The organism is Serratia sp. PGPR-27, assembly GCF_022678525.1.
Classification (GTDB): domain Bacteria; phylum Pseudomonadota; class Gammaproteobacteria; order Enterobacterales; family Enterobacteriaceae; genus Serratia; species Serratia nematodiphila.
This window is the reverse complement of sequence record NZ_JALBYS010000018.1, coordinates 57,672-102,554: the sequence shown is the minus strand read 5'-3', so window position 1 is coordinate 102,554 and position 44,883 is coordinate 57,672. Positions and strand designations below refer to the sequence as shown.

45 protein-coding genes and 2 pseudogenes (1 of these 47 cut by a window edge) are annotated in these 44,883 nt (G+C 59.5%); 26 read left to right on the top strand and 21 right to left on the bottom strand.

The window, feature by feature from the left end; all coding sequences use genetic code 11:
- Positions 1-95 precede the first annotated feature (95 nt).
- Positions 96-671, bottom strand: a complete 576-nt coding sequence (gene nudK, locus MMS95_RS12145; protein WP_019453874.1) for a GDP-mannose pyrophosphatase NudK — start codon at positions 669-671, stop codon at positions 96-98.
- 358 nt (positions 672-1,029) lie between these two features.
- Between nudK and narQ the strand changes: the two genes are divergently transcribed.
- Complete coding sequence (gene narQ, locus MMS95_RS12140) at positions 1,030-2,706, top strand: nitrate/nitrite two-component system sensor histidine kinase NarQ (protein WP_242141736.1); 1,677 nt, start codon at positions 1,030-1,032, stop codon at positions 2,704-2,706.
- A gap of 161 nt (positions 2,707-2,867) precedes the next feature.
- Positions 2,868-3,500, top strand: a complete 633-nt coding sequence (locus MMS95_RS12135) for a response regulator (RefSeq protein WP_004941753.1) — start codon at positions 2,868-2,870, stop codon at positions 3,498-3,500.
- Between the two features lie 32 nt (positions 3,501-3,532).
- Here MMS95_RS12135 and MMS95_RS12130 read toward each other — a convergent pair whose 3' ends face one another.
- On the bottom strand, positions 3,533-3,811 hold the full coding sequence (locus MMS95_RS12130) for a helix-turn-helix domain-containing protein (protein ID WP_004941750.1): 279 nt from the start codon (positions 3,809-3,811) through the stop codon (positions 3,533-3,535).
- A gap of 293 nt (positions 3,812-4,104) precedes the next feature.
- On the opposite strand from MMS95_RS12130, the gene acrD reads away from it, so the two are divergent.
- Entirely contained in the window at positions 4,105-7,242 is a 3,138-nt protein-coding gene (gene acrD, locus MMS95_RS12125; protein WP_004941747.1) for a multidrug efflux RND transporter permease AcrD, read from the top strand.
- Positions 7,243-7,368: 126 nt separating this feature from the next.
- Here the strand turns inward: acrD and ypfM are convergent, their stop codons facing one another.
- Entirely contained in the window at positions 7,369-7,428 is a 60-nt protein-coding gene (ypfM, locus tag MMS95_RS12120; RefSeq protein ID WP_100396732.1) for a protein YpfM, read from the bottom strand.
- 216 nt (positions 7,429-7,644) lie between these two features.
- Between ypfM and MMS95_RS12115 the strand changes: the two genes are divergently transcribed.
- The 7 genes from MMS95_RS12115 to MMS95_RS12085 all read left to right on the top strand — a co-directional run bounded on the left by MMS95_RS12115 (position 7,645) and on the right by MMS95_RS12085 (position 12,276).
- On the top strand, positions 7,645-8,124 hold the full coding sequence (locus tag MMS95_RS12115) for a tetratricopeptide repeat protein (RefSeq protein ID WP_082997717.1): 480 nt from the start codon (positions 7,645-7,647) through the stop codon (positions 8,122-8,124).
- 9 nt (positions 8,125-8,133) lie between these two features.
- Positions 8,134-8,565: a GNAT family N-acetyltransferase gene (locus tag MMS95_RS12110; protein ID WP_033632412.1), complete on the top strand. Its 432-nt coding sequence runs from the start codon at positions 8,134-8,136 to the stop codon at positions 8,563-8,565.
- Between the two features lie 536 nt (positions 8,566-9,101).
- Positions 9,102-9,653, top strand: a complete 552-nt coding sequence (locus tag MMS95_RS12105) for a LuxR family transcriptional regulator (protein WP_049278633.1) — start codon at positions 9,102-9,104, stop codon at positions 9,651-9,653.
- Positions 9,654-9,906: 253 nt separating this feature from the next.
- Positions 9,907-10,293: an ArsC family reductase gene (locus MMS95_RS12100; protein WP_004941730.1), complete on the top strand. Its 387-nt coding sequence runs from the start codon at positions 9,907-9,909 to the stop codon at positions 10,291-10,293.
- Positions 10,290-11,417, top strand: a complete 1,128-nt coding sequence (gene dapE / locus MMS95_RS12095) for a succinyl-diaminopimelate desuccinylase (protein WP_242141735.1) — start codon at positions 10,290-10,292, stop codon at positions 11,415-11,417. The genes MMS95_RS12100 and dapE overlap by 4 nt, the downstream gene beginning before the upstream one ends.
- Entirely contained in the window at positions 11,414-12,088 is a 675-nt protein-coding gene (locus tag MMS95_RS12090) for a M15 family metallopeptidase (RefSeq protein WP_242141734.1), read from the top strand. The genes dapE and MMS95_RS12090 overlap by 4 nt, the downstream gene beginning before the upstream one ends.
- A 2-nt stretch (positions 12,089-12,090) precedes the next feature.
- Positions 12,091-12,276: a YpfN family protein gene (locus MMS95_RS12085; RefSeq protein ID WP_004941720.1), complete on the top strand. Its 186-nt coding sequence runs from the start codon at positions 12,091-12,093 to the stop codon at positions 12,274-12,276.
- Between the two features lie 30 nt (positions 12,277-12,306).
- Here the strand turns inward: MMS95_RS12085 and ypfH are convergent, their stop codons facing one another.
- The 6 genes from ypfH to dapA all read right to left on the bottom strand — a co-directional run bounded on the left by ypfH (position 12,307) and on the right by dapA (position 19,099).
- A complete protein-coding gene (ypfH, locus tag MMS95_RS12080) occupies positions 12,307-12,996 on the bottom strand; it encodes an esterase (RefSeq protein ID WP_015378704.1) in 690 nt (229 codons plus the stop codon).
- 120 nt (positions 12,997-13,116) lie between these two features.
- Positions 13,117-15,129, bottom strand: coding sequence for a GNAT family N-acetyltransferase (locus MMS95_RS12075; protein ID WP_242141733.1), 2,013 nt, complete (start codon positions 15,127-15,129; stop codon positions 13,117-13,119).
- Positions 15,130-15,185: 56 nt separating this feature from the next.
- Positions 15,186-16,055 carry a neutral zinc metallopeptidase gene (locus MMS95_RS12070; RefSeq protein ID WP_031299899.1) on the bottom strand — a complete coding sequence of 290 codons (870 nt, stop codon included), beginning with the start codon at positions 16,053-16,055 and terminating at the stop codon, positions 15,186-15,188.
- A 209-nt stretch (positions 16,056-16,264) separates the two neighbouring features.
- Positions 16,265-16,978 carry a phosphoribosylaminoimidazolesuccinocarboxamide synthase gene (gene purC / locus MMS95_RS12065; protein ID WP_004941708.1) on the bottom strand — a complete coding sequence of 238 codons (714 nt, stop codon included), beginning with the start codon at positions 16,976-16,978 and terminating at the stop codon, positions 16,265-16,267.
- A 170-nt stretch (positions 16,979-17,148) separates the two neighbouring features.
- Positions 17,149-18,201 carry an outer membrane protein assembly factor BamC gene (gene bamC, locus MMS95_RS12060; protein ID WP_033632406.1) on the bottom strand — a complete coding sequence of 351 codons (1,053 nt, stop codon included), beginning with the start codon at positions 18,199-18,201 and terminating at the stop codon, positions 17,149-17,151.
- A 16-nt stretch (positions 18,202-18,217) separates the two neighbouring features.
- On the bottom strand, positions 18,218-19,099 hold the full coding sequence (gene dapA, locus MMS95_RS12055) for a 4-hydroxy-tetrahydrodipicolinate synthase (protein WP_029988781.1): 882 nt from the start codon (positions 19,097-19,099) through the stop codon (positions 18,218-18,220).
- 146 nt (positions 19,100-19,245) lie between these two features.
- Here dapA and MMS95_RS12050 point away from each other — a divergent pair, with 146 nt between their 5' ends.
- Together MMS95_RS12050 and bcp are read left to right on the top strand one after the other, a co-directional pair.
- Entirely contained in the window at positions 19,246-19,815 is a 570-nt protein-coding gene (locus MMS95_RS12050) for a glycine cleavage system transcriptional repressor (protein WP_015378708.1), read from the top strand.
- A 2-nt stretch (positions 19,816-19,817) separates the two neighbouring features.
- On the top strand, positions 19,818-20,282 hold the full coding sequence (bcp, locus tag MMS95_RS12045; RefSeq protein ID WP_242141732.1) for a thioredoxin-dependent thiol peroxidase: 465 nt from the start codon (positions 19,818-19,820) through the stop codon (positions 20,280-20,282).
- Positions 20,283-20,326: 44 nt separating this feature from the next.
- Here bcp and MMS95_RS12040 read toward each other — a convergent pair whose 3' ends face one another.
- Positions 20,327-21,403, bottom strand: coding sequence for an AI-2E family transporter (locus MMS95_RS12040; protein ID WP_015378710.1), 1,077 nt, complete (start codon positions 21,401-21,403; stop codon positions 20,327-20,329).
- Between the two features lie 852 nt (positions 21,404-22,255).
- On the opposite strand from MMS95_RS12040, the gene MMS95_RS12035 reads away from it, so the two are divergent.
- Positions 22,256-22,471, top strand: a complete 216-nt coding sequence (locus MMS95_RS12035) for a hypothetical protein (protein ID WP_004941687.1) — start codon at positions 22,256-22,258, stop codon at positions 22,469-22,471.
- Positions 22,472-22,477: 6 nt separating this feature from the next.
- On the opposite strand, the pseudogene MMS95_RS12030 reads toward MMS95_RS12035, so the two are convergent.
- Positions 22,478-22,666 (bottom strand): annotated as a pseudogene (locus MMS95_RS12030) (hypothetical protein); the annotation flags it as partial.
- Positions 22,667-22,691: 25 nt separating this feature from the next.
- Between MMS95_RS12030 and MMS95_RS12025 the strand changes: the two are divergent.
- A pseudogene (locus tag MMS95_RS12025) lies at positions 22,692-22,979 on the top strand (cupin domain-containing protein); the annotation flags it as partial.
- A 43-nt stretch (positions 22,980-23,022) separates the two neighbouring features.
- Complete coding sequence (locus tag MMS95_RS12020) at positions 23,023-23,475, top strand: GNAT family N-acetyltransferase (RefSeq protein ID WP_099982095.1); 453 nt, start codon at positions 23,023-23,025, stop codon at positions 23,473-23,475.
- Positions 23,476-23,477: 2 nt separating this feature from the next.
- Here MMS95_RS12020 and MMS95_RS12015 read toward each other — a convergent pair whose 3' ends face one another.
- Positions 23,478-24,095, bottom strand: a complete 618-nt coding sequence (locus MMS95_RS12015) for a LysE family translocator (RefSeq protein WP_004941674.1) — start codon at positions 24,093-24,095, stop codon at positions 23,478-23,480.
- Positions 24,096-24,289: 194 nt separating this feature from the next.
- Between MMS95_RS12015 and MMS95_RS12010 the strand changes: the two genes are divergently transcribed.
- Positions 24,290-24,751: an Lrp/AsnC family transcriptional regulator gene (locus MMS95_RS12010; RefSeq protein ID WP_004941672.1), complete on the top strand. Its 462-nt coding sequence runs from the start codon at positions 24,290-24,292 to the stop codon at positions 24,749-24,751.
- Positions 24,752-24,785: 34 nt separating this feature from the next.
- On the opposite strand, the gene MMS95_RS12005 is transcribed toward MMS95_RS12010, so the two are convergent.
- Both MMS95_RS12005 and MMS95_RS12000 read right to left on the bottom strand, forming a co-directional pair.
- The gene (locus MMS95_RS12005; protein ID WP_015378715.1) at positions 24,786-25,994 is read right to left on the bottom strand and encodes an FAD-dependent oxidoreductase; all 1,209 of its coding nucleotides are present in this window, start codon (positions 25,992-25,994) and stop codon (positions 24,786-24,788) included.
- 164 nt (positions 25,995-26,158) lie between these two features.
- Entirely contained in the window at positions 26,159-26,698 is a 540-nt protein-coding gene (locus tag MMS95_RS12000; protein ID WP_015378716.1) for an Rrf2 family transcriptional regulator, read from the bottom strand.
- A gap of 339 nt (positions 26,699-27,037) precedes the next feature.
- Between MMS95_RS12000 and MMS95_RS11995 the strand changes: the two genes are divergently transcribed.
- Both MMS95_RS11995 and arsC read left to right on the top strand, forming a co-directional pair.
- Entirely contained in the window at positions 27,038-28,507 is a 1,470-nt protein-coding gene (locus tag MMS95_RS11995; RefSeq protein WP_004941664.1) for a M48 family metallopeptidase, read from the top strand.
- 20 nt (positions 28,508-28,527) lie between these two features.
- The gene (arsC, locus tag MMS95_RS11990; protein ID WP_015378717.1) at positions 28,528-28,881 is read left to right on the top strand and encodes an arsenate reductase (glutaredoxin); all 354 of its coding nucleotides are present in this window, start codon (positions 28,528-28,530) and stop codon (positions 28,879-28,881) included.
- A gap of 48 nt (positions 28,882-28,929) precedes the next feature.
- Here arsC and hda read toward each other — a convergent pair whose 3' ends face one another.
- Entirely contained in the window at positions 28,930-29,631 is a 702-nt protein-coding gene (gene hda / locus MMS95_RS11985; protein ID WP_025159568.1) for a DnaA inactivator Hda, read from the bottom strand.
- Positions 29,632-29,903: 272 nt separating this feature from the next.
- On the opposite strand from hda, the gene MMS95_RS11980 reads away from it, so the two are divergent.
- Together MMS95_RS11980 and MMS95_RS11975 are read left to right on the top strand one after the other, a co-directional pair.
- Positions 29,904-30,419, top strand: a complete 516-nt coding sequence (locus MMS95_RS11980) for a hypothetical protein (protein ID WP_021504397.1) — start codon at positions 29,904-29,906, stop codon at positions 30,417-30,419.
- Between the two features lie 32 nt (positions 30,420-30,451).
- Positions 30,452-30,700, top strand: coding sequence for a GlsB/YeaQ/YmgE family stress response membrane protein (locus MMS95_RS11975; protein ID WP_004941647.1), 249 nt, complete (start codon positions 30,452-30,454; stop codon positions 30,698-30,700).
- A 47-nt stretch (positions 30,701-30,747) separates the two neighbouring features.
- Here the strand turns inward: MMS95_RS11975 and uraA are convergent, their stop codons facing one another.
- Together uraA and upp are read right to left on the bottom strand one after the other, a co-directional pair.
- Complete coding sequence (gene uraA / locus MMS95_RS11970) at positions 30,748-32,037, bottom strand: uracil permease (RefSeq protein ID WP_004941645.1); 1,290 nt, start codon at positions 32,035-32,037, stop codon at positions 30,748-30,750.
- A 76-nt stretch (positions 32,038-32,113) separates the two neighbouring features.
- On the bottom strand, positions 32,114-32,740 hold the full coding sequence (gene upp, locus MMS95_RS11965; protein WP_004941642.1) for a uracil phosphoribosyltransferase: 627 nt from the start codon (positions 32,738-32,740) through the stop codon (positions 32,114-32,116).
- Between the two features lie 255 nt (positions 32,741-32,995).
- Between upp and purM the strand changes: the two genes are divergently transcribed.
- The 4 genes from purM to MMS95_RS11945 all read left to right on the top strand — a co-directional run bounded on the left by purM (position 32,996) and on the right by MMS95_RS11945 (position 35,754).
- The gene (gene purM, locus MMS95_RS11960; RefSeq protein ID WP_033632401.1) at positions 32,996-34,033 is read left to right on the top strand and encodes a phosphoribosylformylglycinamidine cyclo-ligase; all 1,038 of its coding nucleotides are present in this window, start codon (positions 32,996-32,998) and stop codon (positions 34,031-34,033) included.
- Entirely contained in the window at positions 34,033-34,671 is a 639-nt protein-coding gene (gene purN, locus MMS95_RS11955; RefSeq protein WP_021504400.1) for a phosphoribosylglycinamide formyltransferase, read from the top strand. Before purM ends, purN begins: the two co-directional genes overlap by 1 nt.
- A 113-nt stretch (positions 34,672-34,784) precedes the next feature.
- Positions 34,785-35,336, top strand: coding sequence for a spermidine N1-acetyltransferase (gene speG, locus MMS95_RS11950; RefSeq protein WP_004941631.1), 552 nt, complete (start codon positions 34,785-34,787; stop codon positions 35,334-35,336).
- A gap of 202 nt (positions 35,337-35,538) precedes the next feature.
- Complete coding sequence (locus MMS95_RS11945) at positions 35,539-35,754, top strand: hypothetical protein (RefSeq protein ID WP_242141731.1); 216 nt, start codon at positions 35,539-35,541, stop codon at positions 35,752-35,754.
- A gap of 29 nt (positions 35,755-35,783) precedes the next feature.
- Here MMS95_RS11945 and MMS95_RS11940 read toward each other — a convergent pair whose 3' ends face one another.
- The 4 genes from MMS95_RS11940 to MMS95_RS11925 form a co-directional block, all read right to left on the bottom strand.
- Complete coding sequence (locus MMS95_RS11940) at positions 35,784-36,596, bottom strand: hypothetical protein (protein WP_242141730.1); 813 nt, start codon at positions 36,594-36,596, stop codon at positions 35,784-35,786.
- 234 nt (positions 36,597-36,830) lie between these two features.
- Positions 36,831-37,643 (bottom strand): phosphate ABC transporter ATP-binding protein PstB, encoded by an 813-nt coding sequence (pstB, locus tag MMS95_RS11935; RefSeq protein WP_004941613.1) that lies wholly within the window; start codon positions 37,641-37,643, stop codon positions 36,831-36,833.
- 28 nt (positions 37,644-37,671) lie between these two features.
- The gene (gene pstA / locus MMS95_RS11930; protein WP_099982099.1) at positions 37,672-39,321 is read right to left on the bottom strand and encodes a phosphate ABC transporter permease PstA; all 1,650 of its coding nucleotides are present in this window, start codon (positions 39,319-39,321) and stop codon (positions 37,672-37,674) included.
- Positions 39,318-41,489 carry an ABC transporter permease subunit gene (locus tag MMS95_RS11925; protein ID WP_242141729.1) on the bottom strand — a complete coding sequence of 724 codons (2,172 nt, stop codon included), beginning with the start codon at positions 41,487-41,489 and terminating at the stop codon, positions 39,318-39,320. The genes pstA and MMS95_RS11925 overlap by 4 nt, the downstream gene beginning before the upstream one ends.
- Positions 41,490-41,885: 396 nt before the next feature.
- Here MMS95_RS11925 and ppk1 point away from each other — a divergent pair, with 396 nt between their 5' ends.
- The gene (ppk1, locus tag MMS95_RS11920; RefSeq protein WP_004941606.1) at positions 41,886-43,949 is read left to right on the top strand and encodes a polyphosphate kinase 1; all 2,064 of its coding nucleotides are present in this window, start codon (positions 41,886-41,888) and stop codon (positions 43,947-43,949) included.
- A gap of 10 nt (positions 43,950-43,959) precedes the next feature.
- Positions 43,960-44,883, top strand: partial view of an exopolyphosphatase gene (ppx, locus tag MMS95_RS11915; RefSeq protein WP_033632396.1) — the 5' portion only. It continues 627 nt past the right edge of the window; the window shows 924 of its 1,551 coding nt (coding positions 1-924); it begins with the start codon at positions 43,960-43,962; its stop codon lies off the right edge, out of view.

The following is a 44,883-nucleotide window of genomic DNA, read 5'->3' as shown; positions in this document are numbered from 1 at the left end:
ACCGTGGACAACGTGGTGGCGAAGGCGCAGGCGCTGCTGAAGTAAGCGGCCTGGCACCAGCCGATAAAAAAGCCGGTCATCATGACCGGCTTTTTTTATTCCATCACCCGATGAATCTGCAAATACTGCAGCAGCATGATGGTCTTGCCGTCTTTAATGCGGCCATCGGCGATCATCGCCACCGCTTCGCTGAACGGCAGTTCGATCACTTCGATATCTTCATCTTCAATGCCGCCGCCGGCCGCGCGCCGCTCATCGTCATGGTATTCGGCGATAAAGAAGTGCACGATCTCGGTCACGCCGCCCGGCGACATGTAGGCTTCGAAGATTTTCTTGACCTCGCCCACCTGAAAACCTGTCTCTTCCACCGCTTCGCGGCGCGCGCACTGCTCCGGCGAATCGGCGTCCAGCAGGCCGGCGCAGGCCTCGAGCAGCATGCCGCTTTCGTTGCCGTTGACATAGGTCGGCATGCGAAACTGGTTGGTCAGCACCACCGTGCCCTTGGCGCGGTTGTACAGCAAAATGGTGGCGCCGTTGCCGCGATCGTAAACCTCGCGCATCTGTTGCACCGAACCGCCGTTTTTGCGTTTCAGATCGAACGTGTACTTGTGCAGCACATACCAGTTGTCCGACAACAGCTCTTTCTTCACATTCTCAATTTTCGACGACATGACCCTTTTTCCTTGAGTTGCAACGTGAAAATCATACCGCGATTACGCTGCGCCGCAGCAGACGATTTGCAACAAAAATCACAACGCCTCTCCGGGCAAACCAGGATTAAAAATACATCGTGGGCAGACGCATAATCTGACAGACGAATCGCATCCGCAAAGACAAATCCTCAGTGGAAACCGAGCTGCAGCTGAACATCGGCGGGCATTTCGCTATTCATTTGATTACACGACGACAATTGTTCCCGTTTTGTTGACAACTTGATACAAATCGCGGTGCAATTTAGTTGCAAAAGTTATAGTTTTGCTTTCGAATGAAACTGGCGCAGCCCTCACCTGAGAGAAAAGGATTCCGTGATTGCTTGTTAAACGTTCCGTGACCGGCAGCCTGGCCAGGGCGCTGTTCGGCATCGTGATACTGTCGGTGCTCGCCACCGGGTTGGCGTTGACGACCGTCGCCGGCAGCCAGAGCGATGCCGAGGCGATCAACATTGCCGGTTCGCTGCGCATGCAAAGCTACCGCCTGGCCTTTGATCTCGATCGACAGAGCCCGGAGCTGGAGCTGCACCTGCAGCAGTACCGACAATCTTTGCAGGCGCCGGCGCTGCAAAAGCTGGCGCGCTTTTACGTCCCGGCCGAGGTGCGCAACCACTATCTGGCGCTGCAACGAACATGGCAAGCGATGGAGCGGCAGATCCGTGACGGGCAAGCGGCCGCCTACCGGGCGGAGGTCGCCGGCTACGTCAACCGCGTCGATCATTTTGTTTCCGCTCTGCAGCGTTATTCCGAGTTGAAACTCACCCTGGTGGCCGCCGTCAGCGTGCTGGGCTACGCCGCCATCATCGGTCTGGTGCTGTTTTGCATTCGCTTTATGCGCCGCCAGGTGGTCATGCCGCTGCAGCATCTGGTCGACGCCAGCCAGCGCGTGCAACAGCGCGACTTTCGCCACCCGCAGCTGGACGTGGCGCTGCCGAACGAGCTCGGCGTGCTGTCGCAAACCTTCAGCGCCATGTCTGACGAGCTGGCCCGGCTCTATCAGTCGCTGGAACTGAAAGTGCAGGAAAAAACCCGGCGCCTGCAGCAGGCCAACGAAACGCTGGAGGTGCTGTATCGCTGTTCACAGGCGCTGAGCGTGCGCCAGATCGATCAGCAGGCATTCGAGAATGTGCTGCGCATCGTGCGCCAAAGCGAACGACTGCGCTGCATCCGGTTGAACGTGGCGGACGATCATGGCCAGTGGCAACTGAACGAAGGAGAGCCGGCGCCGGCGCAAACCTGGAGCGCGCTGCCGATCACCCAAGGCGATAAACTGCTGGGTGAATTGCGATGGCAGCCCGAAGCGCGGCCGCCGCATCCTCACCTGATGCAGAGCCTGGCCAACATGCTGGGGCGCGGCGTCTACTTCAACCGGGCGCAAAAGCAGCACCAATATCTGCTGTTGATGGAAGAACGTGGGACCATCGCCCGCGAGCTGCACGATTCGCTGGCGCAGACGCTGTCGTTCCTGCGCATCCAGCTGACGCTGCTCCGGCGCGCCGCCGACAATCCGGCGGCGCAAACGATTATCGACGATTTCGATCGCACGCTGGCCGATGCCTATCGCCAGCTGAGAGAATTACTGGCCACCTTCCGCCTCAACATTCAGGAGGCGGATCTGAATGCCGCGCTGGAGCAACTGCTGCAGCCATTAAAGGCGCTAACCACCGCCCGGATTCAGTTACACTGTCGGCTGCCCTCGCAGGCGCTCAACGCCCAGCAGCAGGTGCACGCGCTGCAGATCGTGCGCGAGGCGGTGCTCAATGCCGTCAAGCACGCAGGAGCGAGCGAGATCGCGGTGTGTTGCGAGGTCAACGCCGCAGGCGACAACGTATTCAGCATTACCGACGACGGTTGCGGCATCGCCAGTCTGGAAGAACCGGAAGGGCATTACGGCTTGACCATCATGAGCGAACGCGCGGCGCGACTGGGAGGAACGCTGCGCATCCGGCGCAGAAGCCGCGGCGGCACGGCGGTCTGCCTGACATTCTCGCCCTGACCTTGCGGCTGTTCACTCTGCGTTACGGTTGCCGCCGGGCAGAAGGCCGCCCGGAGAGGTTTGCGGTGCAGAATGCCGCTATTTTTGAAGAGACAGTCCCACTGTGAAGCACGCCTCCGGGCGCGTTTGAGTGGCTTTACTTGCTACAGGGAGCATATTTCATGGTGATGAAGCAATACCGAGTCATGATCGTTGACGATCATCCGTTGATGCGGCGCGGCATCAAACAACTGCTGGGACTGGATGCGCGATTTGGCGTGGTGGCAGAGGCCGGCAACGGCAGCGAGGCGGTTGCGCTGGCGCTGCAGCACGCGCCGGACGTGATCTTGTTGGATCTGAACATGAAGGGCATGTCCGGGCTGGATACGCTGCGGGCTCTGCGCGACGAAGGCGTGGACGCACGCATCATCGTGCTGACGGTCTCCGACGCGCGCAGCGATCTGTATGCGCTGATCGACGCCGGCGCCGACGGCTATCTGCTGAAAGACAGTGAACCGGAGCAGCTGCTGGAACACATCAGCGCCGCCGCCGAGGGGCAAAACGTGATCAGCGACGCCATGGCCGACTATTTGCTGGCGCGCAGCGAGCAGCGCGATCCCTTCACCGCCTTGACCGAACGCGAACTGGACGTCTTGCAAGAGGTGGCGCGCGGCCTGTCCAACAAACAGGTGGCGGCGCAATTGCATATCTCTGAAGAAACCGTGAAGGTGCACATCCGCAACATACTGCGCAAGCTGGACGTGCGTTCTCGCGTGGCGGCGACGGTGATGTACCTGGAGTACAAAAGCCACTGATCGCCCCGCCCCGGCCAATACGCCGGGGCCGCTTACTCGATGGCGCTGAGCAGCGCCTGATGGTGCTGATGCACCCAACTCTTGTTGAACGGCCCCCAGCTTTCCAACTGATAAAAACCGTCGTTGTTGCGCACGCCCTGCTGCACGAACTGCAGCTCGACGCCCATGCCGGGCAGCGCCTTCAGCACATCCTGCAACGTGCGGCGCGGCCAGCCGGTCAGCGCCATCAACCGCGGCACATTGGGCCGCTCACTGTGGCTGATCAGCCAGCATAAATAAAGCCGACGGGCAAATACCGGGTTAATTCCCATGCCAAGCTCCTGCTGTAAGGTGGATCCAGTTTTTATTTTTCGGCTCCCTGCGGCGAAGAAATGCGCAAGGCCTTTGATAGTAATAAAAATGTCTTAATAGTGTACAATTATCGACACCGGGGCACCCACGCCGTTTCCCGCTACCGTTATTTACACTATCTCCTTTTTTTCTCCACGCTTTCCTCGACTATCCCGAGTAAAGTGCAATAGCGTCGGAATCCTTCCCTGCCGCTGAAATGCATATTTCCGATGCGTTTTAAAGATAGAACAAGTCATAACGAGGTTCGCGCTGCATGGCCAATTTTTTTATTGATCGCCCGATTTTCGCCTGGGTGCTGGCAATTATTCTTTGCCTGACCGGGGCATTGGCGATTTTTTCTTTACCGGTAGAACAATACCCGAATTTGGCGCCGCCGAACGTGCGCATCAGCGCAACTTACCCAGGCGCCTCGGCGCAAACGCTGGAAAACACCGTTACCCAAATCATTGAGCAAAATATGACCGGCCTCGACAACATGATGTATATGTCGTCGCAGAGCACCAATACCGGCCAGGCGACCGTCACGCTGACGTTCGAAGCCGGCACCGATCCCAACGAGGCGATGCAGCAGGTGCAAAACCAGCTGCAGGCAGCGATCAAACGTTTACCGCAGGCGGTGCAGAATCAAGGGGTCACGGTCTCGAAATCCGGCGACACCACGCTGATGATGGTGGCGTTCGTCTCCACCGACAACAGTATGGACAAGCAGGACATCGCCGATTACATCGTCTCCAACCTGCAGGATCCGCTCAGCCGCATCAACGGCGTCGGCAGCATGGACGTGTATGGCTCACAATACGCCATGCGCATCTGGCTCGATCCCAACAAGCTCAACAGCTATCAGCTCACGACCCAGGACGTGGTCAAGGCCATTCAGTCGCAGAACGCCCAGGTGGCGGTCGGCCAGTTGGGCGGCACGCCGTCGGTCGATAAACAGGCGCTGAACGCCACCATCAACGCCCAGTCGCAGCTCCAGACGCCGGAACAGTTCCGCCAGATCACCCTGCGGGTCAATCAGGACGGCTCGCTGGTGACGCTGGGCAACGTCGCCACCGTCGAACTGGGCGGCGAGAACTACAACTACCTCAGCCGCTACAACGGCATGCAGGCCGCCGGCATGAACATCAAGCTGGCCTCCGGCGCCAACGAACTGCAGACCGACCAGTTGGTGAAGGACAAGATCGCCGAGCTGTCGCAATACTTCCCGCACGGGCTGGAGGCCAAAGTGGCCTATGAAACCACCCCGTTCGTCAAAGCGTCGATCAAGGACGTGGTGAAAACGCTGCTGGAGGCCATCCTGCTGGTGTTCCTGGTGATGTATCTGTTCCTGCAGAACTTCCGTGCCACGCTGATCCCCACCATCGCCGTGCCGGTGGTGCTGATGGGCACCTTCGCCATCCTCTCCGCCTGCGGCTTCAGCATCAATACCCTCACCATGTTCGCCATGGTGCTGGCGATCGGCCTGCTGGTGGACGACGCCATCGTGGTGGTGGAGAACGTCGAGCGCGTGATGAGCGAGGAAGGCCTGCCGCCGCGAGAGGCCACGCGCAAATCCATGGGGCAGATCCAGAGCGCGCTGGTCGGCATCGCCCTGGTGCTGTCGGCGGTGTTCGTGCCGATGGCGTTCTTCGGCGGCACCACCGGCGCCATCTATCGCCAGTTCTCCATCACCATCGTCTCCGCCATGGTGCTGTCGGTGCTGGTGGCGATGATCCTGACCCCGGCCCTGTGCGCGACGCTGCTTAAACCGATCGCCAAAGGGCACCATCACGGCAAGCGCGGCTTCTTCGGCTGGTTCAACCGCATGTTCAACCGCAATGCCGATCGCTATGAGCGCGGCGTGGGGCGCATTCTGCACGCCAGCGGCCGCTACATGGTGATTTATCTGCTGTTGCTCGGCGGCATGGCGCTGCTGTTCATCAAGCTGCCGACCTCGTTCCTGCCGCAGGAAGACCGCGGCATCTTCACCGTGCAGGTGCAGTTGCCGGCGGGCTCGACCCTGCAGCAGACCTCCAAAGTGGTGGAAAAGGTCGAGCGCTACTTCCTCACCGAAGAGAAACAGGACGTTTTGTCGGTGTTCGCCATCATCGGCTCCGGGCCCGGCGGCAACGGCCAAAACGTAGCGCGCCTGTTCGTGCGGCTGAAAGACTGGGATCTGCGCACCTCGGGCGCCAACAGCTCGTTCGACATCATCGATCGCGCCACGCTGGCATTCAACAAGATTAACGAAGCCCGGGTGATCGCCAGCAGCCCGCCGGCGATCACCGGTCTCGGCAACTCCTCCGGCTTCGACATGGAGTTGGAAGACCACGCCGGGCTCGGCCATGCCAAACTGATGGCGGCGCGCGATCAGCTGCTGCAGCTGGCGGCGCAAAACCCGCTGCTGTCACGCGTGCGCCACAACGGCCTGGACGACAGCCCGCAGCTGCAAATCGATATCGATCAGCGCAAGGCTCAGGCGCTGGGCGTATCGATCGACGACATCAACAATACCCTCTCCACCGCCTGGGGCTCGACCTACGTCAACGACTTCGTCGACCGCGGCCGAGTGAAAAAAGTCTACGTGCAGGCCGCGGCGCCGTTCCGCATGCTGCCGGATGACATCAACAAATGGTATGTGCGCAACAGCGCGGGCGGCATGGTGCCGTTCTCGGCCTTCGCCAGCTCGCACTGGGAGTATGGTTCGCCGCGGCTGGAGCGCTATAACGGCAGTTCGGCGCTGGAGATCGTCGGCGAGGCGGCCAACGGCGTCAGCACCGGCACCGCCATGGCGGAAATGGAAAAACTGGTCAGCCAACTGCCGACCGGTTTCGGGCTGGAATGGACGGCGATGTCCTATCAGGAACGGCTGTCCGGCTCGCAGGCGCCGGCGCTGTACGCCATCTCGCTGCTGGTGGTGTTCCTGTGCCTGGCGGCGCTGTACGAGAGCTGGTCGATACCGTTCTCGGTGATGCTGGTGGTGCCGCTGGGGGTGATCGGCGCGGTCGCCGCCACCTGGCTGCGCGGCCTGGAGAACGACGTCTATTTCCAGGTTGGCCTGTTGACCATCATTGGGCTGTCGGCGAAAAACGCCATTCTGATCGTCGAGTTCGCCAATGAGCTGAACCATAAAGGGCAGGATCTGATGTCGGCGACGCTCGACGCGTCCCGCATGCGCCTGCGGCCGATCCTGATGACCTCGCTGGCGTTCATCTTCGGCGTGCTGCCGATGGCTACCAGCAGCGGCGCCGGTTCCGGCAGCCAGCATGCGGTCGGCACCGGGGTAATGGGCGGCATGATTTCCGCCACCCTGTTGGCGATTTTCTTCGTGCCATTGTTCTTTGTGCTGGTTCGCCGCCGTTTCCCGGGTAAAGCGCATCCGGCAGGCAATACGCCGGCCACCGGGGACTGATCCGCGAGATATAAAAAAAGCAGCGTCGGGTTACCGATGCTGCTTTATTTCGAACGAAAATCTCGTTCCCAAGGTGTTTCAGTGACTTTCCAATGACTCAACCTTGCCATCTGCTTCAACGCTGTGTCAGTTGCCCAACATCTCATCAATGAAGTCTTTCCAGTTTCCTAATTCACGATCAACCATAATGCTTTACAACCTCAATTATTTGACGAAGCGGATTCTACGCCTGTTTTTTGACCATGTGAAGGGAAACGGGAACGATGCCGGGCTCGGAAACCGGGCTTAGCGCACATTTTCGTATTTATCTGATCAATGTTCAGTGCAGCTATTCCCTTGTGATATCAATTTCTCCACGATAGCGTGTAAAAGGTATAAAAATACGCCAACGGAGTGTCGATCATGTCCACTTCTTTGTCTCTCTTAGAGTTAAAAACGCAGGGCCGCTATCAAGAAGCCACTGCGCTGGCGTTACGGCAGCTGGCGGCGGAGCCGGAAGCGGCAACGCTGCACTTTCAGCTGGCCTGCCTGTATGACGTACAGGGCCTGGAGCAACAGGCCATTCCCTGTTACCTCGCGGCGTTGGCTCGCGATTTGCCGCCCGCCCAACGCCGCGAGGCCTGGCTGGGTCTCGGCAGCACCTACCGCGCCCTGGGAGAATATCCGGCGTCGCTACGGGCTTTCGACGACGGCCTGGCCGAGTTCCCGCAGGCCAACGAGCTGATGCTGTTTCGCGCCATGGCGCTGTACAACCTGGGTGAAAATAAACGGGCCGTGACCGATCTGTTGCTGCTGCTGGCGGAAACCTCGTCAGACCCCGACATCCGCGGTTATCAACGCGCCATTCGGCACTATGCCGCCGATCTCAGTCTTATCGGTTAGAGGAAAACGATGGAAATTATCACCGACCCGAGCCGCCGCGCCATCGACTGGCAGCGGCTGTGTGAATTGCTGGAGGCCGCCGGGCTGGGCAAGCGCGATCCGCACACCTTGCGGCGCGTTTATCAACACAGCCAGTTTTGCTATTGGGGGTTTATCGGCGACGAGTTGATCGCCACTGCACATGCCATCAGCGATCTGACATCGGTCGCCTACCTGGCGGACGTGGCGATCGATCCGCGCTTTCAGGGACAAGGGCTGGGGCGCAGGTTGATGGATCGGGTGATGCAAGATCTGGCGCCGCTCGGCAAGATTTTCATCTATTCCGTGCCGGAAAAGCTCGCCTTCTATAAAAAGTACGGCTTTCACGATTTGACCACCGGCATGGTGTATGCGGACGGCGCTGCGCTGCAGCGATTGCAAAACGGTGGTTACATACGTTGATCGTTCTTCGAAAAATAATTTTTCATAAAGTCATAATTTATGTCGAAACCAATCAGAGGATTTCGCAAAGCATCAAGCTATGCCTTATCCCCTAACTTTCTTGTTTCGCCTATTATTCATGCATACCTTCATTAATAAGACTATTCTTGGGATTTTTGATGAGATATTTCCTAGACTGTTTAATGAGATATTTCTTGGCAGTTAGACTTTTCACATAAAAAATCGAAATAAAGATCGAAAAAAACGATCGATGATTAATTTACGATAGGGATAATCTATGTTAATTCCTTTTAATTACCTCCCATCAATAGATGAACTCTATTCAAAAACCTCGTCTTAACCTATAAGATATTTAATGATTTTAAAATACCCCTTACATATCAACAAAATAATTGACCACAAAAAATTAAAAACCGCATAGACGAATTTTAAGAATTATCACGAAAAAAAATTCAACATTGAATTATTTCAATTGTTTTTATTTTTATACTTTAAGATATCCACCGACACCAGGAATAAAAAAGGATCATAATAAAATGGAAATTGATATTTTCAGCGACTGCGCTTATACCTCCGTCGGCATCCGGCAACTCATTAACCAAACCTGGGCGGAAAAACGCGCACCGGCCGGCTTTAGCCGCAGAAGGGTCTGCTTTATCGATGTCACCATCGCCAACTTTGAAGCGCGTTACCGCGATGAATATGCCAACCCCAATACCTACAAAATAGTCATTATTACCGACTGCCTGCATGAGATGGTGATTGTCGACAATAAGACCATTATATTATCAAACCTTATATCATTGAGCCGCTTCAGCCACCTGATCGGCGACTTATATAAGCGTTACAGTCACTATACCGAGCCGCCGCAACTCTCTCAGCGCGAATCGCATTTTCTCTCGGAGTGGTCGACGGGAAAATCGCTGGCCGACATCAGCAATGCCATGAATATCAGAAATAAAACCGCCAATCATTACAAATCACGAATCATGAAAAAACTCGGCGCCAGCAGGATAAAACCGCTGTTGCATATTACCCGCGTACGGTGTTTGACCGAGCGTTTAAACATAAGAATCAATAAAGAGTAGTTCTCTCTCCCCCGCGCCGCATTGGCGGCAGAACGCGTTCGCCGGCGTCTTTTAACAGCCCCGCCGGCGAAGATAGCCGTTTCATCAATTTGCCAACCTCTCTCCCTGGCGCCCAATCGTCTCTCGCGCGCATCGTTGTCTGGATCTCGCCGCCGCTTTACTGGCATTATCTCTGCTATCGCCGGGCGGCGAGAAGGCCTAAGACCGCGCCCGCCGCTCAGTATCGACTCGACGAGACAGGTAGCTTTACGCCATGGCAAATAAACCGCAACAGACAACGCTGACGATGTACGGCATCAAAAACTGCGACACCATCAAAAAAGCCCGCCGCTGGCTGGAAGATCAAGGCATAGCCTATCATTTTCACGACTACCGCGCCGACGGCCTGACCGAACAGCAACTGCGCGGTTTCGTCGCGCAACTGGGTTGGGAGCCGCTGCTCAATACCCGCGGCACCACCTGGCGCAAGCTGGATGAAGCGCAGCGCAACGCCTGTGATAACGCCGACGCCGCCATCGCGCTGATGCTGGCGCAGCCGGCAATCATTAAACGTCCGCTGCTGGACGACGGCAACGGCCACGCTCTGCTCGGTTTCAACGCCGACGCTTACCAACAATTTATCGCCGAGGTTGCCGTATGACTTGCCCGGTTATCGAACTGGCCCAGCAGTTGATCAAACGCCCTTCCCTCAGCCCGAATGACGAAGGCTGCCAGCAACTGATGATCGAACGCCTGCAGGCGATCGGCTTCACCGTCGAAGCCATGGACTTCGAAGACACCCAAAACTTCTGGGCCTGGCGCGGCGAAGGGCAAACTCTGGCGTTTGCCGGGCACACCGACGTAGTGCCGACCGGCGATGAAAAACGCTGGGACAACCCGCCGTTTGAACCGGCAATCCGCGACGGCATGCTGTATGGCCGCGGCGCGGCGGACATGAAAGGCTCGTTGGCCGCGATGGTGGTGGCCGCGGAACGCTTTGTCGCCGCCAACCCGAATCACCGGGGCCGCCTGGCATTTCTGATCACTTCGGATGAAGAAGCCAGCGCCACCCACGGCACGGTTAAAGTGGTCGAAGCGCTGATGGCGCGCAACGAGCGGCTGGATTACTGCCTGGTCGGCGAGCCGTCCAGCACCGAACGCGTCGGCGACGTGGTGAAAAACGGCCGTCGCGGCTCCATCACCGCCAACCTGCATATCCACGGCGTACAGGGGCACGTCGCCTATCCGCATCTGGCAGACAACCCGGTGCACCGCGCCATGCCGGCGCTGAATGAACTGGTGGCGATCGAATGGGATCGCGGCAACGAGTTCTTCCCGCCGACCAGCATGCAGATCGCCAACGTGCAGGCCGGCACCGGCAGCAACAACGTGATCCCGGGCGATCTCTACGTGCAGTTCAACTTCCGGTTCAGCACCGAACTCACCGACGCGATGATCAAGCAGCGCGTGGAAGAGCTGCTGGAACGCCACCAGTTGAATTACAGCATCGAATGGCGGCTGTCCGGTCAACCGTTCCTCACCTCGCGCGGCGCGCTGGTGGATGCGGTGGTCAACGCCGTCGGGCACTATTCTGAATTGACGCCGCAGCTGCTGACCACCGGCGGCACCTCCGACGGCCGCTTTATCGCGCAGATGGGCGCGCAGGTGGTGGAACTGGGGCCGGTCAACGCCACCATCCACAAGGTCAACGAATGTGTCAACGCCGCGGATCTGCAGCTGCTGAGCCGCATGTATCAACGCATCATGGAGCAATTGGTCGCATGATCACCGCAGAAATGCTCACCGGCCGTTCGACCGGACACCTGGCGCCGCTGAGCGGCAACCATCGGCTGCAGCCGCAGGCGGTCAATGCCTTCCTGGCGATGCAGCAGGCCGCGCGTGAAGCCGGATTCGATCTCCAGCCCGCCAGCACCTTCCGCGACTTCGACCGCCAGTTGGAGATTTGGAATGGCAAATTCTGCGGCCAGCGGCCAGTATTAGATAAGGACAGTCAACCGATCGACGTCGCGCCGCTGTCCGCCGCCGAGCGCTGTGAGGCGATCCTGCGCTGGTCAGCCCTGCCTGGCGCCAGCCGCCATCACTGGGGCAGCGATTTGGACGTGTACGATCCGTCGCTGTTGCCGGAAGGGCAAAAGCTGCAGCTGGAGCCGTGGGAATATGAAGAAGGCGGTTACTTTGCGCCGCTCAACCAGTGGCTGACGGCGCATATGGCCGAGTTCGGTTTCTATCGCCCCTTTACCGAAGACAGCGGCGGCGTGGCGGTGGAGCCGTGGCATCTAAGCTACCGGCCGCTGGCGCAAGAGGCTGAACATTTGCTGACCCCGGCGTTGTTGCTGGCGGCCTGGCAAGACAAGGAGGTCGCCGGTGTCGAATGGCTCGAACGCCATCTGCCCTCGATTTTTTCGCGTTTCATACGCAGTGAAGGAAAGGAGTAGCTATGCAATGGTTAGCTGATTACTGGTGGATTATTCTGCTGGTTCTGGTGGGGATGGTCGTCAGCGGCATCAAGGAACTGCGCCGCGTCGACGTGAAAAGCTATCTGGCCAACAAGCCGGAGATACCGCCGCACCGCGACAACAACGCCCAGTGGGATGACGAAGACGACTGGCCGAAAAAGAAATGACATCAGGGCGCTCATCGGCGCCCTGAGTTTTTAGCGAAAGGCGATCAGCTCGCCGCGCTTGCCGGACAATGCCTCGTCCCAGTAGCGCTGCGGCACGTAATAATGCAGCCTTTCCAGCGCGGCGTTCATCATGCCCTGATTGATCGCATGCCCGACGTTCTCTTCCACGTCGAGCGTGAAATCCACGCCGTTGGCCCGTAACGCTTCCGCCGCCGCGTGAGCGTGTTGCACCGCGATCACCGCGTCCTCTTCACCGTGGATCAAATGCACCACGCTGTCGCCGAAAGCCTGCTCAGGCAACTGGGCGAAACGCCCGCTGAACGCGACCACGCGCCCGGCCAGCCGGGTTTCCGCTTTTAACGCCTCAAGTGCCATGATCGCCCCCTGCGAGAACCCCACCAGAGCAGTGCCGGCATAGCCCACGCCGCTCAGCTGCTGCCAATGACGTACCACGGCCACAAACTGCGGCATCACGTCTGCTATGCGGGCCGCGCGGTTCTCTTCGGTCACGTCCTGTACCGAAAACCACTGGCGCCCGGCGCCGTTGCCAAACGCTTCGGGACCACCGATGCTCACCACCTGGGCCTGAGGAAAGTCTTTGGCGAAGTAGCTGCCGATCTCCCCCATCGCCACCGGGTTGTCGCCGACACCGTGAAACAGCAAGATCAGCTGCGCCGCCGGGGTCGCCGGGCTTTGGACAACGAAATGCTCATGTTTCATCGATGACTCCTTAATAGTAACCAAACCTGGTGTGGCGACAGTCGCCGCCGCACCGCTGACAGTGACTATACGCCGTTGAGAAATCGGGAAAATCGGGTTTTATTGAGCGAGTTATTCAATTTATTGCAACGACTGCGCCCAGTCGCGCCAGTAGCGGCAGTGTTGCGCATTCAACTGTTCCAGCGCCTGCGCCGTTTCGTGCCGCCAGTGGCGCAGCAAGGCTTTCTGGCCGCTTACGCCCGCCTGCTCCACGCAGGCCGCCGGGGATTGCCGCCGTTGCAGATGGCCGCGCAGCGCGGGCAGCGGCAGACTGCTGGCCAACAGCAAACGCTGCAATGCCCCCAGGCTGGCCTCCAGCGACCGATGGGCGAAAGCGAAACCGGCCAGCTCGCGCCAGTCCTCTTCACCGAGCGACGTGTCGCCGTCATCGCCCGGGATCGCCAGCACGAGTTCGATGCGCTGCCGCAGCCAGGGCCAGTCGCGCGCCAGGTGCTTGTGCGCCGCGTGCCGCAGCGCCTCCCCTTGCTCGCTCAGGGGCAAGATAGCCATCGCGGTATAACAGCCGCTGCTGGCCTCCGGCTTGCTGCCGATACGCACCAGCTCGAAACCGCAGGATTGCCAAAAGCGCCACAGCGGCTCGGTATAGCCGAAGCTGACCGACAGGAAGTCCAGCCCCTGCGCCTGGCGGCGTTGCCGCTCGACCAGCTGACGCGCGATACCCTGCCGCCGCAGCGTCGGCAGCGTCGCGATGCGGGTAATGCGCCGTGACCGCAGCGTCGGCGCCCACCACTGGCCGCCATGCGCCGCCAGCGACTGCGCCACCAGGTTGCCGCGCGGCCGGCGGCGGCCGGCCCACACGTCGTGCGCCAACTCGGCGCTCAACCCGCCTTCGTCCGCCAGCCACACGGCACCGACCACCTCCTGTCCGGCCTGCGCCAGCCCGAAATGCATGCCGGGCGCGTCCATCAGCCGGCGTAAGTCCAGCGGCGAGGTGCGGTAATGCGCGCTGCTCAGCAGAGCATAGAAACGCGCCAGCCGCTGCGGATCGGCGCACAGTTCACGCTGCTCCGCCTGGCTATAATCGATCGCCTGGCCATCCACCGGCCAGGCGGGCAGCTCGTTGAACAACAGCGCATTGTCCGTGACCCGTTCCAACGCATCGCCCTGCGCCCAGCGCATCGGCTGTTGCAGACTCAACGCCTGATAGGACGGCAGCCCGGCGCAAAACTTCAGCAGAAAACCGCGGCCGGTGCCTTCATAGCCCTGCACCGTGGTGGTCAGCAACACGCGCGGGAAATAGCCGATCAGCTGTTGCAACAGCGGCGCGGGGATCGCCGCCGCTTCATCCACCAGCAGCCAGCCCACGTCACTGACGTCCCCCTCCCGGCACTGCGCCAGCAAGGCATCGGGCGCCCAAAACTGTGCGCGCCCCTGCGCCCATTCCCCGGCCACCTCTGTGGCGGCGCGGCTCGGCCCGGTGATCCAGCAGGTCAGCGGCGACTGCGCCATCAGCATGCCGGCCAGCGTCGATTTGCCGCGGCCGCGGGCGGCGGTCAGCACCCACACGCCGGACTCGGCCTGCAACAACGCCGTCAAGATCGCCTGTTGTTCCTCGGTCGGCCCGCCATCCGGCGGCTGCCACCCCTCACGCGCCGGCAGCGCGGCCAACGTCAGGGGCTCATCCTGCCGCCAGACAGTCACTTCGCTGTCGTCGGCCAAATGATGCTGCAGATGATGAATGAAATGCGGCGTGGTGATCGGCTGCGGACAATCACTCCAGCGCAGGCTGTCGCCGTCCGGCAACTGAGGCCATTGCCGCCAGGGCGGCGTCAACAGCAGCAGCCAGCTGCCGGCGCGCAATGCGCCGCACAGCGCCGCCAGCGCCTCCACGTCCAGCGAGTGACCGGCGTCGAACACCGCGTGCAGCCGTTCCTGCCCCAGCAATTGGCGCACCGCGCGGCTCGGCAAAGCCGTCAGGCCGGGCGGCGGGTTTTCCCCCACCCACGGCCAGTCGCCCGGCAGCGCCGCCGCCAGCCGCTGCGCCTGTTCGCGGCACCACTCGGGTTCACCGCTGAGCACCAGCAGGCGCCGGATGCCCTGCCGCCGCATGAGTTGTTGCGCTGCCTGTAGCATAAGGCTGTATCTCAATCCGAAAAAAATGCCGGAGTCAGGCTCCGGCACTTGAGGCGTTAACGGGATGCAAAGGTGTTGCAGGTATTGGGATCGCCGCTGTCGAAGCCCTGTTTAAACCAGGTGTAGCGCTGCTGCGAAGTGCCGTGGGTGAAGCTGTCCGGCACAACGCGGCCCTGGCTCTGCTGCTGCAACCGATCGTCGCCAATCGCCTGCGCGGCATTCAGCGCCGCCTGCAGGTCGCCCTCTTCCAACATCTGCTGCTTCTCGGCGTATTTACCCCACACGCCGGCGAAGCAGTCCGCCTGCAGCTCCATTTTCACCGACAGGCGGTTCACTTCCGCCTGGCTGGCGCCTTGCTGCATCTGGCGCACCTTCGGCTCGATGCCCAGCAGGTTCTGCACGTGGTGGCCGACTTCGTGCGCCACCACATAGGCCTGAGCGAAATCACCGCCGGCGCCCAGCTTGGTCTTCATGTCCTGATAGAAAGACAGATCGATATACACCGTTCTGTCGCCCGGGCAGTAGAACGGCCCCATCGCCGACTGACCGGTGCCGCAGCTGGTGCGCGTTACGCCGCGATACATCACCAGCTTCGGCGGTTGGTAGGTTTTGCCCATGCGCTGGAAAATCTCTTTCCAGTTATCTTCGGTCGAGGCCAGCACCACCGAAGTGAATTTGGCCAGCTCATCGTCTTTCGGACTGATGTTGGCGCTCTGTTGTTGACCCTGCGGTGCGACGTTACCGCCATTCAACAGCGGCGACAGATCGATGCCGTAATAACCGGCCACCAGCACCACCACCAGAATGACGATGCCGCCCTTGCCACCCACCGGCACGCGGAAACCGCCGCCACCGCCGCCCAAACCTGAAGACTGCCCGCGACGATCCTCAACATTGTCACTTTCCCGACGCCCTTGCCAACGCATAAATACACTCCAGATATTTCCCCTGCTCGTTGAAGTTGCGCCGCGATCGTAAGCGCAAAGGCAGCTTCAAGCCTGAGTGGGATAGGTTTTAGTCATCTCACATCCATCATTATAAATGGTCTGCCGCGGAGGAAATGTAGAAATTTTCTGGAAAAACGCAGAATAGCGGGACGATCCGGCCGGATCGCCCCGAATGGCGGTGCCGACGCTTAGTCGAGTTTCACGCCGATGCGGCGCGCCACTTCTTCGTAGGCTTCGATCAGGCCGCCCAGGCTTTGACGGAAACGGTCTTTGTCCATCTTGTCCAGGGTGTTTTTGTCCCACAGGCGGCTGCCGTCCGGCGAGAACTCATCGCCCAGCACCACTTCACCGTTGAACAGACCGAACTCCAGTTTGAAGTCGACCAGGATCAGGCCGGCGTCGTCGAACAGCTGGGTCAACACGTCGTTGGCGCGGTAGCTCAGCTCGCGCATGCGCGCCAGATGCTCTTTGCTCACCCAGCCAAAGGTTTCGCAGTAGGATTCGTTCACCATCGGATCGTGCATGGCGTCGTTTTTCAGGAACAGATCGAACAGCGGCGGGTTCAGCACCAGACCTTCTTCAATGCCCAGACGCTTCACCAGCGAACCGGCGGCGCGGTTGCGGATCACGCACTCCACCGGCACCATGTCCAATTTCTTCACCAGCACTTCGTTGTCGGACAGCAGACGCTCCATCTGGGTCGGGATGCCGGCTTCTTCCAGTTTGCTCATGATGAAATGGTTAAACTTGTTGTTCACCATGCCTTTGCGATCGAACTGCTCAATGCGCTGACCATCCAGTGCTGACGTATCGTTGCGGAACTCCAACACCAACAGATCGGGATTCTCGGTGGTGTAAACGGTTTTTGCCTTTCCGCGATACAGCTCAGCTAGCTTTTGCATCTTACTTACTCCAGTGATGTATCCCCGTTGTCTCCCGAGCGCAGCCCGAAATTAGGGGGTATAGAATTGACCTAATGAATTCTTTGGCGTGCCGGACACTATTGTGCCAAACCTGCGACGCAAACGATACCGTATAGACAAAACAAAAAGGGGCCGAAGCCCCTTTTTGATTAGTTAACGCTGGTTTTGCTGAAGGCAGACTGGAATGCCGCCACCAGTGCGTCGTTTTTCGACTGGGTGAGCGGTTTGCCTTTCGGATCGATGAATTGCAGGCTGGTGCGGTTGTTGAGATCGCCGACCTGCAGCTTGTAATCCCCTTCCGCCAGCTCAGGATCCTTGACGCCCAACGCATCCCAATCGCTGCTGCTCAGGGACTTGTAGGTCACGGCGACGGTGCCCTGCGGACGGCTGCGGTCACCCACTTTCATCCCCAGTTTTTCGAGCGCCGGCGGCAGGCGATCCCACACCACGGTGTACGGGCCGCGCACCACCAGCATCGGCAGGCCGGTATCATCGGCGCCGCTCTGCACGTCCAGCGCGCCGAAGCGGCTGGCGGTCTGGCTGCTCGCCAGATTGTCCTGCTTGTCCAGACCTTCGATCAGGGTGTTGATCATCATGCCGTTGTAGCGCTGGATCTCAGACTGATCGGTCACCTGTTCGGTCTTGCCCTGCTGCTGCAGGCCAACGCTTTTCACCACCAGCGCCTGCTGGTAGCCCTGCTGCTGCACGCTGATCTGATAACGGCCTTCGTACTGGTTGTCTTCGTCCAGACGGTTCCACTTCACCCAGTCGGTGGTCAGGGTTTGACCGGCGTCCTGACGGGAAGCGATCGCGATGTTCTTCGCCTGCAGCAGGCTGACGACGCGCGACCACAGGTTCTGGTTCTGCGGGCTGTTTTCCAGCAGCAGCGTGCCGCTGTCGCCGGCGTATTGCGCGCGTGAACCGCTCAGCAGCGCCAACGGCTGCACCGGCGGACGAATGTCCAGCTGCTTGCCGACGTTGCCTTGCACCGTTGTGGCCGGCACGTCATAGTTGCCGCTCTGCACCGGCAGGATCATGCCGGACGGCGCGTTCAGCGCCTTGAGCGGAGCCGCGTCGAGGTAGGCCTCGTCGCCGCTGACCTGGCGCTTGTAGCGCTGATCGCTGCTGCAGGCTGCCAGCATCATCACCAATGAGATGCCCACTACTTTTGCTACCGTCGACTTTTGCAATGAATAAGCCATCAAATTTCCCTTAGAGTTACAGCAAACCGACGCTTTTCAGCGCGCGCTCCACCACCGGGCGGGCGGCTTCGCTCAACGGCGTCATCGGCAGACGCAGCGTATCGGTTGCCATCAATCCCAACGCCTTACAGGCCCACTTCACCGGAATTGGGTTTGCTTCTACAAATAGATCCTGATGCAACGGCATCAAGCGCTGATTTAAGCGGCGCGCTTCGGCAAATTTGCCCTGCGCCGCCAGCGCGCAAAGTTGCGCCATCTCGCGCGCGGCCACGTTGGCCGTCACGGAGATCACCCCTTTGCCGCCCAGTTGCATGAAGTCCAGCCCGCTGGCGTCGTCGCCGCTCAGCAAAATGAAATCTTCATCGTCAACCAGCACTTGGATCTGACTAACGCGACTTAAGTTCCCCGTCGCTTCTTTTACAGCAACAATATTCTTGATTTTCGCCAGCCGAGCGATGGTCGGCGGCAGCATGTCGCAGCCGGTGCGCGAAGGCACGTTATACAGGATCTGCGGCAGTTCGGTGCTCTCGGCGATCGCCTTGAAGTGCTGATACAGCCCTTCCTGCGTCGGCTTATTGTAGTACGGCGTTACCGTCAGGCAGCCCACCACGCCGGTGTTGGCGAAGCGGGTGGTGAGCGCGATGGCTTCGGCGGTGGCGTTGGCGCCGGTGCCGGCGATCACCGGAATGCGGCCGTCGGCCAACTCCAGCGTCTGCAGCACCACGTCAACGTGCTCGTCATGGGCAAGCGTTGCGGACTCGCCGGTGGTCCCTACGGAAACGATCGCCGCGGTGCCACTGGCTACATGATAATCGATCAATTTTTTCAGGCTCGCGCGATCGACAGCACCTTTGTCGTCCATCGGCGTAACCAGTGCAACAATACTTCCCGTAAACATTGGCCGTCCCCTCCACAAACAAGTCACTCATGGTACTTTTGCTGCCTATCCAAAAGCAAGCGCACAACCGCGTTGTAAGCGCTTGGCAGGCGGTTTTTTTTATGTTTACCATGGTAACCCCATTAAGCACGACAGGAAGCGCTATTTTGCCTCAGTCAGACGAACACTATCTCGTGATTACCGCGCTCGGCGCCGACCGCCCCGGAATCGTCAATACCATCACCCGCCACGTCAGCAGTTGCGGATGCAATATCGAAGATAGCCGTCTGGCCATGCTGGGAGAGGAGTTCACGTTCATCATGCTGCTGTCCGGCAGTTGGAACGCCATCACCCTGATCGAATCCACCCTGCCGCAAAAAGGCGCGGAGCTGGATCTGCTGATCGTGATGAAGCGCACAAACTCGCACGAAAGGCCGCCGATGCCGGCCACGGTGTGGGTGCAGGTGGAAGTGAAGGACTCGCCGCACATCATCGAACGCTTTACCGATCTGTTCGACTCCAGCCAGATGAATATCGCCGAACTGGTCTCGCGCACACAGCCGGCGGACGGCGACCTGCCGCCGCAGCTGTATATCCAAATTACCGCCCACAGCTCCGGCGATCGGGACGCCTCAAATATTGAGCAAGCCTTCCATCGCCTATGTACAGAATTGAACGCGCAAGGCAGTATTAGCGTGGTGAACTATCCACAGCATGACGAGAAAGATGGAGAGTAGTGATGAGCCCATTGAAAGCCGGTGACACAGCGCCGAAATTTAGTTTGCCTGACCAGGACGGTGAGGAAATTAATTTGGCCGACTTCCAGGGACAGCGAGTATTGGTCTATTTCTATCCGAAGGCGATGACGCCGGGCTGCACCGTGCAAGCCTGCGGCCTGCGGGACAACATGGACGAATTAAAAAAGGTCGGCGTCGAAGTGCTGGGCATCAGCACCGACAAACCGGAAAAACTGTCGCGCTTCGCCGAAAAGGAGCTGCTCAACTTCACGCTGTTGTCTGATGAAGATCATCAGGTGTCACAACAGTTTGGCGTGTGGGGCGAGAAAACCTTCATGGGCAAGACCTACGACGGCATTCACCGCATCAGCTTCCTGCTCGATGCCAACGGCAAGATTGAAAAAGTGTTTGATGATTTCAAAACCACCAATCACCACGACATCGTTCTGAACTACCTGCAGCAGTAATTCTCACGAAGCGCAGCGGCCTGCTGCGCTTCGTTTCTTCCCTGTCAGTCGGCCTTGTCTTCCACCTCGACCCGCAGTTCATCCGGCCAGGCATGGATCACCGCCTTCACCAGCGTCGCCAGCGGTATGGCGAAAAACACGCCCCAAAAGCCCCACATCCCGCCGAACACGATCACCGACAGGATAATCACCAGCGGATGCAGGTTGACCGCTTCGGAGAACAAAATGGGCACCAACAGGTTGCCGTCCAGCCCCTGCACCACCAGGTAGGCGACGATCAGCGTCCAGAAATCGGCGCCGACGCCCCACTGGAACAGCGCCACCACCACCACCGGTATGGTGACCAGCACCGCGCCGATGTAGGGGATCAGCACCGAGAACCCCACCAGCACCGCCAGCAGCAGCGAGTAGCGCATGTCCAGCACGGCGAACACCAGGTAAGTCGCCACGCCGACAATCACCATCTCCAGCACTTTGCCGCGAATGTAGTTGGTGATCTGCTGATTCATCTCGTTCCAGACTTGCCCCGCCAGGCCGCGATTGCGCGGCAGCACGCGGCGCACCGCGTTCAGCAGCTGTTCTTTGTCCTTCAGCAGGAAGAACATCATCATCGGCACCAGGATCAGATAGATAGCCAACGTCAGCAGGCCGACCAGCGACGCCAGCGAGAATTTCACCACCGATTCGCCCATGCCGGACAACCGGCTGCGCAGGTTTTCCGCCATCATGTCGATGATGCCGGCATCCACCAGCGCCGGATAACGCTTCGGCAGCGTCGCGGCGAAGTTATAGAACTGATTGAGCATGCCCGGCAGATCGCTCATCAGATTGATGCCTTGCTGCCAGGCGGTCGGCGCGACGACGAACACCAGCAGCATGGCGACGCCCGAGAACACCAGCAGCATGATGCTCGCCGCCCAGGTGCGCGAACAGCCGATGCGCTGCAGGCGCGCGGTCGGCCACTCGAGCAGATACGCCAGCACGATGGCAACCAGCAACGGGGTCAGAATGCCGTGCAAAAAATAGAGAATAAGGAACCCGGCAACCAGGATCACCAGCAGCGCGATGGCCTGAGGATCGGTGAAGCGGCGGCGGTACCACTGTAATAACATCTCCAGCATCAGAGCGGGCTCCTTGAGATTTGGCGGGCGGGCATGGCGATTCCTGTGATGGGCCTGATTAAAGCATAGATAGAACGGGCGCACGCGGGATGTGCAAAGCACTCAGAGTACTCAAAGTTCGCCATACATCAACAGCGATCTGGCTGATTTTATCGCACGGGCAGACGATCGACGCAAAAATCCGCAGACGCGGCGACTGGCTCGATGAGCGGCCCCGAACGGGGCCGCGGAAGATTACAGCGAAGTAGCGACAGAAAGGGGCGAACCGACCGCCAATGCGAACAACAACACACAGCCAATCGCGATCGCCGCCGCCAGATCATTTTTCATTGTCCCGTCCCCTGATGCTTAAACTGGTTATCGTCACGAACTCTGTCGGTTCTACGTTCACGGCCTTTTCCGATGCACGTCATTAAAAACCCCCGCCTAAGCGGGGGAGAAAACGTTCTGGTGCATCAAGTGTTACAAGGAGGTCATGAGGGATTGCTAACCCTAAATGACTATTTCAAGCTAGGATTATTCCCAGAACATGGCAAGCGATCGCGTCGAGGTTATCCGCACTTTGAGATAAACCTCATAAAAAAATCCCGCACGGCAGCGGGATGAAGGGATGATAACGTCATGAATTTTTTATGCGGACAATGAGGCGGTATTGTCGTCATTTGGCGACAATACCGCGCCGGCACGGTGGTCACAAGGGAAATTTGGCCACGGTGAGGAAATCAGAATTTCGCCAATGCCCGCGATCGTGCGCCCGTCAGCATCAACGAAAAAATGGGATTTTCGTCAGACAGCCACCGGGAAAAAACCGGTAGCATGGCCGATATAATCCCAAATGCCGTAGGGGGAAAAATGAACAGCAAACCGTGTGAATTTGATGAAGCCATCTGTCTGGCGATCGGGCGTGGCGTTTGCGAAGTCGTCAAGATAGGAGATGAAATCAGCATCTTCTCCCTGCTGGAAGCCATCGAGAGCTTCATCGAACGGCAGGCGCTCAGCGAAAGCGAAATCGCGGCGGCGGACGACGCGCTGGATTTGATCACCGGTTTGGTCCGCCGCCAGTGCTGACGCCTGTTACGAGGCGCTGCCGATGAGCCGTTGCTCTACCGTGACGCCGGGCATCATTTGCCGTAAACCGGCAATCAATTCGTCGCCCGCCTCGTGCAGCGCCGCCAACGGCATCGCCGGCAGGCTCTCCAGGATGAACCACATCCGCTCGGCCTCGGCGCTCAACCGGGTTCTGCCCCCCTGGCGCCAATCCCAGCATCGCCATCCTGTGCAAGCTCGCGGCGGCTTGGCACGTTTGCTCGCGGGCACCCAAGGCCCGAACATGATAGAACTGTGGCGGTGGGAAATGGCGCCGGGGAAAGCCTATGCATCGGGCGGCCACCCGACGGGCACCTTCGAGCTGCTGCACGTTGAGCGAGGCGTCTTGAGCCTTGCCGTCGAACAGACCGAGCTCAGGATTGCGCCGGGCTGTTCGGCGGTCGCCAAAACGGACGGCCCGCATCGGTACGCCAACGAAGGCGAAGACACGCTGATTTTCACCATGACGGTCGCCGAACTGCACGCCTGAACGGCGGCCCTGACCTGAACGCTTGCACAGGAGAAGAGCCATCATGACACCCCCTGCCCCACTGGAGTGGCGGCGTGCGGACTATCTCGTCAGCACCGATCCCGTTCTGCTGGATCTCGATGCTATTCATGCGTTTCTGACCCGTTCGTCATGGGCAGAGGGCATTGACAAGGAGACCGTCCGCCAGTCGCTCGCCCACAGTCTGTGCTTCGGTTTGTATCACGGCGCCAGGCAAATCGGTTTCGCCCGGCTGGTCACCGATTACGCCACTTTCGGCTATCTGTGCGACGTGTACGTGTTGGAGACGCATCAAAAAAGCGGATTGGGTCTGTGGCTGGCGGAATGTTGCCAGGCCCATCCGCTGATGGCGACGCTGAGGCGAGTCATGCTGGTCACCAGCACCGCCCCCTGGCTCTATGAGAAAGTGGGCTATTCGGCCATCAACCGCCCCGACTTTGTCTGGCAGATCGCCCGGCCGGACATCTACCGACGGTAATGCTATTTCAGCGCCTGCTCGGCCAGCAGCCCGAGGGCGATGACGATCATCGCCGCGCCGGAGATGCGCCCCACCACCTTCGCGGCCTGCGGACGCGTGCGCAGCACCGACTGCGAACCAAACCCTACCAGCAGATACACCAGGCCGCAGCTGATCAAATGCACGACGCCCAACGCCAGCATCTGCATCGGCACCGACCATTCGGCTCGGGCGTCGGTAAATTGTGGCAGCAGCGCCAGAAACAGCAGAAACACCTTGGGGTTCAGCCCGCTGACGCACACGCCTTTGCCGGCCCAGCGCAGCCAGGAATCGGAACGCTGATCTTCACCGGCGCCGGGCACCGGCGGGTGCAACAGCATGTTGAAACCGATCCACAAGAGGTAAGCCGCCCCCAACAGGGTGAGCGCCGTCAGCGCCAGCGGGTTGCCGACCAGCAGCGCGCCGACACCCGCCACCACGATCGCAATCATCAACAAATGGCCAAACAGCAAACCGGCGACGGCGGGTACCACCACGCGGCCGCGAATACCCGCCGAGATCACATAGGCCCAATCCATACCCGGCGTGATCACCAACAAAATCGACACCGCCCAAAACGCGGCGAACAGAGCGAGCGTCATGCCGGCGCCCTCTCAAACGCACCGCGCCACACCGAACAGAGAACCATTGCGCTTTCCTCGTGGAAGAAGAACGGCCTCCGCCTGCCGCGGTGGCCGTCAAAACCGTTCAACAGATGGCAAGAATATCCTCATGACGTTAAAATGTGCTTTCAATTACTTGCCTGGAATCGGCATAAACGGGGAAATTTTTCCAAATGGATAAGATTGATCGCAAGATTCTTGCTGAACTGCAGGCCGACGGCCGGTTGTCGGTGACCGAGCTGGCCGAGCGGATCGGTTTGAGCGTGTCTCCCTGTCACCGCCGGGTGCGGGCATTAGAGGAGTCCGGGGTGATCAGGGGTTACCGCGCCCAACTCGATCCCGGCAGCCTGGGCTATAACTTTTCCGCCCTGGTGTTCGTCACCATGCGCGAAGGCGATCGCCGCGCCGTTGAAACCTTCGAAAACGCCATGGTGGACATTCCGCAGGTGGTGCAGGCACAGCGGTTGTTTGGCGATCCCGACTATCTGCTGCACGTTATCGCCCGCGATCTGCCCGCCTTCCAGCAACTTTACGACGAGAAGCTCTCCGCCCTGCCGGGCGTGCAACGCCTGAGCTCCACGCTGGTGATGAAAACCGTGGTGCCGGAACGCTCGTTCCTGCCGTTGGGAAAATGAGGACGGGAACGTTGCCGCTCCCGTTTTGACGACCTTAAGGCACAATCACGAAATCCGGATTGGCGATGGCGAACAGCGCCTCGCGATCCGCCGCCGGCGGATAAATCCACTGCGTGTTGATCTCCTGCTTAATCTTTTTGCCTTCCTGGCGGGTAAAGCGCACCTGGCGCTGCCAGCCTTCGGTATAGAGCGCGCCCCAGGGCCCCAAATCCAGGCAGGTCACATACTTCGGCTGGCTGTACGGATGCGTCGGCAACCCCGCCAGCTCCGCCGCCGCATTGTGGCCGGCCACGCGGCCAAGGCTCATCGCATGCTGGCAGGTCATCAGGTTGTGATTACCGAGATCGTCGGTCGCCGCCTTCACCGTATCGCCGGTCACGAAAATGCCCGCCGCCGCCGGCGCGCGCAGGAAGGCATCGCCGATCACCCGGCCGCTGCCGTCGCGCTCGCCAGGGATCTGCTCGGTCAGCGGATGCGCCCGCACGCCCGCCGCCAGGATCACCGTGTTGGCAGCGATACGCTCACCGTTCGACAGCATCACTCCCTCAGCGTCGATGGCCGAGACGCGCAGGCCGGCCCGCGCTTCCACGCCGCACTCCGCCAACGCCTGGCGTATCACCGCCCCCGGCTCTGCCCCCATCCCCGCGCCTACTTCCGGCGCGGTATCGACGATCACCACGCGCACGTTCTCGTCTTTGCCCAGCGCATCCCGCAGCCGCTGCGGCATCTCCGCCGCGCTCTCCAGCCCGGTCAGCCCCGCGCCCACTACCACGGCAGTGTTGCGCGCAGGCGTCGAAGGTTTGGCCGCCAGCGCATTGATATGGGCGCCCAAACGCTGAGCGCTTTCCAGCGTATCGACGTTGAAACCGTATTCGGCAAAGCCCGGCACCGCAGGCACGGACAGCCGGCTGCCGGTGGCCCACACCAAACGATCGTAGGCCAACTCAAGGGGTTCCCCCGCCGTCGGCGCCACCGTGAGCGTTTTAGCAGCGGCATCGATACGCTCAACAACCCCGGCCAGGTGCCGCACGCCAACGGCGGCGAGCTGCGCGGAAATGTCCGGGTTCATGTTTTCCAACACCGCTTCATACAGGCGCGGGCGGATGGTGACCGTTGGGGTCGGCGAGACCATGAGCACCTCGATATCGTCATGCTTACCGGCGAGGGTAATGGCGCGCATGGCGGACACGGCGGCCCAAAAACCGGCAAAACCGGAACCGGCAATCACTATTTTTTGCGTCATGAGATGACTCCTTCATACAGGGTTAACCGGGCGATAAGGCGTGCCCGCAGTTTTTTCGGATGAACGATGCCGTTCCGCTCCCGTAGCAGGGTGCAGAAGGCCCGCCCGCCCCTTCCGAGGAGGCGGGAATAAGTGTGTTTGCTTTCTTTAAGGAAAGGCGGAGCTTAGGTCTTGGCGCGCGCCGTTTTGCCGCTGCGCGCGGTGCGTTCCGTCATGCGTTCGTCGAGCCAGAGGTTGACCTCACCGAAGAAGCCTTGCGGCGCTTTGCGGCCAAAGCGGGCCGCGACGTCGCCGAGGGTCTGCGCCGCCAGTGCGTCGCGCATCGCCTTCTCCGCCTGCAGCATCACCGCATGGATAGCGCATTTGCCGGAGACCGCCCAATCCGGCGGGGAATCATCGAACACCGCACAGCGCCCGCGCACCTCCTGGCAATCGAACAGCGGCTTGTGCCCCTCGATGGCGTCGATAATTTCCAGAAAACTGATCTCGTCCGCCGGACGGGCCAGCCGGTAACCGCCGCGCACCCCTTCGCTGGCGGCGACGATCCCCGCCTTTTCCAGCTTGGGAAAAATCTTGGCCAGAAAGCTGGGGGAGATGCCCTGCAGCTCGGCGAGTTCGCGGCTGCTGAGCGCGCGCTGGTTATCGCCGACCAGCCACAGCAGACAGTGGATGCCATATTCAACGCTGGTTGTGATGTACGCCATATGTCCGTTTTCGACCGTCAGTGAATCTTCAATAACGCAGACTATATGAGTCTGCGTTTATCCTGTCAATAAAACACGGATCAACTTTGTCCGCGTTCAATTCAAAATGCATGTCGCCAGCGACGAAAAAGCGCCCTTCAAAATGAAAAATAAAACTTTTTTGCTCGATTCGCGCTCGGCTAACGTTTCCTTGTCGCCTGCGGCTGACTATGATGTGATGGGTGCCGCCGCCGCGGTTTGTGAGCCGCCGCACTTTCGCGCGGATTGCGCCGCGGGAATAAAGAACTCTTGTCTGCTGCTGACGTCTTAGAAATGATTATTTAAGGGAAACGCCTGACTATGACCAACCGGTTGACCAAAACCGCGTTAGCGGTGCTGCTGCTCAGCACGCTGAACGCCACCGCCCTGGCGCCAGCACAGGCGGAAAGCCAGGACCAGTTGCCGGATATGGGCACCTCCGCCGGCGGCACCCTGAGCATCGGACAAGAGCTGGCGATGGGCGATTTCTATGTGCGCCAACTGCGCGCCAGCGCCCCGCTGATCAACGATCCGCTGCTGAGCCAGTACATCAATCAGCTGGGCAACCGGCTGGTGGCCAGCGCCTATTCGGTGCGCACGCCGTTCCATTTCTATCTGGTGCGCAACGACGAAATCAACGCCTTCGCCTTCTTCGGCGGCAACGTGGTGCTGCATTCCGCCCTGTTCCGCGTCAGCGACAACGAAAGCCAGCTGGCCTCGGTGCTGGCGCACGAAATCTCGCACGTCACCCAGCGCCACCTGGCGCGCGCCATGGAAGATCAGCAGCGCAACGCCCCGCTGACCTGGGTGGGCGCACTCGGTTCCATTCTGCTGGCGATGGCCAACCCGACCATGGGCATGGCGGCGCTGAGCGGCACCATGGCCGGCACCCAGCAAGGCATGATCAGCTTTACCCAATCGAACGAACAGGAAGCCGACCGCATCGGCATTCAGGTGCTGCAGCGCGCCGGTTTCGATCCGGAAGCCATGCCCGACTTCCTGCAGAAACTCTCGGATCAGTCGCGCTACGCCTCCAAGCCGCCGGAAATGCTGCTGACGCACCCGTTGCCGGACAGCCGCCTCTCCGACGCGCGCAACCGCGCCAACCAGATGCCGAAACACATCGTGCAGTCTTCGCAGGACTACCTGATGGCCAAGGTGCGCGCCCTGGGCATGTACAGCTCGGAAGGCTACGGCCTGAACGAAGAGCTGCTCGGCTCACTCAGCAAGGGCAACGTGCGCGAACAGGCGGCCGCCAAATACGGCCGCGCCATTCTGTTCTATGAAGCGAAAAAATACGACGACGCGCGCAACATCATTCAGCCGATGCTGGCGCAGGATGCGAAAAACGTCTGGCTGATCGACCTGATGACCGACATCGATCTCGGTCAGAAACGCGCGCCGCAGGCCATCGCCCGCCTGCAGGCGGCCAACGCCGCCCAGAACAACAACCCGGTGCTGCAGCTCAATCTGGCCAACGCCTATGTCGAAGGCAACCAGCCGGCGCAGGCGTCGAAGATCCTGAACCGCTACACCTTTGCCCATCCGGACGATCCGAACGGCTGGGATCTGCTGGCGCAGGCCAGCGCCGCTCAGGGGCTGCGCGATGAAGAGCTGTCGGCCCGCGCCGAAAGCCTGGCGCTGACCGGCCGGCTCGATCAGGCCATCGGCCTGCTCAGCAATGCCAGCTCGCTGCAGAAACTCGGCAGCCTGAAACAGGCGCGCTACGATGCGCGCATCGACCAGCTGCGCCAACTGCAACAGCGCTTCCGCCAATACCAGCGCAGCTGATTCAACAAGGAATGAACGCCATGAAAAACGTCACGATTTACCATAACCCGCGCTGCTCCAAGAGCCGTGAAACCCTGGCGCTGCTGGAGCAGCACGGTGTCGATCCCAAGGTAGTGCTGTACCTCGATACGCCCCCTACGGTCGATGAGCTGAAAAAACTATTGAAAGAACTGGGCTTCACATCGGCGCGCGATCTGATGCGCAAAAAAGAAGATCTGTACAAGGAATTGAAGCTGGCGGACGACAGCCTGAGCGAAGAGCAACTGCTGGCGGCGATGACGGCGAACCCGAAACTGATCGAACGCCCGATCGTGGTGAAAGGCAGCAAGGCGCGCATCGGCCGGCCGCCGGAGCAGGTGCTGGAGATTTTGTAAATTCGAATTCGGGCGCGGACTATTGCGCCCTTTCTTTTACGGTAGCGGCTACAGCCCCAGGATCTCTTTAACGAACGGGATGGTCAGCTTGCGTTGGGCGGTGATCGAGGCGCGATCGAGCTGATCGAGGGTCATAAACAGCGTGCGCATCTCGCGATCCAGCCGCTTCAGCAGGAAGCGGCCCACGTCTTCCGGCAGCTCGAAGCCGCGCAGTTTGCCGCGCAGCTGCAGCGCCAGCAGCTTCTCTTCGTCCGACAGCGGCTGCAGCTTGTAGATCTGCCCCCAGTCCAGACGCGAAGCCAGATCCGGTAAACGCAGGTTCAGCTGACGCGGCGGGCGATCCCCGGTGATGAACAAACGGGTGCGGCCGGTTTCCAGGATGCGGTTGTAAAGGTTGAAGATCGCCATCTCCCACTCTTCGTCGCCGGCGATGCATTCGATATTGTCGATGCAGACCAGCGCCAGCTGTTCCATGCCGTCCAATACTTCAGGCACGAAGTAAGCGCGCTTGTCGAGCGGCACATAGCCCACCGCTTCCCCCTTCTGCGAAAGCTCGGCGCAGGCCGCATGCAGCAAATGGCTGCGCCCGCCGCCTTCACGCGACCAGAAATAGATATAGCTGCCATGTTCCTGACGGACGGCGGATTGGATCGCGGCTAATAGGGATGGGTTCTCGCCCGGATAAAAACTGGCGAAAGTTTCATCATCGGGAAGATAAAGTGGCAGTGAAAGCTGTGCCGGCGTATTCAGAGAAGCACCTCAACCAAAACTGGCAGAAAAACGTGGGCAGTTTAACACAGAAAACGGGCGCTGTTGAACCGGCAGGATCTTATGCCGCAATAGTGAACAATGCCTAAGCGCCGCTTGATTGGCTGCGGCTCCCGCCAAGGCAAGAATTATCCGATATCATTCCCTAACCCCATGCCTGCGCAGGTTAAATTTGTCATTTAAGCCAAATCTGGCCTAGTATAGGTAGGCTAAACGCAATCACCATCAACAAGGTTTCTGCAAGGATATAGACGATGAAAGTATGGAATAAAGTGCTGTTGGCCTCCTTTATCGGGTTGTTGGTTGCCGGCTGTGATGACTCGTCCAAGGTTGACGCCAACCTGGATAAAGCCAAAGACAGCGCCGAGCAGATGAAAGATGCTGCCCAGAAAAAAGCGGACGATCTGACGGACAAGGCGAAAGCGACGGCGGATGAAATCAAAAAAGAGGCCGCCACGCAGGCTGACCAGCTGAAGGACAAAGCTTCGGCGATTAAAGATGAAGCCGCCAAGCAAGCGGACGCCATCACCAACGACGCCAAGGCCAAGGCCGCCGCGATCAAAGATGACGCCGGCAAGCAGAGCCAGCAGTTGGTGGATCAGGCCAAGGCCATCAAGAACGACGCCATCAACGGCGCCAACGATTTGACCGAGCAGGCCAAGGCCAAGACCGAAGCCATCAAGAACAGCGCCGAAAACAAAGCGCAAGAGTTGAAACAAGAAACCGATGCGGCGGTGAACGGCAATACGCAACCTGCCGCCCAGCAATAAGCCATACTCAGCAATAAAGTAAGGAGCAGTAAATGGGGATTATTTCCTGGATTATCTTCGGCCTGATCGCCGGTATTTTGGCTAAGTGGATCATGCCCGGCAAAGACGGCGGCGGCTTTATCCTGACCGTTGTGCTGGGGATCGTCGGTGCCGTGGTCGGCGGCTATATCAGCACCTTCTTCGGCTACGGCAAGGTTGACGGCTTCAACTTCGGCAGCTTCGTGGTGGCGGTTATCGGCGCCATCGTGGTGCTGTTCGTGTACCGCAAAATTCGCAGCTGAGGCGAATGCCATCAGTCAAAAGGGCAGCCCCTGGGCTGCCCTTTTCGTTACTTCTGCTCTGCCGGTTCGTCCGGCGCGTCGAGCACCTCTTCTTCCTTGCGGAACAGGCTGATGACCTTGAACAGCAGGCTCAAGCCAATGCCGACGATGGTCGCCAGCGCCATGCCTTTCAGCTCCGCCGCGCCGATGTGCACCTTGGCGCCGCTCACGCCGATAATCAGGATCACCGAGGTTAAAATCAGGTTTTGCGCTTTGTTGTAATCCACTTTGGACTCGATCAACACGCGAATGCCCGAGGCGCCGATCACGCCGTACAGCAGCAGGGAAACGCCGCCCATCACCGGCACCGGCACCGCCTGGATCGCCGCCGCCAGCTTGCCGATGCAGGACAACAGGATCGCCAGCACCGCCGCGCCGCCGATCACCCAGGTGCTGTAGACCTTGGTGATGGCCATCACGCCGATGTTCTCACCGTAGGTGGTGTTCGGCGTGGAGCCGAAGAAACCGGAGAATACCGTCGAGATGCCGTTGGCGAACATCGAGCGGTGCAGGCCCGGATCGCGGATCAGGTCTTTTTTCACAATGTTGGCGGTCACCACCAGGTGGCCAACGTGCTCGGCGATCACCACCAGCGCCGCCGGCAGAATGGTGAAGATGGCGAACCACTCAAAGCGTGGGGTGTAGAAGGTCGGCAGCGCGAACCAGTGCGCCTCGCGGATCGGGGTCAAATCCACCACGCCCATGAAGAACGACAGCGCATAGCCCACCAGCACGCCGATCAGGATTGGGATAATCGCCAGGAAGCCGCGGAACAGCACTGAACCGAGCACCGTGACCGCCAGCGTCACCAGCGAAATGGTGATGGTGGTCGAGTCGGCGCTGGCGCCTTCCGCCGGCAGCAGCCCCGCCATGTTGGCCGCCACGCCCGCCAACTCCAGGCCAATGACGGCGACGATCGCCCCCATCGCCGCCGGCGGGAACATCACGTCCAGCCAGCCGGTGCCTGCCTTTTTCACGATCAGCGCCACCAGGCAGAACAGCACGCCGCACATGATGAAACCGCCTAACGCCACTTCATAACCGAGCGGCAACAGCAGCAGCACCGGCGAGATAAACGCGAAGCTGGAACCGAGGTAGGCCGGGATCTTGCCTTTACAGATGAACAGATACAGCAGCGTGCCGATGCCGTTGAACAGCAGCACGGTCGCCGGGTTGATCTTGAACAGGATAGGCACCAGCACGGTGGCGCCAAACATGGCGAACAAGTGCTGGAAGCTGAGCGGAATGGTCTGGAGCAGCGGCGGGCGCTCGCTGACGCCGATGGCGCGACGGGTCATGTGTGTTTTTCCTCGGTTTATTGGTTTTATAGGTTTTAGTCAAAAAAAAGCCGACTCATTAAGTCGGCTCAAATGTTTACTTGGTACCAAATATCTTGTCGCCCGCATCGCCCAGGCCAGGCACGATGTAGCCCTTGTCGTTCAGACACTGATCGATGGAAGCGGTGTACAGTTCAACGTCCGGGTGCGCTTTCTCCAGTGCGGCGATGCCTTCCGGCGCCGCGACCAGAACCAGCACCTTGATGCTGTGACAGCCGGCTTTCTTCAGCAGATCGATAGTGGCGATCATCGAACCGCCGGTGGCCAGCATCGGGTCGACGACCAGCGCCATGCGCTCTTCGATGTTGGAAACCAGCTTCTGGAAGTACGGCACCGGCTCCAGGGTTTCTTCGTCGCGGTATACGCCCACCACGCTGATGCGCGCGCTCGGCACGTGCTCCAGCACCCCTTCCATCATGCCCAGACCGGCACGCAGGATTGGCACTACGGTAATCTTTTTCCCTTTGATCTGGTCCACTTCAACTGGCCCGCACCAGCCTTCGATGGTGACTTTTTCCGTCTCCAGATCGGCGGTCGCTTCATAGGTCAGTAAACTACCCACTTCTGAGGCCAGCTCACGGAAGCGTTTGGTGCTGATGTCATTTTCGCGCATCAGGCCAAGCTTGTGTTTTACCAGCGGGTGTTTCACCTCAACGATCTTCATCATTTTTCTCCTATTAAGGTGGTTGCGGCCAAAAAAATCGCGGGATTATACCTCCTTTTTTTCGCTGCGCCACCCACAATAGCCCGATCGGGATCAACAAAAGTTTGAATATCAGTATAGATGACGAAAAAGCGGAGCCGGTTCACAAGCCGCTCGCAAACGTTTGCCTGCGCTGTTAGAATTGCCGCGCCTTATTCCGGAATCAACATCGGAAGCACAGTTTTCAAACCGCAAACCGTCGTGGGGAATCGCGCAGTGACCGACAAAACCTCTCTCAGCTATAAAGACGCAGGTGTCGATATCGATGCAGGCAACGCATTGGTAGATCGCATCAAAGGTGTAGTTAAACAGACCCGTCGCCCGGAAGTGATGGGCGGTCTGGGCGGGTTTGGCGCCCTGTGTGCGTTGCCGCAGAAATACCGCGAGCCGGTGCTGGTTTCCGGTACCGACGGCGTGGGCACCAAGCTGCGTCTGGCGATGGATCTGAAACGCCACGACACCATCGGCATCGATCTGGTGGCGATGTGCGTCAACGATCTGGTGGTGCAGGGCGCCGAGCCGCTGTTCTTCCTCGACTACTACGCCACCGGCAAGCTGGATGTGGACACTGCGGCCAGCGTGATCACCGGCATCGCAGAAGGCTGCAAGCAGTCCGGCTGTGCGCTGGTGGGCGGCGAAACCGCTGAAATGCCGGGCATGTACCACGGCGAAGATTACGACGTGGCCGGTTTCTGCGTCGGCGTAGTCGAAAAATCCGAGATCATCGACGGCAGCAAAGTGCAGTCCGGCGATGCGCTGATCGCCCTGGGCGCTTCCGGCCCGCACTCCAACGGTTACTCGCTGGTGCGCAAGATCCTGGAAGTAAGCAACACCGACCCGACCGCCACTCAGCTGGAAGGCAAGCCGCTGGCCGACCACCTGCTGGCGCCGACCAAGATTTACGTGAAGTCCGTGCTGGAACTGATCGAGAAGGCGGACGTCCACGCCATCGCTCACCTCACCGGCGGCGGCTTCTGGGAAAACATTCCGCGCGTGCTGCCGGAAGGCATGCAGGCGGTGATCGACGAAGCCAGCTGGCAGTGGCCGGCGGTGTTCACCTGGCTGCAGCAGGCCGGCAACGTCAGCCGTCATGAAATGTACCGCACCTTCAACTGCGGCGTAGGCATGGTCATCGCCCTGCCGGAAGCCGAAGTGGAAACGGCCATCGCGCTGCTGACCGCGGCAGGTGAAAAAGCGTGGAAAATCGGTAAACTGACCGCCTCTTCCGACGAACAACAAGTGGTCATCAACTGATGAAAAAGATCGTGGTGTTGGTCTCCGGCCAGGGGAGCAATCTCCAGGCGCTGATTGACGCCTGCCAGCAGGGCCGCATCGCCGCCGAGATCGTGGCGGTATTCAGCAACAAGGCGCAGGCTTACGGCCTGCAGCGCGCCGAAGCGGCGGGCATCGCCGCCCAGGCGCTGGATGCCAAGGCTTACGCCGATCGTACGGCGTTCGACGCCGCGCTGGCGGACGCCATCGACCAACATCAGCCCGATCTGGTGGTGCTGGCCGGCTACATGCGCATCCTCAGCCCGCAGTTCGTGCAGCGTTATGCCGGCCGCATGCTGAACATCCACCCTTCCCTGCTGCCGAAATACCCGGGGCTGCATACGCATCGTCAGGCCATCGACAACGGCGACAGCGAACACGGCACCTCGGTGCACTTCGTGACCGAACAGCTCGACGGCGGCCCGGTGATTTTGCAGGCCAAGGTGCCGATTTTCGCTGACGATGAAGAGGATGACGTGGTTGAACGGGTGCAAACCCAGGAACACACGATCTATCCGCTGGTGGTGAGCTGGTTCGTCGACGGCCGCCTGGCGATGCGCGATGGCGCCGCCTGGCTGGACGGCGAACGCCTGCCTGAGCAGGGTCACGCCGCCGACTGATGCGCGCAGCCTGAACCTTGCCTAAACGGCGCCCACGCGGCGCCGTTTTTTTTCGCCTTCATCCATTCTGTGAAGTTATACTTTGCACAATTTCACGGCACAGAGGAGCCCACATGTCCAGCACTGCCAGCGTCAGGTTACGCCCATTGGAACGGGACGATCTGTCGTTCGTCCACCAGATGGACAACAACGCCAGCGTTATGCGCTATTGGTTTGAAGAACCCTACGAAGCCTTTGTCGAGCTTTCCGATCTCTACGACAAACACATCCACGATCAGAGCGAGCGCCGCTTTATCATCGAGCACGAAGGCGCCAAGGTCGGCCTGGTGGAGCTGGTGGAGATCGATCACATCCACCGCCGCGCAGAATTCCAGATCATCATCGATCCCGCCCACCAGGGCAAAGGCTATGCCAGCACCGCCGCCCGGCTGGCGATGGACTACGGCTTCTCGGTGCTGAACCTGTACAAGCTGTACCTGATCGTCGATAAGGAGAACCCGAAGGCGATCCACATCTACAGCAAGCTGGGCTTCAACGTGGAAGGCGAGCTGATCGACGAGTTCTTCGTCAACGGCGAATACCGCACCGTGTTGCGCATGTGCATTTTCCAGCCGCAATATCTGGCGAAGTTCAAAACGCCCAATGATAAGCCGCTGGTGAAGTGACAATTCGCGAGAAAAAAGAGAAAACCCGCCCAGGCGGGTTTTTTATTGGGAAATAAGTGGCTAGTATTAAGGCATGCTATTTTATCGTCAGGAAATAATCTGATGAATACGAAAGCAAATAATATTCCTCAAGATAATTAATCGAAAAATAATTAATAGTGATAGTAAGAGTAACCCTCTGCCTCTACAAAGGAAAAATGCCATGACGACCGTCTCAAACCTGCTGCTTTTTATCGGCCTGGCGATGATCGCCATCGCCGCCGGCCTGAATGCCTATAGCGGCTACGCGCCTGCAGATCCCAATAGCACCCCGCTGTTTTCCCCGCTCTGGTGGACGCGCTGGTTCCCGCTCTATGCCTCGGGCGCTGCGTTGCTGCTGGTGGGGGTGGTGCTGCGGCTCGCCGATAAAACGCGTTAAGAGCCATGTTCTGATATGGCGCTTAGAAGTTAATTATCTTTCTTGCCCAGCCTACGCATCAGCCATCCACGCTGTGGCTTTTCGGCCGGTGGCAAATCAGCAGCGGTCTCCAAAGTGATATCAGGTACGTTTTCCTGCGCCGCAACATTGCACGCATGCTGACAATGCGCCTGATATTCCGCTTCGTTTTGATACAGGTGGGGCTGCCACTTCAGCCAGAAAGCCTTGGCGTGCTGCAGGGATCCCCATTCATTAATCGACCAAGCCACAACGAACAACGCCAAGAACAAATAGGCGAAAAAGAATAATGAAAACAAAAATATATTACTGGCAGTGGCTTCGCTGGCCCCCAACGGAAGCACGCTGGTATAGACACCGTAAGCGATAGCCAACGCACTGACGACAAAGAATATCAGCACAAAAAAGCGCTGCTTACACAACTGGTTGACATCAAGGGCAAATACTTTGTTGTCTTCATTTTTGCTAGCTGTAAGCGAAGTACGACGCAAGAAACTGTTCAACGCAAGGTCGTTCAATGCCACCGGTCCACAGCCCAAATAGTCCACTAGTTGATGCGCCACCCATACCGGCAGGCGGATCCCAATACTTTCATATAGCGCTTTAATTTGCAGCAACGTCATGCCACTCTGCGGCGCATCCCGCAATTTCTGAATACGTGACAGGACGGACACGCGTTTTACATCGCTGACGCTATCAAACTGGCAACGTCGTCGGGAATCATATCCCTTTAACCAACGTAAAAACCACCATGCCACTCCAGAGATCAGTAGGGGTAATAACTGGAGAGATAATTCTTTGATATAAACCTCATCAATATTCATGCTTATAATTTCCTTTTATAGACAGTTATTAATCCATCGATAAAACGCAGAAACAAATGAAATGATGAATTAAAAAATCACCAAGGGTACGATTTTTATCGAGAACCCTCTATATAGCATGAATAATGTAGGAAAAATAATTATGAAAGGATTTTTATTGCGATACCGAACCATATCTGCTGGACTTTAAATTCAATGAGCGGCGTAAACCCACCGGTTTGCGCCGCTCATCCCTCACCCATACCGCCCGGTAATATAGTCTTCGGTGCGGCGCTGGCGCGGCGAGGTAAAAATCGCGTCGGTGTCGTTGTATTCCACCAGCCGCCCCTGATGAATAAAGGCGGTGTAGTCGGAGACGCGCGCCGCCTGCTGCATGTTGTGCGTCACCAGCACCACGCTATAGCGCTGCTTGAGTGCGGAAATCAGCTCTTCGATGGTCAGCGTGGAGATCGGATCCAACGCCGAGGTCGGCTCGTCGAGCAGCAATACTTCCGGCTCGATGGCGATGGCGCGCGCAATCACCAGGCGCTGCTGCTGACCGCTGGACAAGCGGAACGCATTTTCACGCAGCCGGTCTTTTACCTCATGCCATAGCGCGGCGGCGCGCAGCGAACGCTCCACCGCTTCATCCAGCAAACGCCGGTCGCGCACGCCCTGCAGCCGCAGGCCGTACACCACGTTTTCATAGATCGATTTCGGGAACGGGTTCGGCCGCTGGAACACCATGCCCACCCGCCGCCGCAGCGCCGCCACGTCGATCTGCGCGCCGGAGATCGCCGCGCCGTTCAGCTGCAGTTCGCCCTCGATGCGGCAGTTGTCCACCAGATCGTTCATGCGGTTGAAACAGCGCAGCAGCGTCGATTTGCCGCAGCCCGAGGGGCCGATCAAAGCCGTCACCCGGTGCTTAGGGATACGCAGCGAAATATCGTGCAGCACCTGTTTGTCGCCATAAAACAGGTTCAGGCCGTTGACCGCCAGCGCGGTCTGTTCATCGTCGAGATGCTGGACATCCAGCCGGGGCAAACTGCCTGGCGTCATCAAACCCATTACGCACTCCCCAAAAATAGCGTCATTGTTACTGCGACCATGCTCGGTACCGCTCCCTCAACGAATGGCGGATACCCATCGCCGCCAGATTCAAACTCACCACGATCGTCACCAGCAGGAAGGCGGTGGCGAACACCAGCGGCCGCGCCGCCTCTACGCTCGGGCTCTGGAATGCCATATCGTAGATCTGGAAGCTCAAATGCATGAACTTCCGCTCCAGGTGCAGATACGGGAAAATCTCGTCCACCGGCAGCACCGGCACCGATTTCACGACCCCCACCAACATCAGCGGCGCGGTCTCCCCGGCAGCGCGCGCCACCGCCAGGATCAGGCCGGTCATCATCGCCGGCGCCGCCATTGGCAGCACGATGCGCCACAGCGTCTCGGCCCGGCTGGCGCCCAGCGCCATCGAGCCCTGCCGCAGCGAGGCGGGAATGCGCGACAGCCCTTCCTCGGTGGCGACGATCACTACCGGCAGCGTCAGCAGCGCCAGCGTCAGCGCCGCCCACAGCACGCCGGGCGTGCCGAAGGTCGGGTTGGGCAAGGATTCAGGATAGAACAGCTGATCGAGCGTGCCGCCAATCATGTAAACAAAGAAGCCGAGGCCAAAAACACCGTAGACGATCGAAGGCACCCCGGCCAGGTTGACCACCGCGATGCGGATCACCCGCGTCAGCAGATTGTTGCCGGCATACTCGTGCAGATATACCGCCGCGATCACGCCAAACGGCATCACCACGATCGACATCAGGATCACCATCAACACCGTGCCGAAAATGGCCGGGAACACCCCGCCTTCGGTATTCGCTTCGCGCGGGCTGTCGGTTAGGAACTTCTTCACCTGCTCGCCCCAGTGTGCCAGCTTCTCGGAGGTGCTCATGGCGTTCGGGTACCAGGCATCGCGCACCTGGCTGAGCGGAATGGTCAACGTCTGCCCGTGCATGTCGCGCAGCAGTAACGCATCGCGCTGGCGATCGCGGTTCAGCCCCGCCAGACGTTCGGACAACAGCTGATACTGCCGCTGCAGCTCCAGCCGCTCGGCCTTGATGGCGTCCTGTGCGCGGGCGTCCAGCTTATCGTCGCGCTGCAGGCGTTTTTCCCGCAGCCGCAGCGCGTCAAACTGCTGATTGATGCGCGCCATGTCGCGGAATTGAATGTCGTGCGCCTGGCGCGAGAGCGCGGCGATTTGCGGCAGCCTTTGCTGCAACGCCTGCCCCAGATGGCGGCCGGTCAGCGGTTGCCCGTCTTCCAGCAGCCCCGCCAGATAGCCGTAGGCGGTGCCGTGGCTGTCGCGTTCCAACACCAACAGGCTGCGCGGCGTGCTTTGGCTGCGGATATCGCTGGCCAGCAAGGTGCGGAAATCCTGCCCCTCGCGCTCGCGATTGCCGACCTTAATCAGATAGCGTTCGACGCTCTGCGCCTCGCCCGGCGGCGTAACGCCCGCCTCGGCCAGCTGGCGCCGGGAAATGCTTTGCTGCTGATACAACTCGCCAATCACCGTCACCGGTCCGGCGCCGTTCTGATTCAGTTCGAACTGATAAACCGGACTCGGCCAGAAATAGCGCATCCCCTGTCCGGCCAGCAGCAACAGAATGCCGATCAGCGCCAGCAGGCTGACGGCCACCGAACCGGCGGTCAGCCATATCCACGGCGACCCGCTCTTCACCCAGTTCTTCATGGCGCCTCCTGATTCGGCGTGTAGCGCTTGCGCAGCCGCAGGCGCACCGCCTCCGCCAGCGTGTTGAACACGAAGGTGAAGACAAACAGCACCAGCGCGGTCAGGAACAGCACGCGGTAATGGCTGCTGCCGGAGACCGCCTCCGGCATTTCAATGGCGATGTTGGCCGCCAGCGCGCGCAGCCCCTGGAACAGGCTGCCGTCGATAATCGGCGTGTTGCCGGTGGCCATCAGCACGATCATGGTTTCCCCCACCGCGCGGCCAAAGCCGATCATCAGCGCGGAGAAAATGCCGGCGCTGGCGGATGGCAGCACCACTTTGATCACCGTCTGCCACTGGGTAGCGCCCAGCGCCAAAGAACCCTGGCTCAGGGTCGCCGGCACGCTGAACAGCGCGTCCTCCGCCAGCGAGAAGATGATCGGCACCAGCGCGAAACCCATCGCCACACCCACCACCAGCGCATTGCGCTGGTCATAATTATCCCCCAGCCAGAAATGCAGCGGCTCACCGAACAACGCCACCTCCAGCCGCGGCCCCAGGTTGAGCGCCAGCCACACCGTCAACGCCAGCAGCGGCAGCAGCAACAGCAGATCGACGCCCGGCCGGCAGCGCGGCATAAAGCGATGGGTCAACGCGCCGCACAGCAGCACCGCCGCCGCCAGCAGCAGCGGCAACGCCAGCACCGCCAACAGATACTGCTCGATGATCGGCGCCAGCCAAATGCCAGCCACCAGCCCGATCACCACCGTCGGCAGCGCGCCCATCACTTCGATAGCCGGTTTGATCACCCGCCGCAGCCCCGGCGTCATAAAGTAAGCGGTATAGATGGCACCGGCCAAAGCCAGCGGGATGGCGAACAGCATCGCGTAAGCCGCCGCCTTAAAGGTGCCGAAGATCACCGGCATCAGGCTGAATTTGGGTTGGTAACTGTCTTCGCCGGAGGTGGACTGCCAGACATAGGCCGGCTGCGGGTAGTTCTCATACCACACCTTGCCCCACAACGAACGCCAGGTGACGTCCGGATACGGGTTGTCGAGCGCATAGCGTTGCCAGCCCTGCGCGCTCTCCAGCAGCAGGCCATCGCCGCGCGGCGCGAACGCCATCTGCCGCACCTCGGCGCCCAAACGGGTATTCAGCAGCGGCTGCGGTTGAATGGCGGAGAACAGCGAGAAGCCGCCATCGGGCCGCAGGGTGGCGAACACCCGGCGGTAAGGCTCAGCCACCGTCAGCTCCTGCCCGTCGGCGCCGTGGTCGAAATGCTGCACCGGCGTCAGGCGCCAGCGCCGATCTTTTTCCACCTCGAACCACTCGCGCAGATTGCCGTCGGCGCCCTTGATCAGCAGCGCGCTGCCGCCGGGCAGCGCCGTCATCTGATACGGGGCGTGTTCGCCCAAGATGCACGTTTCGCGCAGCTGCAGCTGTGCGCCGTCGATCTGGTAACGCGCCAGTCGGTTGCCGGTCAGCAGATAAAGCTGGCGGCCATCCGGCGTCAGCACCAGTTGCTCCCCGTCGTGCTCCAGCGGCCGCTCGCTGAACTGCGGCGGCCGGTCGGGGCTGAAGCGGCCGAACACCAGCCGCCGATCGTCGGTCACTCCGGCCAGCAGATACTGCCCGCGATGCGCATCCGCCAGCGACAGCAGTTTCAGCGGCTTGCGCTGTGGATCCAGCGCCAATGGCTGCTGCCCGAGCGGGAACTGCCACTGCGGCCGGCCGTTTTCCGCCGTGGCGAAATCCGCGCGCGCCACCACCAACCGGCCGTCGGCCTGCGCCAACGCGAACAGATCGCGCTCGCCGGCGGCCTGCGCGAGCAGCGTCGGTTTGGCCAACAGCGTCTGCTGCGCCAGCGGCGTCTGGGCCTGGCCGCTCGGCGCCGGCGTCAGACGATAAAATTGCCCCGCGCCCTGCGCGTCGATGCGATAACCGACGCGCTGCTGCACGTCCATGCCCAGCGCCAGCGCCGGGGCCGATACCGTGAACGGCAGCGGCTGCGCCTGGCCGAGCGAGGCGGGTTTGAACAACGGCAGCACCGCGAACAGCAGATAAACGAAGATCAGCATCAACGTCATCAGCACCATCAGCCCGCTGGCGGTCACTGCCGCCTGCACGCCGCGGTCGATGCGCCCGCGCATGCGATCTCGGGGATGTTGATTGGCCGTCGTCTGTGTCATGTGTCTCGCTGTCGCTGATGTAATCGGGCTTGCGCCGTAAGATAACCGGGCATCTTATGTCAGTTTTATGACGTTTGCATGACAAAGTTACCCGCCATAACTCAGGTTTTTTACACTGCCATCAGACAATATGAATTTGATATATTGCTGAAAAATGACCATAAACACGCTTTATAACGCCAAGAATAAGCCTGCTAACCGTCATTTCATGCTGATCATTTCACTGCCGGGCATCCCGCCGCGGGGAAAATTTATTGCCGCCGAAAAACGCCGCGCGCCAACGCAATGGATATGTTGGACTTTCCTGTCAATCTCTCGCAATAATGATGAAGGACACTAGAGCGGCATCCGGGCGCTGCGTCCCGGATCCTATTCTAAATTTGAACTGGAGTGGCAATGGGTCAGGAAAAGCTCTACATCGAAAAAGAACTAAGCTGGTTATCCTTTAATGAGCGCGTGTTGCAGGAAGCCGCAGATAAGAGCAATCCCCTGATTGAACGTATGCGTTTTCTGGGCATTTACTCCAACAACCTCGACGAGTTCTATAAAGTCCGCTTCGCCGATCTCAAACGGCGCATCCTGATCAGCGAAGAGCAAGGCTCCGCCGGTTCCTCACGCCATCTGCTGAAAAAGATCCAGGCCAAGGTGCTGAAGACCGATCAGGAGTTCGACGGTCTGTACAACGATCTGCTGCTGGAAATGGCGCGCAACCAGATCTTCCTGATCAACGAACGCCAGGTGTCCGAGAACCAGCAAATCTGGCTGCGGCAATATTTCAAACAGCACCTGCGCCAGCACATCACGCCGATCCTGATCAACCACGACACCAACCTGGTGCAGTTCCTGAAAGACGATTACACCTATCTGGCGGTGGAGATCATCCGCGGCGCGCGCATCGACTATGCGCTGCTGGAAATCCCGTCCGACAAGGTGCCGCGCTTCGTCAATCTGCCGCCGGAAGCGCCGCGCCGCCGCAAGCCGATGATCCTGCTCGACAACATCCTGCGTTACTGCCTGGACGATATCTTCAAGGGCTTCTTTGACTACGACGCGCTCAACGCCTATTCGATGAAGATGACCCGTGACGCCGAATACGATCTGGTCACCGAAATGGAATCCAGCCTGCTGGAACTGATGTCCTCCAGCCTGAAACAGCGCCTCACCGCCGAGCCGGTGCGCTTCGTTTATCAGCGCGACATGCCGAACGAGATGGTGGAGCTGCTGCGCGGCAAGCTGGGCATCTCCAACTACGATTCGGTGATCGCCGGCGGCCGCTATCACAACTTCAAAGACTTCATCAGCTTCCCGAACGTCGGCAAGGCCAATCTGGTCAACAAGCCGCTGCCGCGCCTGCGCCACATCTGGTTCGACGGTTTCCGCAACGGCTTCGACGCCATTCGCGAAAAGGACGTGCTGCTCTACTACCCGTACCACACCTTTGAACACGTGCTGGAGCTGCTGCGCCAGGCGTCGTTCGATCCGAGCGTACTGGCGATCAAAATCAACATCTACCGCGTGGCGAAAGATTCGCGCATCATCGAATCGATGATCCACGCCGCGCACAATGGCAAAAAGGTCACGGTGGTGGTCGAGCTGCAGGCGCGCTTCGACGAAGAGGCCAACATTCATTGGGCGAAGCGCCTGACCGAAGCCGGCGTGCACGTGATCTTCTCGGCGCCGGGGCTGAAAATCCACGCCAAACTGTTCCTGATTTCGCGCCGTGAAGGCGATGAAATTGTGCGCTATGCTCATATCGGTACCGGCAACTTTAACGAAAAAACCGCGCGCATCTACACCGACTATTCGCTGTTGACCGCCGACTCGCGCATCACCAACGAGGTGCGCCGGGTATTCAACTTTATCGAGAACCCCTACCGGCCGGTCACCTTCGACAACCTGATGGTGTCGCCGCAGAACTCGCGCCTGAAGTTGTATGAGCTGATCGATAACGAAATCGCCAACGCCCAGGCCGGGGAACAAGCCGGCATTATGTTGAAAATAAATAATCTGGTGGATAAAGGGCTGGTAGATCGGTTATATACCGCGTCCGGCGCCGGCGTGAAGATCCGCCTGCTGGTGCGGGGCATGTGTTCCCTGATTCCCAACCTGCCGGGGATCAGCGACAATATTCAGGTGATCAGCATCGTCGATCGCTTTTTGGAACACGATCGGGTTTACGTTTTCGACAACAAAGGTGACAAACGGGTGTATCTGTCCTCCGCCGACTGGATGACCCGCAACATAGATTACCGTATCGAAGTGGCGGTATCGCTGCTGGATCCGGCGCTGAAACAGCGCGTTCTGGACATTCTGGAGATCCTGTTCAGTGATACGGTCAAGGCCCGTTATGTGGATAAAGAACTGAGCAACCAGTACGTGCCGCGCGGCAACCGCCGCAAAGTGCGCGCCCAGGTGGCTATTTACGAGTATTTAAAAGCTCTGGAACAACCAGGACAGTAGGCCAGCAACTATGCCGCTAAAAAACACTGCAACGAACAAACCGCAGGAAATCGCCGCCATCGACCTCGGGTCGAACAGTTTCCACATGGTGATCGCCCGCGTCGTCAACGGCGCCTTACAGGTATTGGGCCGTTTAAAACAGCGGGTGCATCTCGCCGACGGATTGGACAGCAACAACGTACTCAGTGAAGAGGCGATAGAACGCGGCCTGGCCTGCCTGGCGCTGTTTGCCGAACGGCTGCAGGGCTTCCCGGCGGATAACGTCACCATCGTCGGGACCCACACCCTGCGCCAGGCGGTGAACGCCGAAGTGTTCCTCAAGCGCGCCGCCAAAGTGATCCCCTACCCGATCGAAATCATCGCCGGCCAGGAAGAAGCGCGCCTGATCTTCATGGGCGTGGAGCACACTCAACCGGAGAAAGGCCGCAAGCTGGTGATCGACATCGGCGGCGGCTCCACCGAGCTGGTGATCGGCGAAGACTTCGAGCCGCTGCTGGCGGAAAGCCGCCGCATGGGCTGCGTCAGCTTCGCCCAGCTGTTCTTCCCGGGCGGCGAGATCAGCAAAAACAACTTCCGCCGCGCGCGGCTGGCGGCGGCGCAGAAGCTGGAAACGCTGGCCTGGCAGTACCGCATTCAGGGCTGGCAGTACGCGCTGGGCGCCTCGGGCACCATCAAGGCCGCCCACGAAGTGCTGGTAGCGATGGGTGAAAAAGACGGTCTGATCACCCTGGAACGCCTGGAAATGCTCGCCGAACAGGTGCTGCAGTTCAAAAGCTTCAGCTCGCTGAGCCTGCCGGGGCTGTCGGAAGATCGCCAATCGGTGTTCGTGCCGGGGCTGGCTATCCTGTGCGGCGTGTTCGATGCGCTGGCGATCCGCGATCTGCGCCTGTCTGACGGCGCGCTGCGTGAAGGCGTGCTGTATGAAATGGAAGGC

Excerpts from the sequence above, each read along its gene's own strand:
- bcp (WP_242141732.1), top strand. The coding sequence starts at position 19,818 with ATGAGCCCATTGAAAGCCGGTGACACAGCGCCGAAATTTAGTTTGCCT.
- MMS95_RS12110 (WP_033632412.1), top strand. The coding sequence starts at position 8,134 with ATGGAAATTATCACCGACCCGAGCCGCCGCGCCATCGACTGGCAGCGG.
- MMS95_RS12135 (WP_004941753.1), top strand. The coding sequence starts at position 2,868 with ATGGTGATGAAGCAATACCGAGTCATGATCGTTGACGATCATCCGTTG.
- MMS95_RS12040 (WP_015378710.1), bottom strand. The coding sequence starts at position 21,403 with ATGCTGGAGATGTTATTACAGTGGTACCGCCGCCGCTTCACCGATCCT.
- acrD (WP_004941747.1), top strand. The coding sequence starts at position 4,105 with ATGGCCAATTTTTTTATTGATCGCCCGATTTTCGCCTGGGTGCTGGCA.
- upp (WP_004941642.1), bottom strand. The coding sequence starts at position 32,740 with ATGAAGATCGTTGAGGTGAAACACCCGCTGGTAAAACACAAGCTTGGC.
- MMS95_RS11995 (WP_004941664.1), top strand. The coding sequence starts at position 27,038 with ATGACCAACCGGTTGACCAAAACCGCGTTAGCGGTGCTGCTGCTCAGC.
- MMS95_RS12115 (WP_082997717.1), top strand. The coding sequence starts at position 7,645 with ATGTCCACTTCTTTGTCTCTCTTAGAGTTAAAAACGCAGGGCCGCTAT.
- ypfH (WP_015378704.1), bottom strand. The coding sequence starts at position 12,996 with ATGAAACATGAGCATTTCGTTGTCCAAAGCCCGGCGACCCCGGCGGCG.
- MMS95_RS11940 (WP_242141730.1), bottom strand. The coding sequence starts at position 36,596 with ATGAATATTGATGAGGTTTATATCAAAGAATTATCTCTCCAGTTATTA.
- uraA (WP_004941645.1), bottom strand. The coding sequence starts at position 32,037 with ATGACCCGTCGCGCCATCGGCGTCAGCGAGCGCCCGCCGCTGCTCCAG.
- ppk1 (WP_004941606.1), top strand. The coding sequence starts at position 41,886 with ATGGGTCAGGAAAAGCTCTACATCGAAAAAGAACTAAGCTGGTTATCC.
- pstB (WP_004941613.1), bottom strand. The coding sequence starts at position 37,643 with ATGGGTTTGATGACGCCAGGCAGTTTGCCCCGGCTGGATGTCCAGCAT.
- MMS95_RS12100 (WP_004941730.1), top strand. The coding sequence starts at position 9,907 with ATGGCAAATAAACCGCAACAGACAACGCTGACGATGTACGGCATCAAA.
- dapE (WP_242141735.1), top strand. The coding sequence starts at position 10,290 with ATGACTTGCCCGGTTATCGAACTGGCCCAGCAGTTGATCAAACGCCCT.
- MMS95_RS12105 (WP_049278633.1), top strand. The coding sequence starts at position 9,102 with ATGGAAATTGATATTTTCAGCGACTGCGCTTATACCTCCGTCGGCATC.
- MMS95_RS11975 (WP_004941647.1), top strand. The coding sequence starts at position 30,452 with ATGGGGATTATTTCCTGGATTATCTTCGGCCTGATCGCCGGTATTTTG.
- MMS95_RS11925 (WP_242141729.1), bottom strand. The coding sequence starts at position 41,489 with ATGACACAGACGACGGCCAATCAACATCCCCGAGATCGCATGCGCGGG.
- purN (WP_021504400.1), top strand. The coding sequence starts at position 34,033 with ATGAAAAAGATCGTGGTGTTGGTCTCCGGCCAGGGGAGCAATCTCCAG.
- MMS95_RS12010 (WP_004941672.1), top strand. The coding sequence starts at position 24,290 with ATGGATAAGATTGATCGCAAGATTCTTGCTGAACTGCAGGCCGACGGC.
- MMS95_RS11980 (WP_021504397.1), top strand. The coding sequence starts at position 29,904 with ATGAAAGTATGGAATAAAGTGCTGTTGGCCTCCTTTATCGGGTTGTTG.
- dapA (WP_029988781.1), bottom strand. The coding sequence starts at position 19,099 with ATGTTTACGGGAAGTATTGTTGCACTGGTTACGCCGATGGACGACAAA.
- MMS95_RS12130 (WP_004941750.1), bottom strand. The coding sequence starts at position 3,811 with ATGGGAATTAACCCGGTATTTGCCCGTCGGCTTTATTTATGCTGGCTG.
- purC (WP_004941708.1), bottom strand. The coding sequence starts at position 16,978 with ATGCAAAAGCTAGCTGAGCTGTATCGCGGAAAGGCAAAAACCGTTTAC.
- MMS95_RS12015 (WP_004941674.1), bottom strand. The coding sequence starts at position 24,095 with ATGACGCTCGCTCTGTTCGCCGCGTTTTGGGCGGTGTCGATTTTGTTG.
- MMS95_RS12005 (WP_015378715.1), bottom strand. The coding sequence starts at position 25,994 with ATGACGCAAAAAATAGTGATTGCCGGTTCCGGTTTTGCCGGTTTTTGG.
- nudK (WP_019453874.1), bottom strand. The coding sequence starts at position 671 with ATGTCGTCGAAAATTGAGAATGTGAAGAAAGAGCTGTTGTCGGACAAC.
- pstA (WP_099982099.1), bottom strand. The coding sequence starts at position 39,321 with ATGAAGAACTGGGTGAAGAGCGGGTCGCCGTGGATATGGCTGACCGCC.
- MMS95_RS12020 (WP_099982095.1), top strand. The coding sequence starts at position 23,023 with ATGACACCCCCTGCCCCACTGGAGTGGCGGCGTGCGGACTATCTCGTC.
- MMS95_RS12075 (WP_242141733.1), bottom strand. The coding sequence starts at position 15,129 with ATGCTACAGGCAGCGCAACAACTCATGCGGCGGCAGGGCATCCGGCGC.
- MMS95_RS12070 (WP_031299899.1), bottom strand. The coding sequence starts at position 16,055 with ATGCGTTGGCAAGGGCGTCGGGAAAGTGACAATGTTGAGGATCGTCGC.
- speG (WP_004941631.1), top strand. The coding sequence starts at position 34,785 with ATGTCCAGCACTGCCAGCGTCAGGTTACGCCCATTGGAACGGGACGAT.
- arsC (WP_015378717.1), top strand. The coding sequence starts at position 28,528 with ATGAAAAACGTCACGATTTACCATAACCCGCGCTGCTCCAAGAGCCGT.
- MMS95_RS12035 (WP_004941687.1), top strand. The coding sequence starts at position 22,256 with ATGAACAGCAAACCGTGTGAATTTGATGAAGCCATCTGTCTGGCGATC.
- MMS95_RS12085 (WP_004941720.1), top strand. The coding sequence starts at position 12,091 with ATGCAATGGTTAGCTGATTACTGGTGGATTATTCTGCTGGTTCTGGTG.
- MMS95_RS12000 (WP_015378716.1), bottom strand. The coding sequence starts at position 26,698 with ATGGCGTACATCACAACCAGCGTTGAATATGGCATCCACTGTCTGCTG.
- MMS95_RS11945 (WP_242141731.1), top strand. The coding sequence starts at position 35,539 with ATGACGACCGTCTCAAACCTGCTGCTTTTTATCGGCCTGGCGATGATC.
- bamC (WP_033632406.1), bottom strand. The coding sequence starts at position 18,201 with ATGGCTTATTCATTGCAAAAGTCGACGGTAGCAAAAGTAGTGGGCATC.
- MMS95_RS12090 (WP_242141734.1), top strand. The coding sequence starts at position 11,414 with ATGATCACCGCAGAAATGCTCACCGGCCGTTCGACCGGACACCTGGCG.